Raw genomic sequence first — 50260 nt, 5'->3', positions numbered from 1 at the left:
CCCGCGCCGGATCAGCAAGGGGTCCCAGCGGGCGCGGTCCTGGTCCATCAGCAGGACGGGCCGGCCCTGGGCATCCGTGCGCGCGTGCAGTCGCGAGGCTTGCAGTTCCATCAGCGCCGCCAGCCCGTGCACCTCGGCGTCGTTCGGGGTCAGTTCGGCCAGGATGCGGCCCAGTCGCAGTGCCTCATCGCACAGCGCCGGGCGCGTCCAGTGGTCGCCGGAGGTGGCCGAATAGCCTTCGTTGAAGATCAGGTATATGACTTCCAGCACGGACGCCAGCCGCGCGCCGCGCTCTTCGGCCCTGGGGACTTCAAACGGCACGTTGGCCGCCGTCAGGTTGCGCTTGGCTCGGACGATGCGCTGCGCAATGGTGGATTCCGACGCCAGGAACGCCCGGGCGATCTCGGCGGTGGACAGCCCGCCCAGCAGCCTCAACGTCAGCGCCACCCGCGCGTCGGTGGACAGCACCGGATGGCAGGCGGTGAACAGCAGGCGCAGCAGGTCGTCGCCGATATCGTCCTGGCGCGCGGCGTCCAGCGCGTCGACAAAGTCGGGCTCTACGTCTGCCTGCAAGGCTTCAAGCTCGTGGCCAATCTGCTCGTGCTTGCGGGTATGCAGCGCGTCCAGCCGCAAGCGGTCGCGGGCGCGGTTTTTTGCGGTAGTCATCAGCCACGCTCCCGGGTTGTCCGGTACGCCGGTGTCGGGCCAGCGTTCCAGGGCGGCCACCAGCGCATCCTGCGCCAGTTCTTCGGCCAACCCGACGTCGCGCACCAGCCGCGCGACGCCGGCGATGACGCTGGCGGCCTCGATCCGCCAGACCGCCTCGATAGCGCGATGCGTGGCCGCTTGTGTCATGCCTGTCCGGTTTTGTCGGTTTTGTCGGTTTGGCCGGTTTGGCCGGATGGCTCGACCTGGCCGGGCTCCATGTAAACCAGTTCCCAGATATGGCCGTCCAGGTCCTCGAACCCATGCGCATACATGAAGCCGTGGTCCTGCGGTTCGCGCGGCGCGGTGCCGCCGGCAGCTACGGCGCGGGCCACCACGTCGTTAACTTCGGCACGGCTTTCGCACGACAGGCAGAGCAACACTTCGGTGGCCTTGGTGGCGTCCACCAGCGGTTTGCTGGTGAAGCCCTTGAAGAAATCGCGCGTCAGCAACATGGCGTAGATGTCGTCGCTGATGACCATGCAGGCGCCCTGGTCGTTGGTGAACTGCGGGTTGAAAGTGAAGCCCAGCTGCTTGAAAAAGGCTTGCGATTTCTGCATGTCGCCAATGGCAAGGTTGACGAAAATTTTCTTGTGCATGGGGAGTCTCCGGGGAAGGGGCGGTGGGATCAAAGGCGGGTTCAGCGGGCGGGGGCGGTCAGGTCACGAAAGCGCTCGACTTCCTTACTGGGTTCGAATTCATCCAGCTCAAAAAGTTGGCGCACTTCAATCTCGCAGCGCTGGCCGGGGAAGGGCTGCGGAAAGCGCATTGCCCATTGCATCGCTTCCTCGCGCGAGCGCACTTGAATCAGGGTGTAGCCGGCAATCAGTTCCTTGGTCTCGGCAAACGGCCCGTCGATGACCTGGCGCTGGCCGTCCGAGTACTGTACGCGCCAACCTTTGGACGTGGGGTGCAGGCCGTTGGCATCGAGCAGCACGCCGGCCTTGGCCAGGGCTTCGTGGTAAGCCAGCATCGATGCCAGCAGGCTTTCGTCGGGCATCATGCCCGCTTCGCTGTCGGGCGTGGCGCGGACGAGGATCATGAAACGCATGAGGAATCTCCTTGATGGGGTGCGTATCAGGACGACGATCGGCATTCCTTCAAATCGACATCCCTTGACATCAAATTGCCAATATTCGGGTAACTACCAAGGCCAACAGCTTGTTACCAAGGTGCAGCCCTGGTTGCAGGCGTGCCCCATACACTCGCAGCGTTTCAAACCCTAGCCTTGTATATCGACATGAAGATGCTCTGTAGTTTTGCCTTGCTGGTTTCGCTGCTGTCCGGCTGTGCCGTTTACACCCCCAGTGGCTCCGTGGTGGTCGATCCGCATGACGGCGGCGGCCGTGGCGGCTTCTGTCCGCCGGGCCAAGCCAAGAAAGGCAATTGCTGACGCTACGACTGCCAGGGATCGATGACTGAAACGCCTGCCGCCGCAAAAGGCGCCACGTCGCGCGTGGCGACGCTCATGCCGTGGGCGGCGGCGGTGGCGGCGATGTATCCATCCGGCGCGGCGATTGCCTGACCCGAGGCCCCCGCGCGCGCCATCAGTGCGGCGTACTGCTGGCTTGCGGCGCTGTCGAATGACAGCACGCGCCCGGCAAATAACGCCAGCACCTGTTGTTCCAGACTGTCTTGCAAGACGCTGCGGCGCTTGCCGGCAGGCATGCAGGCCACGCCAAAGCGCAATTCGGCAACCGTGACCGCCGATAGAAACAGGGTTTCCAGCGGCTGCCTGTCGATCCATGCAATCACGGCATCCGACGGCGCCTGGCGCAGCGGCTCGGAGATGACGTTGGTATCCAGAAGAATCATTCAAACCCCTGCGGCGTGGCGGGCGTTTTGTCGCGCTGGTCGAACAGGGCGGCTTCCTGGTCGGTCAGTTTGGCCTGGCTGCCGATACGCGCCAGCAGTGAGCCCAGCTTGACCCGGCCTTCGGGCTTGACGGCATCTTCGAGAATGGCGCGCACCTCGGCTTCCGTGCTGCGGCCGTGCTGGGCGGCCCGCACGCGCAGCGCGCGGTGCACTTCGTCGGAGATGTTCCTGACAGTCAACATAGCCATGATGCGATACGTCCAAATGCATTCGATGCATGCAGTTTATGAAAGTGCAGTCATTCGTGCAAATGTGGGGAGTGCCGCAATGACGACACTGCGCGTTCACATGAAACACGGCCCAAGCTCCCGCACTTCAACCGTGGCCCATTCAGCCGCCGGGCACTCGGCTGCCAGCGCCAGCGCTTCTTCGCGGGTGTCGACCGCCAACAGGAAGAAGCCGCCGATCATTTCCTTGGCTTCGGCAAACGGGCCGTCCATCAAGGAACGCTCGCCATTGCGGACCTGTAGCCGGACGCTTTCGGATTCCGACTTCAGCGATTCGGCGCTGACCAGCAGGCCCCGGCCTTTCAGGTCTTCGGCGTAGCGCACCATTTGCGCGTAGGCCTGGCGGCCTTCGTCGGGCGTGCGCTGGGCGCGTTGGCCCACGGGTTCGACGATCAGCAACATGTAGGACATGGTTTTTCCAGGTTCTGGCCGACAGGCCGATGGGGCGAGCTTAACGCCGCCGCGCGTCGCTACGCCACCCCAGGCGTGAGACTTTTGTCAGCCTATGCGCCGGGAAAACAGCGACATAAAAAAACCGGCCTGGGCCGGTTTTTCTTTGACAAGACACGCTCAGGATCGCGCCGCCGAGGCGTCCACCGTGGCGGCCGGCTTCGGCGCGGCCAGCTTCGGCGCGTCCGGCTTCGGCGCGGCCAGCTTCGGCGCGGCCGGCTTCGGCGCAATGTCCATGATCAGCTCGACGCGGCGGTTGGCGGCGCGGCCGGCCGGCGTGTCGTTCGATTCGATGGGGCGCGTTTCGGCATAGCCCACCGCGCGCAGGCGGTCGGCGGCCACGCCGTCGCGCACCAATTCGCGCAGCACGCTGGTGGCGCGGCTGCTGGACAGTTCCCAGTTCGACGCGAACTGGCGCGTCTGGATCGGCACCGGGTCGCTATGGCCTTCCACCGACACCTGGTACGCGTTCTTGTTCAGGATGGTGGCCAGGCGCTTGATCACGTCCAGTCCGGACGGGCTCAGCGTGGCCTGGCCGGACGGGAACAGCAGTTCATTGCTGATGCGGAAGCTGACCGACTGCTCGTTGATGATCACATCCACCGACTTGGCCAGGTCGCCCAGGCCCAAGGACTCCTTGGACGGCGCCTTAAGCGGCGGCGCGGCATCGGCTACTTTCTCGCCGTCCTCGGCGGGAGCGGCGTCGGCCGTGGCGGCCGGCGGGGGCGGCTCGGCCCAGCTGGCCGGAATGGCGACGGCGTCGAACTCGGCGTATTCGCCGTCGTACTTGGGCAGCCCGGCCGTGGCCAGCGTGCCCACCAATTCAATCGGCTTGCCCGATGCTTCCGTTGCCTGGCCATGCAGGCGCGAGACGGCCAGCATCACCACCAGCATCGCCAGCAGCAGGGTGATCAGGTCCAAATAGCTCAGCAGCCAGTTCTCGGCGTCCTGCTCGGGCGTTTCGTCCACATGCCAGCGCTGGTAGCGGTCCTTGCGGTCGCTTTTGCTGGGGCGCCAGCCACTGTTGTCCGCCGCTTTCTGAGCGCGCAGTTGGGCCTGGCGGGCCTGTTCGATCCGCTGCGCCAGGGAAGGTGAAATCAGGCTCATTGACGCACGGCGGCCGGACGGGTGATGGACACGGGCTGGGCGGCGGCCTGGCTGGACGCTTGGACCGGCTTGACCTGGCCTTCCGTCTTGGGCTTGGCCTTGGCCGCGCCCTGGCCGCCGTCATAGATTTCGTCTTCAACGTGCAGCACGAACGAATTGAGCGTTTCGCGCACCATGGCCGGGCCGCGCTTCTCACACATCATCGAAATGCCTTGCAGCACCATGTTCATGGATTCCACGCGGCGGGCGGTGCGGCGTTCCAGCTTCAGCGCGATCGGCTTGCAGATCAGGTTGGCCAGCAAGATGCCGTAGAACGTGGTCATCAGGCCCACGGCCAGATGCTGGCCGATCATCGTCATGCTGCCGTCGCCCAGCACGGCCATCAGGTTGATCAGCGCGACCAGCGTGCCGAGCATGCCGAAGGCGGGCGCAAACGTGGCCATGACACGGAACATCTGCGCTTCGGCCTGTTCGCGGGCACGCAAGCGCGCGACGCGCCATTGCAGTACTTCAATGATCTGGTCTTCGGGGGTGTTGTCGATGATCAGCTGCACGCCCGTACGCAGGAATGGGTTCGACACCTTCTTCAGTTCCTGTTCGACCTTGTGCACGTCCGTGTTCATCCACAGTTGCGCCATCGACACCAGCTCTTCGATGTCGCGTTGCTGGTCGTGCTGGTCATTACGGAACACCGTGCGCACCAGCTTGAAGATGCGCAGCACTTCCGGCAGCGGATAGGCGATGAACAGGGCCGCGGCGGTGCCGCCCAGCACGATGGCCAGGCCGGGCAGGTTCAGGTACATGCTGGCGTCGGTGGCGGACAGCGCCACGACGATGACAAGGGTAAGCAGGCCGACGGCGGCGCCGATGACGGTAGACGGATTCATTGGATCTTGCCCGAAGGGATTGGCACGCCGAGCCGGAATGCCGGATTGTCGGGAATTCTAGCCAGCGCGCGGCCGAGTCAATCCACCGGAAAGCGGGGGGAAAGGGCCGGTAAGCGCCGGCTTAAGGGATGCTGTCAGGAACCCGAACGGCCGCGTTGGAAATAGGGCCGGGTCGAGGCGGCGCGTGGGGAAAATTGCGCCAAGGCGGGGGGGTGAAGCCGGATATGTATATCATGAGCGCTATCTGGCGGCCCGAAGCACGTGGCCGCCGCGGCTTTGGAGAAGAAAATGACTACCCCCAACGAAAACGTCAGCATGGCGCTTTTCTGCGACTTCGAGAACGTGGCGCTGGGTGTGCGGGACACCAAATACCAGAAATTCGACATCCGGCCTGTGCTGGAACGGCTGCTGCTCAAGGGCAGCATCGTGGTCAAAAAGGCCTATTGCGACTGGGAACGCTACAAGGAATTCAAAGCCCCCATGCACGAGGCGAACTTCGAGCTGATCGAAATTCCGCACGTGCGCCAATCGGGCAAGAACTCGGCCGACATCCGGCTGGTCGTGGACGCGCTGGACTTCTGCTACACCAAGTCGCACGTCAACACCTTCGTGATCATCAGCGGCGATTCCGACTTTTCGCCGCTGGTGTCCAAGCTGCGCGAGAACAACAAGAAGGTGATCGGCGTTGGGGTCAAGCAGTCCACGTCGGACCTGTTGATCGCCAACTGCGACGAATTCATTTTCTATGACGACCTGGCGCGCGAAGGCCAGCGCACGGCCGATGCCCGCCGCGACAATCGTGGTGGCGCGGGGGCCGGCACCGCTCAGCGCCGCACGCCTGACGAAGAAATCCGCCGCAAGGAAGAGCTGGAAGCCCGCAAGACCCAGGCCGTCGACATGGTCGTCGAGACCTTCGAAGCCCTGATGGCCGAACGCGGCGACAGCGGCAAGATCTGGGCATCGGCGCTGAAAGATGCGCTGAAGCGCCGCAAGCCGGATTTCAACGAGTCCTACTACGGCTTTCGCGCCTTCGGCAACCTGCTGGATGAAGCGCAATCGCGCGGCTTGCTGGACGTGGGCCGCGAAGAAAAGTCGGGCACGTACGTGTACCGCGACAGCATCGACGCCGCGCCGTCCTTGCCCATGAGCCGCGCCGCAAATGGCAACGGCGCGCGCAACGCGCCGTCGCGCCAGGCCGCTGTGGCGGAAGCCGACGACGCGCAGGGCGACGCGGCGCAGGAAGAATCCCAATCCCAATCACGCTCTTCCCGCAAATCGCGCGGCGGCCGCCGCTCGGGTCGGGCCAACGGCTATGCGGCCGAGCAGGGCGCCAACGACGCCGGCGGCGAGACGCTGGCGCAGGACGAGGCTGCTTCGTTTGACGCGGATGCGGCCTCGCCCGTTGCCGCCGACGCCGACGAAACGTTTGCCGCGCCCCAGGCTTCGCCGCTGACGGGTGAGTCCGCGCAGGATGATGCGCCCACTACCGAGCAAGCCCCCGTTGCCGCGCGCGAAGGGGATCGCGACGTTGAACGCCAGGGCGAGCGCGACCGGGGACGCGGTGGACGCGAAGGCGGCCGAGATCGCGGACGTGATCGCGGCCGAGACCGTGGGCGCGATCGCGCCCGTCACGGCGCGCCCGTGAACGCCCTGGCCGATGAGTCGGCGGCGGGCGATTCGCTGCCTGGGAATCCATCGGACGACGTCCAGGCCAATACTGCCAAGGCCGCCGAGGCCGCCGCGGCAGCTGCCGCCGCAACGGCTGCTACCGCCGCGACTGCCGCCGCCGCCGAGCAAGCCGCGCAAGCCGCCGCTCGTGAAGCCGCCAAGGTCGATGCCATGCGCGCCGACGCGCTGGCTCGTGCCCAGGCGTCCAAGCCTGTGCAGCCCTCGCGCCTGCCGCCCATGCCCACGCCGTTGCCGCAAGCACGCCAACCGCTGCCGGCCGTGAACATTGCCGAGTGGACGTTTGTTGAAGCGCCCGCCGAAGCGCGCCGCGAACCGGCCAACAAGGCGCCGGCCAAGGTCACCGACCCGTTCGAGGGCGCCGTGCTGCGCCGTGCCTCCGAACCGGCCGCGCCCGCGTCGGAATCGCCGCGGCCGCAAGCCCAGCCTGCCGCCAAGTCGGCCACGAAGACGCCGTCCAAGACCGCAGCCAAGACCGCAGCCAAGACCGCAACCAAAACCGCAACCAAGACCGCGACCAAAACCGCAGCCAAGACCGCAACGAAGTCGGCCTCCAAAACCGCGGCAAAAACGGCGACCAAAACCGCCGGCAAGCGGGCGGCACAGTCCGCCGATAACGCGGCCCCGGCCGACGCCGACGCCGCGCCCGCCAAGTCGGCCAGCCGTACGCGCCGCACGCGCAAGTCGGACGACTCGGCGTCCTGATCCGTCAGGGTGTCATCGTCAGCTTCGGTCTTGCCCATGCAATATGTGCTGATCAGTTCGTGCCTGTTGGGCAACCCCGTGCGCTACGACGGGCGCGGGGTGCCCCACGGTGACGCAGTGCTGGCGCGCTGGCGCGACGAAGGCCGGGTCGTGCCCGTCTGCCCGGAAGTGGCGGGCGGCATGCCCGTGCCGCGCCCGCCGGCCGAGATCGAACCCGGCAAGCGCGCGGCCGACGTGTTGGCCAGCGGCGCACGCGTCATCGCGGTAACGGGGCAGGATGTCACGGTGCCTTTTGTGCAGGGAGGCCATGCCGCGCTGGCGCTTGCCGGGCAGCATGGCATCCGCCTTGCCGTCCTGAAAGAAGGCAGCCCGTCCTGCGGCAGCGGCTACGTCTACGACGGCCATTTCGCAGGCAAGCGCCAACCCGGTGTGGGCGTGACGGCGGAATTGCTGAGGCGCGCCGGTGTGCGCGTTTTCAGCGAAAAGCAATGGGACGAGGCCCAGGCGTGGTTGGCACAGCTGGAGGCCCAGGATGTGGGCTAGCGTTGGCATTCTGGTGCTGCTGGGGGGGCTGGCGTTGGTGGTGGTGATGGCGTTGATGGCGGCATCGGCGGCCAGCGCATCCCGCAGACGGCTCGGAACGCAAGACGGCAGCGATTCCAGCGCAACGCAATCCGCCGCCGGACGCTGGTCGCGGCGGTCGAATTCGTCGAATTTGTCGGGTTCGTCGAGTCCGTCGCGCTCCTCGCGTTCTTCACGTTCTTCACGTTCGTCACGTCCGCTGCCGCGTATTGCCGCCGTGCTGTGCCTGAGCCTGTCGGCGTTCTTCTTTTACGCCTGGTACGCGTTCTACGCGAAGTGGGACTTCAACGAACTGGGCCGCTACTACGACCCCGTCGATCAGGTGGTCTACACGTCGTCCGGCTTTGTCTGGATACTGCCGGCGACCTTGCTGCTGGCCGCCGGCGGGGTCTTCACCTGGCGCGGTTGGCGGCGCTGAACAAGCCGTCTCCCCTAATTCCACGCTGTGTCCGCGCTTTTTCCGCGTTCATCCCCGTTTATTCCGTGCGGATGTTCGCCGCTTTCACGATCTTGCCGTTGTCCACGTATTCGCGTTGCACCTGTGATGCGAATTGCTCCACGCTGCCCGGCGACATGATGTTCAGCGCATCCGTCAGCGGCTTGCTGATGTCGGGCATGGCCGCCACCTTGTTGATCACCGCGTTCATGCGCTGCCGAAACGCCGCGCTGGTGGACGCGGGCGCGAAAAAGCCGAAGGTGGACGTCATGTTCGCCATCGGGTAGCCCAGCTCGGCAAAGGTTGGCGTATCGGGCCAGCCCGGCAGCCGCTTCGGCGACCCTACGGCCAAAAGCTTCAGCTTGCCTTCCTGGATCAGCGTATTGACCGGGGCCGACGCGTTGACCAGCATCAGCGTGAACTGCCCGCCCAGCGCATCGGGCACCATCTGCGCCATGCCCTTGTAGGGCACGTGCGTGATGCGCACCTTGGCCTGCCCGTTGATCTGTTCCAGCATCAAATGCCCCAGCGACCCCACACCCGCCGTCGCCAGCGACAGGCCGTCCGGGTCCGTCTTGGCCTGGTCCACCATGTCCTTGAAATTCTTGCCCGTGAATTTCGGGCCGCCCACCAGATACACCGGCGAATACATCACGGCGGCCACCGGCGCCAGGTCCTTCAACGGGTCATACAGTGTCTTCATCACGTGCGGCGACAGCGTTACCGGGCTGACGGCGGTAAAGCCCAGCGTGTTCTCGTCGTGGGCGCGCGCCACGGTGTTCATGCCGATCATGCCTCCCGCGCCGCCCCGGTTTTCAACGACCACCGGCCGCCCCAATTCCGTGGCCAGCTTTTGGGCAAACGCGCGTGCGGTGTTGTCCACGATGCCGCCTGCGCCGTAAGGCACGACGATGGTCAGCGCCTGTGACTTGGTGTCGGCCTGGGCCTGGGCCAGGGCGGTGGATGAGACGGCGCAGGCCGCGCTGAATGCGCAAAGCCCCGCAAGCCGCTTGAAATTCAACATGGCTTCCCCTTGGTGTCGCGGCTGGGTCGCCGCGGATGTCGACGGCGCTGTAAAGCAACGCGCCGGCATGCAGTGTGTGCAGGCCGGCGCGCGGGGACAATCGGGATTACCCGGAAAGGGGCTTCAGTTGGCGCGGTAGCCCCGGCTGCTCATGCAGGAATCCAGCGAATGGTTGTAGGTGTCCACCATGACTTGCGTGGTCCATTGCGTGATGGTCGCCGGGTCGTACCCGCTTTGGTTCATGGCCCAGCGCTGGCATTCGGCCGTGGCAGTGGCCTGCGCCGAGCTGACCTTGGGCGCGGCTGCGTACTCCACGGGCTTGTATTGCGGCTCGGGTTGCGCGTAGGCAACGGGGGGTTCGGCATACAAGGGGGCGGACGTCAGCGGCGCGGAATACACCGGCGGCGCCGTGTAGACGGGCGCGGCGTACACCGGGCTGGTGTAGGCCACGCCGGGCGATGCGTAGACGCTGGTTTGTGCGTAGGTGGGGCCGGAATCGGCCGCCAGCAGCAGGCCCACCGCGGCCAGCGCGAACGCGCCGCCGACCCACCATCCGGCCGAACTGCTGCCGCCACCGCCATGGTGGTGGTAATTATTACCGCCGTAGTAACCGCCGTGGTAACCACCACCGCCGCCGCCCCAGCCACCGCCGCGTCCGCCCGCCATCACGGGCGCGCTTGCCACGGCAAGCGCCAATGCTGCGACAAGCGTCCGGCCTGTAAACCGTTTCATGATCTTGCTCCTGTCCGCCGCGCGCGGGATTACGGTCAATATGCGCACGGCGATAGCGCTACTTTACTGCTGCGCGGGCATCAAAAGTTGTTGCAAAAGCTACGGGGATTTCAACTGACTTCAAAACGATTCAGTGGCGAAAAGCGGGGAAGCGGTGTACTTTCTCGCGATGATGACGGCACGACCCCTTTCTGCACCGCAAGACAAGCGTCTTACCAAAGGCGAACGCACCCGCCTACAGCTACTGGAAGTTGCCGCGGCGGAGTTCGCGGAGCGCGGATTCCAGCACACGCGTATCAGCGACATCGTGGCTCGCGCCAGCGTGACGCAGCCGGTGTTCTACCAATACTTTTCCAGCAAGCAGGCGGCCTACGACGAATTGGTCGGCATGTTCGCGCAGCGCTTGCGCCAGGCGATTACCGAAGCGCGCTTGCCGGCGGGCCTAGAAGGCGCGGAATTGGCAGAGCGCATCCAGGGCGGCGTGCTGCGGCTGCTGGGCATCTTGCAGGAAGACCCCAACCTGACGCGCATCGGCTTTTTTCAGGTGGCCGAAGCGGAGGCGCTCAAGGATGAACTGGTAACGATGATTGCCGACAACGTCCGCGCAGAACAGCAAGCCGGGCTGTTCCGCCCGGAGATATCCCCCGACTGGCTGGCGCAGTCGCTGATGGGCATCATCGAACGTTTCACACGCCAGACGCCGGATGCGCCCCAGCAGCACGCAATAGCGGAATTCATCACCCGGCTGTTGCTTGACGGCATCCGTCCCCATCGACGAGCCTCCTGACGGAGGCTTTTTTTTTGGCCCCCGTTTTCGTCCGCCCCGCGCTCGCGGTCATTCCACGCGGGCTCCCGAGGCCGCCACCAACTTGCCCGCCGCTTCCCAATCCGCTTTCAGCAGATCCTGAAACTGCGCCGGGGTCTTGGCTTCGGCCTCCACGCCCAACGAGGCCAGGCGCGCCTGCACCTTCGGGTCCGCCAGCACCTTGTTCACGGCCGCGTTGATCTTGTCGCGTTCGGCGGCGGGCAAGCCGGCGGGCGCCAGCAGGCCCAGCCAGGAATCGAAGGCGTAGCCGGGCAGGCCGCTTTCGGCGACGGTGGGCAGGTCCGGCGCGAAGCGCGAGCGGGTCTTGCCCGTGTAGGCCAGGAAGGTCACGCGGGGGTCGTTGCGATAGGCGGTCACGCCGATGGTGGCGGCGGTGACGGCCTGGACGCGGCCGGCCAGCAGTTCGGTCACGGCGTCGCCCGTGGACTTCATGGGGATGTGCTGCATCTGCGCGCCCGAGGCAGCCAGGAAAGACGCCATGCCCAGGTGCGACGCGCTGCCGTTGCCGGCCGAGGCATAGTCATACGCGCCGGGTTTGGCCTTGATGGCCTGGATGAAGTCGGCCGTGGTCTTCGCGTTCAGGCTGGAGGACGCCAGGATGATGTACCCCGTGTTGCCCAGGTAGGCGACGCCGGTGAAGTCCTTGTAGGGGTCGTAGCTCAGGTTCTTGTACAGGTAGCCGGCAATGTTGTGGCTGGCGGCGGCCAGCACCAAGGTGTTGCCGTCGGGGGTGGCGCGCGCCACCTGCGAGGTGCCCACCGTGCCGCCGGCGCCCGCGCGGTTTTCCACCACGATGGACGCGCCCAGCGCCTGGCCCAGTTCGTCGCCGATGGCGCGTGCAATGGTGTCTTGCACGGCGCCCGTGCCGTAGGGCACGACGATGCGGACGACGCGTTGTTCGGCGTGGGCAGCGCCGGCGCCGGCCAGCGCCAGGGTCAGCGTCAGGGCCAAGGTAGTGAAGGTGTTGCGGCGTACGGCTTGGAATCGGGTAGGCATGACAGCGGCTCGTTGGGATAGGCACGCGCCCCGTATTGAGGCGGGCGAAGGCGTTGGACTCTAAAGAATCGCGTGGCGCCCGCCAACGATTTATTTGCCGCTTGTTTATAGCTGTCGGGGATATAGCCCGACCGTCAGGCCCAGGTCTCGTGCAGGTGCGCCCATTGCGGTTGCCCATCGGCGCCCGCCATGAACAGCGCGCTGGCGCGCCGCTGCGTGGCGCCGCCGTTCCAGGCGTGGCGTTCGCGATACGTCAACAGCGCCGAGCCGGCGTCCGCGTGGCGCACGGCCAGCTCGTCGATCTGGATCTTCAAGCCCGGGCGCAGGCCGCGCAGGCCGGCGAACAAGGCCGGCAGGGCGCCGGGCGGCAGCCGCTGCCCGTCTGCCGTAATCATGGTGAACTCGGGCGCAAAGGCGTCCAGCAGGGCGGTCAACACGGCCTCGGGGCTATCGGCGTGGCCGATCCAGTGCTCGATGCGGCCATGGGCGTCCAGCGCCAGGCGCAGGCTAGGGGTAGACAGGTCGGTCATGAATAACGCCGTGTAATCAACAAAGAACGCCATTCTAGAAATTTCGATGTCGCGGAAACACCGCCTGTGGGCCGATATACTGTTCGTGTTTTTTTGACAATGAAGCGGCCCATGATCAATCTGAATCGCTTGTCGATCTTCGTCGCCGTGGTCGATGCCGGTTCGTTCACGGCGGCGGCCGATGCGTTGGGCACGACCAAGGCCGTCGTCAGTTTCAACGTCAAGCAGCTGGAACAGGAATTGGGCGTGGCGCTCTTGACGCGCAGCACGCGCCGGCTGGCGCTGACGCAGGCGGGCGAGGGCTTTCATGCGGATTGCGTGCGCCTGTTGCAAGACGCCGGCGCCGCCGTCGATCAGGCGCGATCCGGCCAGGCGACTTTATCGGGCAGCTTGCGGGTAACGGCGTCGGTGGATTATGGCAACCGCGTCGTCGTGCCCGCGCTGGCGGCATTCGCGCGCTTGCACCCGGCGCTTCGGGTGGGCTATCAGGCCAGCTCCACGCAAGCCGACCTGATCGGCGAACGGCTGGATGTGGCGATCCGCGTGGGTACGCTGGCGGACTCCAGCTACCGCGCCACGCGCATCGGTGAATTCAAGCTGCTGTTGGTAGCCGGCCCGGCGCTGTTGGCCGAACATGGCGCGCCGCGCTCGCCCGAGGCGTTGGCCGCCTTGCCCTGGTTGGCCAATCGCCCGGGCCGCATCGACCACTGGCGGCTCACGGACAGCAAGGGGCGTGACCACGCGCTGCGCGTGGCGCCGGTGGCGCATGCGGACACGGCGTCGGCGCTGCTCGCCTTTGCCCAAGCCGGCTGTGGCGTGGCCGCCTTGCCGGATTGGCTGCTGGAAGAGCCCTTGGCGCGTGGCACGTTGCGGCGTGTGATGCCGTCGTACACGTTGCCGCGCCAGCCGGTGCACGCCGTCTATCCCGACACCCGCCACGTCAGCGCCAAGGTGCGGCGCTTCATTGATTTCTTGCGCACGGGGAAATGACGCACGGCCCACTCCGCTGCCACGTCGGTTGCACGTCGGTCGCACGTCGGTCGCACGTCGGTCCCACGGGGCGGGCGTCGCCGCCACGTCGATGCCAGGCCGCTCCAAGCCCGCCCCGCGCCCAGTCTCGGAAAACCTCAGCGCGACAGCGGCGGCGTGTCGCCCGCGCCCAGGTCCCAGTACAGGCCCGTCATCAAACCCAGCGCCTGGCGCAGCAGCTCGGGTGGCAGGTGTTCGTTAGGCGCGTGCTGCGAGCAACCGGGGTAGGAATGCGGCACCCAGATCGTGCGCAGGCCCAGCACATCCGTGAAGATGTCGTTCGGCAATGAGCCGCCCAGGTTGGGCAGCAGCGCGGTCTTCTGGCCCGACGTGCGTTCCAGCGAATCCACCGCCCATTGCACCCAGGCATCGTCCGGGTCGATGCGCGTGGCGCGGAACATCGATTCGCGCGTTAGCGCAATCTTGACCATCGAAAAGCCGTGGCGATCCAGATGCCGGCGCAGCGCGGGGATCAGGTCGTCCGGGTCCACGCCGCCCACAAAGCGCAGCTGGCAACGTGCCCACGCGCGCGGCGGGATGGCGTTGACGGGCGTTTCGGGGTTGCCGGTCTTGTAGGCCAGCACTTCAAACGAGCACCAGCCGAATACGCGTTCGGCGGGTGACAGGCCGGGTTCGCCCCAGTCCGGTTCAATCTCGGGGCCGTCCGCGCCGCCGTCCACCTGGCAGTCGGCCAATGCGCGGCGCACGGCGGCGGGCAATTCGGTTGGCACCCATTCCGGAATACGGATCTGGCCGGTGGGCGACACGATGGTCGAGATGGCGTGCGCCAGCTGAATGCCGGGGTTGGAAATCAGCCCGCCCCAGTTGCCGGAATGGTGGCCGCCGGCCCGGGCCTCGATGGACAAATCAAAGTTCAGGCTGCCGCGCGCGCCCAGGAAGATGGTGGGGCGCTGGGGGGCAAGACGCGGGCCGTCGGAGGCAATCAGCAAGTCGGCCGCCAGCATGTCGCGATGTTCGGCGCACAGTTCCCGCAAGCCCATTGACCCGGTCTCTTCGCCCATTTCTATCAGGTACTTGGCGTTGAAGCCCAGCTTGCCGCGCGCTTCCAACACCAGCCGCAGCGCTTCCATGTTGATGGTGTGCTGCCCCTTGTTGTCGGCAATGCCACGGCCATACCACCGGCCTTCGGCTTCGGTCAGCGCCCAGGGGGTCAAGCCGTCCTTCCATTCCTTTTCCAGCCCACGGATGACGTCTCCATGGCCATAGCCCAGCACGGTGGGCAGGGCGGCGTCTTCAATGCGCTCGGCGTACAGGAAGGGCGCCAGCGCCTTGGGATGCGTCAGGGTGCGGCAGGTGAATCCCAGCGCTTCGAACGCCGGGCGGATCTCGGATTCCAGGTAGTCGGCCAGCACGGCGGCGCGCTCGGGGTTCTGGCTTTCGGTGGGCAGCGCCAGGCGCCGCGCCAGCAGGGCGCGAAAGGCGCCGGAATCAAAACACTGTTCCGCTTGGGCGATGGCTTGCTCACGGGTCATGGCCGGGCTCCGGTGGGGTGGGGAAGAGAAGAGGGAATGGCAGCAGGGGCCGCCGAAGGGGAACCTGACGCCATGGGATACAGATGGCAAGCCACCACGGACCCGTCACGCAGCGTCAGCGCGGGCCGCTCCACCTTGCATTGCGGCATGGCATGTTGGCAACGCGGGTGAAACGGGCAACCGGGCGGCGGATGCAAGGGGTCGGGGAACGACAGGCCCAAGCCCATGTCCGGAATACCCAAGCCCGGTTCGGGCGTCAGCACCGACGCCAGCAAGGCCTGCGTATAGGGATGGTGCGGGTCGTGAAACAGCTTGGCCGTGGGCGCCGATTCCACGACACGGCCCAGATACATCACCGCCACATGCGTGGCGATGTGTTCGACCACCGCCAGGTTATGGCTGATGAACACATACGTCAGGTTGAATTCGCGCCGCAGGTCCATCAGCAGGTTCATGATCTGCGCTTGCACGGACACGTCCAGCGCCGACGTCGGCTCGTCGCAGATGACGATTTCCGGGTTCATGACCAGCGCGCGCGCAATCGCCACCCGCTGCCGCTGGCCGCCTGACAACTGCCCCGGCGTGTTGTGGGCCAGCCGGGGCGGCAGGCCCACGCGTTCCAGCATTTCGATGGCCTTGTGCATCTTGGGGTTGGCGATGCCATGCACCTCCAGCGGTAGCGACACGATGGACGCAATGGATCGGCGCGGGTTCAGGGACGAATACGGATCCTGGAAAATCGGCTGCACCCGACGCGCCAGCGCGCGGCGGTCCATCTGGCGGATGTCTTGCCCGTCCAGCTTGATGGCGCCGTCGCTGGGCGGCGTCAGGCCCAGCAGCATGCGGGCCAGTGTGGATTTTCCGCAGCCCGATTCGCCCACGATGCCCAGCACCGCGCCACGTTCAACGGCCAGGTCCACGCCATTGACGGCGTGCAGCGTGCTGCGCGGCCGGAACATGCCTGAACGGATCGAAAATTGCCGGCTGACGGCTTCGGCTTGCAACAGCGCGCTCATGCCAGGACTCCTTCTTCAACGCGGATGCAGCGCCATTGCTGATGCGGCGGGTGCCCGTGCACGGGCACGGTGTCGCGGCATTGCGGCTGCACGTAGCGGCAACGGTCGGCAAAGGCGCAGCCGCGCAAGTCGCCCACCAATGACGGCACCACGCCGGGTATCGTGCCCAGCGATTCGCCGGGCGGGGTGCGGCCGGGCACGGGGATACAGCCCAGCAAGCCCTCTGTATAAGGATGGCGCGGCGTGGCGAAGATGTCCTTGACCGGACCTTCCTCGACGATCTGCCCCGCATACATCACCGCGACCTGCTGCGCAATGCGCGCCACCACGCCCAGGTCGTGGGTAATCAGCACCATGGCGATGCCAAGCTCGGCCTGCAAGTCCGCCAGCAAGCGCAGGATCTGCGCCTGGATGGTGACGTCCAGCGCCGTGCTGGGCTCGTCCGCAATCAGCAGTTCCGGACCGCACATCAGCGCCATGGCAATCATCACGCGTTGGCGCAGGCCGCCCGACAGCTGGTGCGGGTATTGCGTCAGCCGTTGTCCGGCCGATGCGATGCCCACTTTTTCCAGCAGTTCCACCGCGCGGTCGCGCGCCTGTTGCCGGCTGGCATGGCGGTGGTGGATGTAGTGTTCGGTCAGCTGCTCGCCGATGGCGTAGGCGGGGTTCAGCGCCGTCATCGGCTCCTGGAAAATCATCGCCATCTTGCTGCCGCGCAGCGCATTGATACGGCGGCTGCGCGCGGTGGACAGGTCTTCGCCCAGCACCGCCAAGCGGCGTGTCGTGCGCTTGGCGGCCTTGGGCAACAAGCCCATGATGGCCAGCGACGTCATCGATTTGCCGCAGCCGGATTCGCCCACCAGGCACAGCGTTTCACCCCGCTTGACCTGGAACGATACGTCTCGCACCGCGTGCAGCGGCCCGCGCGGCGTGGCGATGTCGACCGTCAGCCCTTGCACGTCCAGCACAATTTCTTTGTCGGCCATGGTCAGGCCCTCTCTTCAGGCGTCAGCAGTTGATGCAGCCCGTCGCCGGCCAGGTTGATCGCGAAGATCAACAACGCCAGCGCCGAACCCGGAATGGCGATCAGCCAGAACGAAAAGAACATGTACGCCTTGGCTTCCGAAATCATCAGCCCCCAGGACGGCAGCGGCGGCTGCACGCCCAAGCCCAGGAACGACAGCGAGGCCTCCAGCAAGATGGCGCTGGCCGCTTCCAGCGTGGCAATCACGATCAGCTGCGGCACCACGTTGGGCAGCACTTCGCCCCACACAATGCGCCACGTGGACGCGCCGGCCGCCTGCGCCGCCGCCACGTATTCCAGCGACCGCACCTGCTGCGTGGCGCTGCGCATGACCACGGCGTAGCGGTCCCATTTCAAGAAGCCCAGCACCAGGATCACCACCCACAGCGAACCGCCGACGATGGCCACGGTGGCCAGCGCCACCAGGATCACGGGCATGGACAAACGGGTCGTGATCAGGAACGACACGGCCATGTCCACCTTGCCGCCGAAGTAACCGGCGGCCATGCCCATGGCCGTGCCGATGATTCCGGATATCAACGCCACGCTGACGCCGATCAACAGCGAAATGCGCGCGCCGTAGAACAGGCGGGACATGTAGTCGCGGCCCAGCTGGTCGGTGCCCAGTGGGTGCAGCCACGTGCCCTTGGCGTACCAGACGGGCGGCGCGGTGCGGTAGGCCAGGTCCTGGAAGTAGGGGTCGTGGGGGGAAATCCACGGCGCCAGCAGCGCGATCAGCACGATGATCAGCAGGATGCCGCCGCCGGCCAGCAGCGCCTTGTTGCGGCGCAGCCGGCGCCAGCGCAAGGTGGATGCGGACAGTTCCATCGCGGCGGGGGCGGGTGCGCCGGGAACGGAAGGGGTAAGGATAGGCGTGGTCATGTCAGGACACCCGGATGCGCGGATCAAGCCACGCGTTGGCGATATCGGCGGCAAGCGTCAGCAGCACGTACAGCACGGACAGCAGCAGCACAATCAGCTGCATCACCGGATAGTCCTTGTACGTAATGCTCTGGTAGGCCAGATAGCCCAGGCCGTCCAGCGCGAAGATGGTTTCGATGACGACCGAGCCACCCAGCAGGTAGCCCAGCTGCACGGCGGCCAGCGCCACGACCGGCACGATGGCGTTGCGCAGCGCGTGCTTGAAGATGATCTTGCGCGCGGGCAGGCCCTTGGCGCGCGCGGTGCGGATGTAGTCCGCGCCCAGCACCTCGATCATGCCGGCGCGGATCAAGCGCATGAAAGCCGGCGCCACGTAATAGCCCAGCGCAATCGCGGGCATCACGAAATGCTGCCACGTGCCGCTGCCCGACACCGGCAGGATGCGCAGCGATATCGAAAACAGCATGATCAGGATCAGCGCAAAGAAAAAGTTCGGCAGGGCCTGACCCAGCACGGCAATTGCCAGGCACACGCGATCAATCACGCTGCCCTTGTAGATGGCGGCCAGCACGCCCAGCGGAATTGACACCAGCAGCGCAAAGCCCAGCGCGCCCATGCCCAGCAGCAAGGTGGTCTTTAGCTTGGACAGGATCAGCGGCCCCGCCTCGGTCTTGAAATACACCGACGTGCCGAAGTCGCCTTGCATGATGTGCCACAGCCAATCGGCGTATTGCACCACCAGCGGTCGGTCCAGCCCGTAGGTCTTGCGGATCATGTCGATGTCTGCCTGGCGCGCGCCTTCGCCGGCCAGCGCCAGCGCCGGGTCGCCCGACAGGTGCAGCAGCAGGAACGCCAGGATCGATACGGTCAGCGCCACCAGCGCCGCCAGGCCCAGGCGCCTGATCGTGAAATAAAGCATAGGACTTCCTCTAACGTTTCAGCCCGCCGGACGGGCATGTCGCCCGCCCGGCGTTACCCTGCGCGTGACTTCCCACCGGGCTACTTCCAGCTCATATCCCAGAAGCGGACCAGTTCGTCGGAATACGGCTTGAAGTTCACGTCCTTGGTGGCGACGTAGTAGGCGGGCAGCGTCCACAGCGGCACGGCGTAGGCCTTTTGCGCGATCAGGTCCAGCGCTTCCTTGTAGGCGGCCTTGCGCGGCTCGCTGTCAATGGTGTGGTCGCCTTTGTTGAGCAGGTCGCGCACCTTGGCGTCGCGCGTGATGTCGTCGTTGCCGAAAGCGAAGTACACGGGCGTGGATGCCGACACGTCGTTGACCAGGTTGGAACCCCAGGTCTGATGCGTCAGCGACGCCTTGTTGGCGCGGATCATGTCGCGCATGGCGGCGTACTGCAAGAAGTTGAGCTTGGCGCGGATGCCCACGGCTTGCAGGTAGTTGATGATGGCTTCGGTCTGGTTGCGCTCGCGGTAGGCCACGATGTCGATGTCGAAACCATTGGCGTAGCCCGCATCGGCCAGCAGCTTCTTGGCCAGCGCCGGGTCGTACTTGTAGGTGGGCGCGCCGTCTTGCGTGCAGCCCACTTGCGACGGCGTGCAGATGGTATTGATCAGCCCGCCGCCTTCGCCCACGATGTTCTTCAACATGGATTCGCGGTCGATGGCGTGGATGATGGCCTTGCGCACGCGCTCGTCTTTCAGTTGCGGCGCGGGGGTGCCGTCCTGGATGTTCATCTGCATGAACACGATGCGCATGGTGTTGCCGGTGACCATTTGCAGGTTGGGCATCTGGCCCAGCTGTTCGGCCTGGTCCTTGGGCACGCTCATGATCAGGTCTTCGCCGCCCGAGATGACTTCGGCCATCTGCGTCTGGCGGTCGGGGATGAAGCGGATGACCACCTTGCCGATCTTCGGCTGCGCCTTCGGCGAGTCCTTGAAGTAGTTGGCGTTGCGTTCCAGCGTGATGGATTTGCCGGGCTGGTAGTCCACCACCTTGTACGGGCCGGAGCCCACCGGCTTGGCGTTCATGCCCTTGGGGCCGACTTCCTGGTAGTACTTGGCGGGGTGGATGGCAGCGGTGGTGGACAGGTATTCCTTGGCGCCAGGGAAGGGCTCCTTGGTGGTCAGGCGCACCTTGTACTTGTCGATTTTTTCAACCTTGTCGATCCACGACACGTTCTGCTGCGTAACGGCCTTGTTCTTCGGGTCGGCCACGTAGTTCAGCGTGTACACCACCGAGTCGGCGTCGAACTCTTCGCCGTTATGGAATTTCACGCCTTCGCGCAATTCGAATTCCATGGTCTTGTCGTCGACCTGTTTCCAGCTTTTGGCCAGCTGCCCCTTGTATTCGTTCGTGACCGGGTCGCGGTACAGCAGCGTGTCCCAGACGTTGGCCGCGATGATGACGCCGATACGCACGTTGTTGAAGTACGGGTCGACGCTTTCAGGCGCCTGGTCGTAGGCCATGCGCAGGGTGTCGTCTTTCTTGCCCGCCAGCGCGGGCTGGGCGGCCAGGCCGGCGCAGGCAAAGAGGGCGGCGGCAATGGCCGCGCGTAGGGGCGCGACGGGAGCGACGCGGTAGGGGCGGGGTCGGGCGGGTGAGGCAGGTGTGAAGCGACTATCAGCCATGGTGAAGGCTCCTGTGGAAGGCACTACATGTACTGCGTATCCATCATCTCGCTCCGGGCCGCGCCACCCTGGTTTTATCGTTATCGTCCTTGCGCTGGGAGGGCAGGCTCAACCAGAGTCGGACGAAGGCGCGGTCTTGGGCGCCGCATTGGCGTTGATGCTTGCATCGGCGTTGATGCTTTTCAGCGCGGCCTCGCACTTGCGCTGCAAGTGCTGCCGCATGATGCCGGCCAGGCGGTCCGCGTCGCGCGCGTCCAGGGCCTCGGCCATGTCGATGTGTTCGCGCATGGCCAGATCCCATTTCTGGCGGTTTTCGTTCGACACGAACCGCAGGTTCTGGATGCGCGCGTTCTGCGCGTCGTACAGTTGCTTAAGCAGGCTGTTGTGCGAGGCCAGGCTGATGCGCTCGTGAATTTCGCGGTTGGTGCGAAAGTACGTGGGCAGGTCATGGCGTGCGTGGCTGGCCATCATTTCGTAGGTCAGCGCGCGGATCTCCGCAATTTCAAGATCGGTGGCGCGTTCGCACGCCAGTCGGCACGACATGGCTTCCAGCCCGCCGATCACTTCAAACGCTTCGCGGATATTGGCTTCCGACAGCGCCACCACCTGCGCGCCCCGGTTCGGTTCGATCTGCACCAGCCCTTCGGCCGCCAGCACGCGAAATGCTTCGCGCATCGGTGTGCGCGACACGCCCAACAGGTCGCACAGCGTGCGTTCGTTCAGGCGGGAGCCGGGGGGGAATTCACCCTGGATGATGCGTTCGCGCAACGCCCCGGCGACGGCGCCGGGCAGCGTGCGGCCATTGCCGGCAGCGCGTGGCGCCGGCGACACGGCCCCTTGCGGCGGCGCGTCGGGCAGGGCTGAATCGGCATGCGCCGACCCGGCCAAATCCCGCATCAGGCTAGGATTGCTGCTCATTGGTATACCAACTTTTCCCCGTGTTTTTTTAGACTATAAACCCCACGCAACGACTTCAATCATGGGTGTATACCCTAGGTTATCGGTGCAAAAACAATGGGATAGAGTGGCGCATGCCGCAAGTCCGCCTGCTCGGCCGGGGCTGTGTCAAAAGCCGTTTGAATCGCCGCGCATCTTTCGTTGGTATACAAATAATTCCACTGTGGGGCTACGCATGCTTTCCCTGAATTCCCATTTGTCCGGCCGGCACTTCTTGCAGATTCCGGGGCCTACCAACGTGCCCGACCGCGTCTTGCGCGCCATTGATCAGCCCACCATCGACCATCGTGGCCCCGAGTTCGGCGAGCTGGGCCGCGCCGTGTTGGAAGGGGCCAAAGCCGTTTTCCAGACGCAGTCGCCCGTGGTGATTTTTCCGTCGTCGGGCACCGGCGCCTGGGAGGCCGCGCTGGTCAACACGCTGTCGCCGGGCGACCGCGTGTTGATGGTGGAAACCGGCCACTTCGCCAGCCTGTGGAAGAAGCTGGCGGGCCGGCTGGGCCTGGACGTTGACTACATCGAAAGCGACTGGCGCCACCCCGTGGACCCCGACGTGATCGGCGCGCGGCTGGCCGAAGACACCCAGCACCGCATCAAGGCGGTGTGCGTGGTGCATAACGAAACGTCCACCGGCGTCACCAGTAATATTGCCGCCGTGCGCGCCGCGATCGACCGCGCCGCGCATCCCGCGTTGCTGATGGTGGACACGATATCGTCCTTGGGCTCCATCGATTACCGCCACGATGCATGGGGCGTGGACGTTACCGTGGCGGGTTCGCAAAAGGGCTTGATGTTGCCGCCCGGCCTGGCATTCAACGCCGTCAGCGCGCGCGCGCTGGCTGCCGCCGATACCGCCGCGCTGCCCCGTTCGTATTGGGATTGGCGCGAAATGCTGACGGCCAATGCCAAGGGTTATTTTCCCTACACGCCGTCGACCAATCTGCTTTACGGCCTGCACGAAGCGCTGGCCATGTTGCAGGCCGAGGGCTTGCCGCGCGTGTTCGCGCGCCATGAACGCCATGCCCGCGCCACGCGTCTGGCAGTGGCGGCGTGGGGGCTGGAACTGTTAAGCCTGGACCCCGCCGCCCACAGCCCCGCGCTGACGGCCGTGATGATGCCCGAAGGCCATGGCGCCGCCGCGCTGCGCAAGGTCATTCTTGAACGCTTCGATATGTCGCTGGGGCAGGGCCTGGGCAAGCTATCCGACCGCATCTTCCGCATAGGCCATCTGGGCCACTTCAATGACCTGACGCTGTGCGGCACGCTGGCCGGCGTTGAAATGGGGCTGGCCGCCGCCGGTGTACCGCACCAGCCGGGCGGCGTGCAGGCCGCGATGGAATTCCTGGCGCGCGCCCCGGATGGCGTGGCGGCTTAAGACCAAGACCAACCCAACAACGAGGGAAACCATGAACACGCTGATGCAGCAGGCGATCCAATTCGCCAATGAACACGAATCCACCTGGGACCGCAGCGTCAAGGGCAACTTTGGCGTGCACCTGAACGACCCGCCGCCCTGGAACCGCCTGCTGGGCCCCATCCACGACCGTGGCCCCGTGTCGGGCGTGGTGGTGGTGGACGGCAAGACGGTGGCCGAATGGGGCGAGCCCGAACGCGCCGACCTGACCTTCAGCGTGGCCAAGCTGTACCTGGCAATTCTGGCGGGCGTGGCGCATGACCGTGGCCTGTTGCCGGACGTGGACGAACCCGTGGGCAAGCGCGTGCCGGGCATCGGCTTCGATGAAGGCCAGAACGCCGACATCACCTGGCGCCACCTGCTGCAACAGACCAGCGAATGGGAAGGCGAACGCTTCGGCGTGTCGGACCAGGCCGATCGCTATCGCGCCGTGACCTTCGGCGTGCCGCCCGATGGCAAGAAGGGCGACGCGCGCCCCTTGCAGCGCCCTGGCACATATTGGGAATACAACGACGTACGCATCAACCAGCTGTCGTACGCGCTGCTGCACCTGTTTCGCAAGCCCTTGCCCGACGTGTTCCGCGAAGCCGTCACGCGCCCCATCGGCGCCAGCGAAGACTGGCAATGGGTGGGGTACGACACCGCCTGGGTCGAGATCGACGGCCAGCGCATGCCATCCGTGCCGGGCGGCTCGCATTGGGGCGGCGGCATGTCCATCAGCGCGCGCGACCAGGCGTTGATCGGCCAGATGCTGCTGAACGACGGGCAGGCCAACGGCAAGCAGATCTTGTCGCGCGAATGGATTCAGGCGATGCGCACCCCCTGCGCCATCGCGCCGTACTACGGCTACCTGATCTGGCTGAACGACCAGGGCCGCGTGTTTCCCAGCGTGCCGGCCACAAGCTTCTTCGGCGTGGGCGCGGGCAGCTCGTTCACCTGGGTGGAACCGGAACGCAAGATGGTGGTGATTGTGCGCTGGCTTAATTCCGCCCACGCGGATGCACTGTTCGGCAAGATCCTGGCGGCGGTGGATGCGGACAAGGAAACGCAGGTGTAGGATGAACGCCGCGCGAACCACCGCCACCGGGTTCGCGCCGCGTCGACTTCATCCGCGTCGACTCCATTGATCAGAAAGGAATCGCCCCATGAAATACCGCCGTCTGGGTTCCAGCAACCTGCGCGTTTCGCCCCTGTGCCTGGGCACCATGATGTTCGGCGAACAAACGCCGGACGACGAGGCCGCGCGCATCGTTGCGTCGGCGCGTGACCATGGGGTGAACTTCATCGATACGGCCGACGTCTACAACGAAGGCCGCTCGGAACAGGTGGTGGGCAAGCTGCTGCAAGGGCAGCGCCACGACTGGGTGCTGGCCAGCAAGATCGGCAACGTGGTGGGCAAGGGCCCGAACCATTCGCATTATTCGCGTCAGTGGCTGATGCGCGGCGTTGAACAAAGCCTGGCGCGCATGGGCACGGATTTCATGGACATCCTGTACCTGCACCGCGACTTTCACGAAGAAAACCTGGAAGAGGCGCTGTGGGCGCTGGGCGACCTGATCCGCGCGGGCAAGCTGCGCAGTTTCGGGCTGTCGAACTTCAGGGGGTGGCGCATTGCCGAGGTGATGCGGCTTTGCGAAAAGATGGGCGTGCCGCAACCGGTGGTGTGCCAGCCGTACTACAACATGCTGAACCGCGGGCCCGAAGTTGAAATCCTGCCCGCGTGCAAGCACTACGGGCTGGGCGTGGTGCCTTACAGCCCCATCGCGCGCGGCGTGCTGACGGGCAAGTATCTGCCGGGCCAGGCGCCTGCCGCCGATACCCGCGCCGGGCGTGGCGACCGCCGCATGCTGGCCACCGAATTCCGTGAAGAGTCGCTACAGATCGCCCAGCAGCTGGTGCAGCACAGCGCCACGCGCGGCGTGCGGCCCGGGCACTTCGCGACCGCCTGGGTGTTGGCCAATCCGATCATCACCGGCGTGATCGCCGGCCCGCGCACGTTGGCGCAAATGGAAGACTATTACGCGGCGCTGGACGTCACCATTACGCCTGAAGACGAAGCCATCGTGGACGGCTGGGTCATTCCGGGCCACGCGTCCAGCCACGGCTACAACGACCCGAACTACCCGTTCTTCGGTCGCCCCGTCGCCGGCGCCTGATCAGGCCGGCGTCGCCGCAACCGGTGCGCGCACCGGTTCGCCGGCGATGCCGTGCAGCATCATCTGCTCGGCCACGGACGCAATGCCCAGCCGCGCGACGCGCCCGCGCCGCTCGGCGTCCACCATGCTGGTCACCACGCCGATGAACAGTTCCGTCAGCGCCGCCGCCGTGATGTCCACGCGGAAGGCGCCTTCGCGCTGTCCGCGCAAAAAGAACGCATCCAACGATTCCTGGTAGCCCGACCAGCTGTTCATGATGTCGGGCTGCTGCTCGTTGTCGGGCTTCCAGTTGTACATCAGGAAGGCGGTCAATTCCTTGTGCGCCATGTTCTGGTGGATCAGCGTGCGCAGCGCCTCTCGCGGTGGCGCGGTATCCAGATGGGAATCCGCCAACGCCTTCTTCATGACGTGCGCGCAATGCGTGGTAAGGCGCAGGACCAGTTGGTCCCGCGTCTGACAGAAGCGGTATAGCGTGGCCTTGCTGACGCCCACGGCCTTGGCCAGTTCCTGCAACGTGGCGCGCGGCTGGTCCACCATCGCCAATGCCAACGCCACTAAAAACCGCTCGTGCCCTTGCCCTGCGTCGTCCGCCATTGCTCGCCCCTGTCAGTGTGTCCAATCCCCATTGCCGCGTATTGGAGCATGCACGATTCAGCTTGTGCAAACTTTTGCGATTTTGACAAGTTGAGCCTTTTAAAATCTTCTTAATAATCTTTTGATAATCAAATGAACCTTTATTGATTCAAATCAATCGTTCATGTAGCATCCGCAGCTTGGTGAAAAAACAGTGCCGCGGGGCGCAAGGTAAAACATGAAGAATCAATTGAAGCGGCGCTTGCCCTTGACGGTGTTGGGTTCGGCTTTGGCCCTGGTTTTGGGCCTGGCCGGCTGCGGTGAAGCCCCCAGCCAGGCGCAGGCCGACACGCCGCGCGCGGTGCAGGTGGTGCAGGTGCAACCGCAGCGCTACGCGTTGTCCAGCACCTTGCCGGGTCGCGTGGAACCGGTGCGCGTGGCCGAAGTGCGTGCGCGCGTGGCGGGCATTGTGCTGACGCGCAACTTTGAAGAAGGCGCGGATGTGAAGGCCGGCGACGTGCTGTTCCGCATCGACCCCGCGCCGTTCAAGGCCGCGCTGTCGCGCGCCCGGGGCGAATTGGCCAAGGCCGATGCCGCTGTTGCCGATGCGCAAGCCATCCTGAAACGCTACACGCCGCTGGTGAAGATCGAAGCCGTCAGCCAGCAGGACTTCGACACCGCCACCACCACGCTGAAAAGCGCGCAGGCCGCGCGCCGGTCCGCGCAGGCCGACGTCGAAACCGCGCAGCTGAACCTCGATTACGCCACCGTCAAGGCGCCGATTTCCGGCCGCATCGGCCGGGCGCAGGTGACCGAAGGCGCGCTGGTCGGCCAGAACGAAGCCACCGTCATGGCAAAGATCCAGCAACTGGACCCCATCTACGTCGATTTCAACCAGCCCGTGGCAGACATGCTGCGCATGCGCGCGGCGTTGCAGAACGGCAGCCTGGGGCAGGGCGAGGGCGCAAGCATCTCGATCACGGTCGATGGCACGGACCAGAAGCGCAGCGGCAAGCTGCTGTTCTCGGATATTGCGGTGGACCGCACAACGGGCCAGGTGTCGGTGCGCGGCGAATTCGCCAACCCCGATGTGTTGCTGTTGCCCGGCATGTACGTGCGGGTGGAAACACAGCAGGGCGTGGACCCCGAAGCCATCCTGGTGCCGCAGCGCGCGGTCACGCGCAGCACCGATGGCAAGCCGCAGGTGATGCTGGTGGGCAAGGACGACGTGGTGGAATCGCGCCCCGTGCAGACCGGCACCATGCGCGGTTCGGACTGGCACATCGTCGACGGTCTGGCGGCGGGCGACCGCGTCATCGTGGGCGGCGTGTCGGCCGCCGTGCCGGGCCAGAAAGTCAGTGTGGCGCCGGCGGCTGAAAAGGAACGCGTCGCGGCAGCAAAGCCGGCTACAGACCCGGCTTCCGCCCCGGCCGCGAACTAAGCAGCCGCCCGTGCCCCGCGTGCATACCCAAAGGTAAATCATGTCCAAGTTTTTTATTGGCCGCCCCAATTTTGCGTGGGTGGTGGCCATCTTCATTTCGCTGGCGGGCCTGTTGGCGATTCCGTCGCTGCCGGTGTCGCAGTTTCCGGTGGTGGCGCCGCCCCAGGTGACGATTGCCGCCACCTATCCCGGCGCGTCCGCTTCGGTGCTGGTCGATTCGGTGACGAGCGTCATCGAAGAAGAGCTGAACGGTGCCAAGAACATGCTGTATTACGAATCGTCCAGCAGTTCCAGCGGCAGCGCTGAAATCACCGTGACGTTCGAACCGGGCATGGACCCGGACCTGGCGCAGGTTGACGTGCAGAACCGCATCAAGAAGGCCGAAGCGCGCCTGCCGTCGGCGGTAACGCAGCAGGGCTTGCAGGTGGAGCAGGCCAGCTCGAACTTCCTGATGATTTACGCCCTGACGTACAAGGGCGAAGACGCGCACAAGGACGTGGTGGGCTTGTCCGACTACGCCGCGCGCCACATCAACAACGAAATCCGCCGTGTCAAAGGCGTGGGCAAGGTGCAGTTCTTTGGCGCCGAAGCGGCCATGCGCGTGTGGATCGACCCGCAGAAGCTGCTGGGCGTGGGCCTGTCGGTGGCGGACGTCAACGCGGCCATCGCGGCGCAAAACGTGCAGGTGCCCGCCGGCAGTTTCGGCAGCCGCCCCGGTTCGCCCGAGCAAGAACTGACGGCCACGCTGGCGGTGAAGGGCATGCTGGATTCGCCGGAAGAGTTTGGCAACATCGTGCTGCGCGCGAACGCGGACGGCTCGGTGGTGCATCTGGCGGACGTGGCGCGGCTGGAAGTCGGCCGCCAAAGCTATGACTTTGAAACCCGTTTGAACGGCAAGAAGTCGGTGGGCGCGGCCGTGCAGCTGGCCCCGGGCGCCAACGCCATCGACACGGTCAAGGCCGTGAAGGCGCGTTTGCAGGAATTGTCCGCCTCGTTCCCCGAGGACGTTGAATTTTCGGTGCCGTTCGATACGTCGCAGTTCGTCAGCGTGGCCATCACCAAGGTCGTGCACACCTTGCTGGAAGCCATGGTGCTGGTGTTCCTGGTGATGTTCCTGTTCTTGCAGAATTTCCGCTATACGCTGATTCCCACCATTGTCGTGCCGGTGTGCCTGCTGGGCACGTTCGCGGTGATGTCGGTGCTGGGCTTCTCGGTCAACATGATGACGATGTTCGGCATGGTGCTGGCCATCGGCATCCTGGTGGACGACGCCATCGTGGTGGTCGAAAACGTGGAACGCATCATGGCCGAAGAGGGCCTGCCGCCGCGTGAGGCCACCATCAAGGCGATGGAGCAGGTGTCGGGCGCCATCGTCGGTATCACCTTGGTGTTGTCCGCCGTGTTCCTGCCGCTGGCGTTCATGAGCGGCTCGGTCGGCGTGATCTACCAACAGTTTTCGTTGTCGCTGGCGGTGTCGATCCTGTTCTCGGGCTTTTTGGCACTGACGTTCACGCCCGCCTTGTGCGCGACGTTTCTCAAGCCCATCCCCAAGGGGCACCACGAAGAAAAGAAGGGCTTTTTCGGCGGTTTCAACCGTATGTTCAACCGCCTGACCGGCCGCTTCGAAGCCTTGAACTCGCGCCTGGTCAAGCGCACCGGCCGCTATATGGTGATCTACGTCGCCATCGTGGCGGTGCTGGCCGTGCTGTATGTGCGCGTGCCGGAATCCTTCGTGCCGGCCGAAGACCAGGGCTATGTCATCGTGGACGTGCAGTTGCCCCCGGGCGCTACCTACAAGCGCACCGACAAGGTCGTGGCGGACGTCGAGCAGCACCTGATGTCGCTGGACGCGATGGGCGATGCCTTCACCGTGATGGGCTTCAGCTTTTCGGGCACCGGCCAGAACGCGGGCATTGCCTTTCCCACGCTGAAGGACTGGTCCGAACGCGGCAAGGGCCAAGCCGCGTCCGATGTGGCCGCAAGCGTGAACCAGCGCTTCGCGGCGATTGACGACGGCTCGATCATGGCGGTGAACCCGCCGCCCATCGACGGCCTGGGTAATTCGGGCGGCTTTGCGCTGCGCCTGCAAGACCGGGGCGGGCTGGGGCGCCAGGCGCTGACCGATGCGCGCAACCAGCTGCTGGCCAAGGCCAACAGTTCGCCCGTCATCGCCTACGCCATGATGGAAGGGCTGGCCGACGCGCCGCAATTGCGCCTGGACATCGACCGCCAGAAGGCCGAGGCGCTGGGCGTGGGCTTTGACACGATCAGCACGGCGATCTCGTCCGCCTATGGCTCGGCCACCGTCAACGACTTTGCCAACGCCGGGCGCTTGCAGCGCGTGGTGGTGCAGGCCGACGTGCGCGACCGCATGACGCCCGAGAGCATCCTGATGCTGAACGTGCCCAACAAGTCTGGCGGCATGGTGCCCTTGTCGGCCTTCGTCAAGACCGATTGGGAAAACGGCCCCGTGCAGATTTCCCGCTACAACGGCTACCCCGCGTTCAAGATCGCGGGCGACGCGATGCCGGGGCACAGTACGGGCGAGGCCATGGCCGTCATTGAAAAGATCGTTTCCGAATTGCCCCACGGCATCGGCTACGAATGGACCGGCTTGTCGTATCAGGAAAAGTTTGCCGGGGCGCAGGCGCCCATGCTGTTTGCGCTGGCGTTCCTGGTGGTGTTCCTGCTGATGGTCGCGCTGTATGAAAGCTGGGCCATTCCGGCGTCGGTGATGCTGATCGTACCGATCGGCGCGCTGGGTTCGGTGTTGGCGGTGACGGTGCTGGGCATGTCCAACGACGTGTATTTCAAGGTGGGCCTGATCACCATCATCGGCCTGGCGGCCAAAAACGCGATCCTGATCGTGGAGTTTGCCAAGAGCCTGCTTGAGCAGGGCCACTCGCTGGCGGACGCCGCCATCCAGGCCGCCAAGCTGCGCTTTCGCCCCATCGTGATGACGTCGTTGGCGTTCATCCTGGGCGTGGTGCCGCTGGCGTTGGCCAGTGGCGCGGGCGCGGCCAGCCAGCGCGCCCTGGGCGTGGGCGTGATCGGCGGCATGCTGACCGCCACCTTGCTGGGTGTGATTTTCGTGCCCATTTTCTTTGTCTGGGTGCTGTCGCTGCTGCGCAAGAAGGGTGGGCAGCCCGCCCCGGACGCCTTGCCCGCCCAGCGCGCGACCCAGGAGTGAACGTGATGATGCAGACTTTTTATCCCCGCGGCCTGGGCGCGCTGCTGCTGACGGCCGCGCTGGCCGGGTGCTCGATGGCGCCGGTCTACCAACGGCCGGATGCGCCGATCCCGACGCAGTTTCCGGCTGACGGAAACCCGGCTGGGCAAGCATCGGAAGGGACCTCGGCCAATCCATCGGCCAATGCCTTCCCATCCGCCGCCGGCACGCTGGATTGGCAGACCTTCGTCACCGACGACGCGCTGCGCCAACTGGTGGCGCTGGCGCTGGACAACAACCGCGACCTGCGCCAGGCGGTGCTGAATATTGAAGCGGCCCGCGCGCAATACCGCATCGAGCGCGCCGACCGGCTGCCGGGTATCAACGCGCAAGGCTCGGGCACGCGTCAGCGGGTGCCGGGCGACCTGAACAGCACGGGTAGTTCCGCCGTGCAAAGCAGCTATCAGGCGGGCATCGGGCTGACCTCGTTCGAGATCGACCTGTTTGGCCGTGTGCGCAGCCTGTCGGACGCGGCGCTGCAAACGTATCTGGCCACCGAGGAAACCGCGCACGCCACGTGCATCAGCCTGGTGGCGGAGGTGATTCAGGCGTATCTCACGCGTGACAGCGCGATGCGCAAGATGCAGGTCACCGAACAAACGCTGGCCAGCCGCGAGGCGTCGCTGAACCTGATCGTCAAGCGGCGCGAGGCCGGCACCGCCACGGCGCTGGACTATCAAGAAGCGCTGGGCCTGACCGAGCAGGCGCGCGCCGAACGCGAGCGCATGGAACGCGAAGTGCGGCAGGCCGGCAACGCGCTGGGCCTGTTGGTGGGCGTCAACGACCTGCGCCCGTATCTGCCCGCGCAGCGGACCACGTCCAACGTGCTGGTGCAGGACATCGCGGCGGGCGCGCCGTCGGAATTGCTGGAGCGCCGGCCGGACATTCTGGCCGCCGAACACGAGCTGCGTTCCCGCAATGCCAGCATCGGCGCGGCGCGCGCGGCGTTCTTTCCCAGCATCACGCTGACCGGCTTGTACGGCTCGTCCAGCGCCGACTTGTCCAACTTGTTCGACGGCGGGCAGCGCGCGTGGTCGTTCATGCCGCAGATCACGTTGCCGATCTTCTCGGGCGGGCGCAATGTGGCCAACCTGGACCTGGCGACGGTGCGCAAGGACATTGCCGTTGCCAAGTACGAAGCGACCATCCAGACGGCGTTCAAGGAAGTGGCCGACGCCCTGGCCGCCACCGACACCTTGCAACGCGAAGCCGCGTCGCGCCGGGCGTTGGCCGAGTCCAGCCAGGAAGCCATGCGCTTGTCGGAAGCGCGGTATCGCGGCGGCGTTGACAGCCACCTGCGCTATCTGGACGCGCAGCGCAGCGCCTTCACAGACCAGTTGACGTACATCGAGGTCAGCACGCAGCGGCAGATTGCGCTGGCGACCCTGTTCAAGGCGCTGGGTGGCGGCTGGCCCGGTGTGCAGGCGCCGCATGCCGGCGCCGGCGGGGCGGCGGCCACCAGCGCCGACCCCGCTGTGCGGTAGGCAACGCAATCAGGTAGCCTGGGTCGACCGTATCCCAGGCGGCCTGACCTCACGCCTTGCGCCATCCCGCGCCGGGAATCGGCGGCGCCGTGTTGCCGGTGGCTTCGGTCACCGGCTTGCCGCGCCCGATCAGCCAGGCGCACCACGCCGAGACCGCGCCGGCGAACAGCACGTACAGGCAGATCAGCCACGGCTGCCCGCCGCCCGTCTTCAGTAAGGCCGTGGCAATGATGGGCGTGATGCCGGACGCAAAGATGCCCGAGAACTGATACACGAATGAAATCCCCGTGTAGCGGACCTTGGCGTCGAACAGTTCGCAGAACAGCGCCGCTTCGGGGCCGTAGACGGCGGCGTAGAAGATGCCGAACGGGATGATGATGGCCAGCCAGATCAGCATCACGCTGCCCTGGCTGTTCAGCATCAGCCAGAAGCCGGGGAAGGACGCCAGCGCGGTAATCAGCGAGCCCCAGAAGTACACGCGGGTGCGGCCGATGCGGTCGGACAGCCGGCCGAAGAACGGAATGAAAAAGCACATCACCAGCGCGGCGGCCATCACGCCCGTCAGCGCCTCGGTGCGCGTGATCTGCACGGTTTGCGTCAGGTACGAAATCGAAAACACGCCGAACACGTTGAAGAACACGCCATCGATATACCGCGCGCCCATGCCTTTGAAGACGTTGCCCGGGTAACGCTTGAGCATGTCGAAAAACGGAATGCGGCTTTCGGCGTTGTTCGCCTTTACCGCCGTGAACTCGGGCGTTTCCTTGATGTTCAGGCGGATGTACATGCCCACCAGCACCATGGCGGCCGACGCCAGGAAGGCAACGCGCCATCCCCAGGCCATGAACTGTTCGTCGGTCAGCAAGGTCGACAAGAGCGCCACGGTGCCCGATGCCAGGCACAAGCCGATCGCCAGGCCGATCTGAGGCAGCGACGCGTAAAAGCCCTTTTTGCCGGGTGGCGCGTATTCATAGGCCATCAACACCGCGCCGCCCCATTCGCCGCCCAGTCCGATGCCCTGGAACACGCGCAGCAGCAGCAACAGAATGGGCGCCCATAGCCCGATGGTTTCGTAGGTGGGCACCAGGCCGATCAGGAAGGTGGACACGCCCATGATCATCAGCGTCATCACCAGCATGCTCTTGCGCCCGATGCGGTCGCCAAAGTGGCCGAAGATCAGCCCGCCCAGCGGCCGTGTCACAAAGCCCACCGCGAAGGTGGTGTAGGCCAGCATGGTGGACACCAGCGGGTCGCCCGTGGGGAAGTACAGCTTGTTGAACACGATGCCCGCCACGACACCGTACAGGAAGAAGTCGTACCACTCGATGGTGGCGCCGATCAACGATGCGGTGACGACCTTGCGTACCGCGGCTTCGTTTTGCTTGGACATTGCAGTCTCCTTTGGTGAAGGCGGGGGCGCTTCTGCCGGCGCCCGCGTGCCGGTCTGACTTCAGGTTCGTCGTTCACATCCTTATTGATCGCATCCGACAAGCGGCCGCAAAGTCAGCCGCCATCGCATCAAGCGGCGACCAGATCCGCGCGCCGCCGTGCCAGCTTGAAATCTTCCAGCATGAAATCGGCCGCGCGTTCGGCCAGCATCACCACGGGTGCGTTGGTGTTGCCCGACACCAGCGTGGGCATTACCGAACAGTCCACCACGCGCAGGCCCTGCACGCCGTGCACGCGCAGGCGTTCGTCCACTACCGCCAGGGCGTCGCTGCGTGGACCCATCTTGGCGGTGCCCGACGGGTGGAAGATGGTGGCGCCGTATTCGCGGCAGAAATGCAGGATCTCGTCGTCGGTGCGTACGTCGGGCCCGGGCCGGAATTCGCGCTTCATCAGCGATGCCAGCGGTTCGGTGGCCGCCAACAGCCGCGCGTGCTTGACGGCGGCCACGGTCATGCGGCGGTCCAGTTCGGTGGACAGGTAGTTCGGCTGCATCGATGGCGGTTCGAACGGGTCGGCCGCGCGCAGCCGCACGTAACCGCGCGATGACGGGCGCAGCTGGCAGACCGAATACGTGCACCCGGAAAACGGATGCACCTTGCCCCCGGCCATGTCGGCGGACAAGGTGGCGAAGTGGTATTGCGTGTCGGGCGTGCGGCTGGCGGGATCCACCCGGCAGAACATCCCACCCTGGTTGATGCCGACCGCCAGCGGGCCGCTTCGGAACAGCAGCCATTGCAGGCCCATGCCCACACGCCCGTGCAAGCTGCGCAGCTGGTCATTGGTGGTGATGGGCTGGGTGGTTTCATAGATCAGCCGGATCTGAAGGTGGTCTTGCAGGTTTTCGCCCACGCCGGGCAGGTCGCGCACGACGCGGATGCCGAACTGGCGCAGCAACGCGGCCGGGCCCACGCCGGACAGTTGCAGCAGCTGGGGCGATTGCAGCGCGCCGGCGCACAGCACCACTTCGCGGCGCGCGCGCAGCGTGCGCACTTGCCCGCCTTGCCGGTATCGCACCCCGCAGGCGCGTCCCCCTTCGAACAGGATGGCCATGGCATGCGCATCGGTTTCCACGCGCAGATTGGGCCGGTCCTGCGCGGGCCGCAGGTAGGCCACGGCCGTGGAGCAGCGGCGGCCGCGCCGCGTGGTCAGCTGGTAGTAGCCCACGCCTTCTTGCTCGCCCGTGTTGAAGTCCTGCACGTGGGGCACGTCCATCGTCCGCGCGGCGGCGATCATCGCTTCAACCAAAGGGTGAGGCGTTTTGATGGACGTGGCGCTCAAGGGGCCGTTCACGCCGCGGGTCGGCCCCGCGCCCAGGTCGTTGTCTTCCAGTTTGCGAAAGTAGGGCAGGCAGTCGTCCCAGCCCCAGCCGGGGTTGCCCGCGCGTTCCCAGGCGTCGTAGTCGGCGCGCTGGCCACGGATGTAGATCAGGCCGTTGATGGCGCTGGAGCCGCCCAGGGTGCGGCCGCGCGGCCAGTAGATGCGCCGGCCCAGCATGTTGGGGTCGGGGTCGGTGTAGTAGCCCCAGTTCACCACTTTGTGGAACATGGTCTTGCCGTAGCCGATGGGAATGTGGATCCACGGGCAGGTATCCCGGGGGCCGGCTTCCAGCAGGCAGACGGCGTGCGCGCCATCGGCGCTAAGCCGGTTGGCCATCACGCATCCGGCCGAGCCGGCGCCCACCACGATCACATCCACGGTATCGGACATATCGCCTTGTCTCCCTGTCGTCGCATCGCCGTCGCGGCCGTCGTCACCGGTTTCCCACGCGATGGTGACGGCGCGTTTTCCCTGCTTGTCGCGGCGGGATGCACTTATATACTGGTTCGATCCGGCCGGTTTGCGTTGCGCACCCGGCCGTCATCTGTGGCGATTCTAGGAAGCAGGCGCGTAGAACAAAGCACAACACGCGTGGGGGCGGACAAATGGAACGGAACATGCAACTTCGGTTTCAAAATCGCAGTGCAGCATCGGCGCCGGAGCCGCCGGGCGCGGTGGGGCCGCAACAGCAACAGCAACAGCAACAGCAGCAACAGCAGCAACAGCAGCAACAGCACCAGGAGGCAGCGCGCTCGTTGCGGGCCTTGCTGGTGCTGGACCATCTTGCGCGCGCCCAGCATCCGCCCACCCTGGCGCAGCTTGCGCAGCGGCTGGACATGCCCAAGTCGACCTTGATGCGCCTATTGGCGGCGATGCAGCGCGCCGGCTTCGTCGCGGCCACGCCCACCGAACAGGGCTATGTGCCGGGGCCGCAAGCCACGTCGCTGGCGCTGGCCACGTTGCGCGCCTCGGCCTTTACCCGCGCCTGCCGCGCGGTGCTAGCGCAACTGGTCGGCACGCTAGGCGAAACCTGCAACTTGACGGCGCCCGACGGCGACCGCGTGGTCTATATGGAACGCGTCGAAACGTCGGAGCCCTTGCGGCTGTTTTTCGCCGTGGGCAGCCATGTGCCGATGCACTGCACCGCCAGCGGCAAGCTGTTTCTGGCGTCGATGAACCGGCTGGAACGTGGCCGCGTGCTGGCGCGGCTGACACTGACGCGCAACACGCCGCGCACCTTGACGGACCCGACGCAGTTGGAAGAAGAACTGGAACGCCTGGCCGCGCGCGGCATCGGCATCGATAACGAGGAATTCGTGCGTGGCATGAGCGCGGTGGCGGTGCCGGTGAAAGACGCCGAGGACCGCGTGGTGGCGGCCGTGGCCTGCCACGCGCCCACGGCGCGCGTCATGCTGGACGACCTGCTGCGTGCCGTGCCCGTGCTGCAACGCGCGGCGCAATCGCTGCACGAGGTGCTGGCGCTGCATCGCCCGGGCGTGTGACGCGGCGTTGCGGCATCGGTGGACGCGCGGGTCGGTGCGGCGACAGCCCGTCGCAAGGCCGCCCAATGCTTGCGCGCTGGACGGCTACACGGTGACGGGCGAGGCCGCCCGGCGCCGCGACAGGCTTTCCCACACCGCCACCAGCATCATGATCAGCGTGGTCAGCCCGCCCACCATCAGGCTGTCGGTAACGGTGGACAACGGCGCCAGCACCGCCAGCAACACCAATCCGGCCACGTGCGATAGCGGAAAGCGTGCGTACACCACCGTCTTGTAGATGCCGTTGCCCAGCAGGTACAGCGCAGGCCACCCCAGCAATGCGGCGGCGGCCGGCGTGGTGATGCGGCCGTCGGGGTGCAGGATGACCAATTCGTTGGCCACCGCCGAGACGATCACGCCCGCGATCAAGATCACATGCACGTAGTGAAAGATGGCGCCCATGCGGCCCGGGTCGCTGGAATGCACGGGGTCCGACGCCTCAGTGCGTCATCTTGCCGCCGCTGACCATCCAGCGCGTGCCGTAGCGGTCCACCAGCGCGCCGTACGCCTCGGCCCAGAACGTCTTTTGCAGCGGCATGGTCACGTTGCCACCTTCGGCCAGTTGGTCGAATACCCGTTGGGCATCGGACACGGTGGGGTACAGCAGCGCCAGCGCCATGCCTTTCTTGCCCGTGTACGGGTGGCCGCTGGTGGCGTCGCTGCCCAGCAGCGTCTGTTCGTCCAGCGCAAGGCGGGCGACCATGATGCGCTCGGCGTCCTCGGGGGCCAAGGCGGGCATGGCGGCATCGGCGGGCGCGTCGGCGTAGCGGATCAGGGCGTCAAGGCGTCCGCCCAGCACGCGCTCGTAAAAGCGCATGGCGTCGGCGCAGTTGCCGTCAAAGCTGAGATAGGCGGATAGCTGGGGCATGATGGTTCCTGGTTCGAAGGCGGACAGCTGCTGGAAACGCCGTCGCACTATGATGGAAGGCCCGACCCGCAAAACCGCACGGCCCGGCAACCTACGCACTGTAGCCGGTTGGGAAGGATGCCGGGCCGCCATGTGGGTGGAAGCGCAGCTGAAATTCACGGCTTGAACCCCCACGGCTTCATAAAGGAATGGCGACATGAGCACGGTAAAACTGCTGACGGACGACGAGGTCCGCAAAAGCCCCGAAGCATGGGCAGTGTTCGAAGACATCCGATCCACACGCAAGTCGGATTTCGTGAACAACTTCTGGCGCGCGCTGGCCAACGACCCGGCGCAATTGCAGCGCGTGTGGTCGCAACTGAAACAGGTCATGGTCGTCGAAGGCGAGCTGCCGCCGCTCGTGCGCGAGATGATCTACATTGCCGTGTCCACGGCCAACGGTTGCTCTTACTGCGTGCATTCGCACACGGCGTCGGCCAAGGCCAAGGGCATGACGCGCGGCCAGCACGCCGAACTGCTGGCGGTGATCGGCATGGCGGCGCAGACCAACGCCATGGTGACGGCCATGCAGGTGCCGGTGGACGCCGCCTTCCACATCAACTAGGAGCCGGCCATGGCGCTGATTCCGCTGTTCCCCTTATCCAACGCGCTGTTTCCCGCCGGCGTGCTGCATCTGCGCATTTTCGAGGTGCGCTATCTGGATATGATCCGCCGCTGCATCGCGGAGGGTAGCGAGTTCGGCGTGGTGGGTTTGCTGGCCGGCAACGAAGTGCGTTCGCCGGAGGGCATCGAGACGCTGGCGCCGGTCGGCACACTGGCGCGCATCGTGGCGTGGGACGCGCCCATGCCCGCCTTGCTGCAAGTGCGCTGTATTGGCGGCAGCCGGTTCCGGCTGCTGTCCAGCAAGGTGGCAAAATACGGCCTGTGGATGGGCCAGACCGAGCCCATCGCCGACGACCCGCCCACGACCGTGCCGGCGTCCATGCAGCCCAGCGCCGACGCCTTGGGCCGGCTGGTGGCGCAATGGCAGCAAGAGGGCGTGCCGCCGGACAGGATGCCGCTTGCGCCGCCGTTCCGGCTGGACGACAGCGGCTGGGTGGCGGATCGCTGGTGCGAACTGCTGCCCCTGCCACCGGATGACAAGGCCCGGTTGCTGGGGCTGGCGGACCCGGTGGCACGGCTGGCGGCGGTTCAGGATCTGCTGCGTGGCCAGGGGCTGACGTAGCGGTGCTAGGCAAGATAAACCAATTGGACACCATGGAAATCAGGATTGACGAGGGCCTGCGCGCCTATATAGACCCGTTGACGGAAGACGAGCACGAGGCGCTGGAACGCAGTCTGCTTGCCGAGGGCTGCCGCGATGCGCTGGTGTTGTGGGGCGATTTGCTGGTGGACGGCCACAACCGTTATGCCTTGTGCAAGAAGCACGGCATCGAATTCCAGACGCGTCAGAACACCACGTTCAAGTCGATGGAAGACGTGCACCTGTGGATGATTGAAAACCATCTGGGCCGACGTAGCGTGTCGGACTTCCAGCGCGGCGTGCTGGCGTTGCGCAAAAAAGAAATCCTGCTGGCGCGCACGCCGCCGGAAGCCGCGACGCCGCCAGAAGCCGAAGCGGACGGGTCCCCGCCTTGGGACGAAACCGACGCGCCGCCCAGCGTGGATGGCGCCCCGCGCCTGCCGCCCAATATCTCGTGGACGCCGCCCGTGCCCAGCCGCCAGGCGCTGGCGCGCGCCGCGCGCATCAGCAGCAATACGCTGGGCCAGATCGAGAAAATCCAAAAGGACGCCGCGCCCGAACTGGTGCGTGCCGTGAAAGAGGGCGCCATTTCGATCAACGCCGCCGCGGCAGTGGCCTCGTTGCCGCCCGAGCGCCAGGCGGCGGCGGTGGCCGGCGGCAAGAAGGAACTGCAACAGGCGGCGCGCGAAGTGCGTCTGGCCAAGGCGCCGCCGCCACGTGAAGCCCCGCCTGAAGTCCCCATCGAGCACATCGAGGATCTGCCTGCCGAAGTGGCCCGCCTGCGCGGGGTGCTGGCCCGCATCACCGAAGAACGCGACCAGCTGAAAAAGAAGGTCATGCACCTGACAATCGCACTGTCAGAGGCGCGGGGCGCGAACAACGGCGGGGATGATTGATCGGGGGCGATCAAGGTTGATCACGAATCAGGGATAACCCTAGAGCCTTGGATATAAGAAAAAAATTCGTGATCCGCTGGGAATTTATATCGTTTTGAGGAAAGGCTTCGGGGGCCTTGTAATGCGTATTCGCTTAACCGCTAGACGCATCCACCCCCTTCGACTTTCTTATGACTCCCATCGGATTTCGCATTCTTTCCCGCTCGGCGCCGGCCGTGGCCGCCGACGTACTGGCCGGCTTCGCCGATATCGGCTCTGCCCAGATCAGTGACTGCATGAATCGCCTTTACGGCGTGGCGGACCTGCGTCCGATGCACGGCGGCACGCGCCGCATGGTCGGCCTGGCGCTTACCGTGAAGACGCGGCCGGGCGATAACTTGATGATCCATCAGGCAATTTCCATGGGTGGGGCGGGCGACGTCATCGTGGTCGATGGCGCCGGCGACACCAGCAACGCGTTGGTCGGCGAACTGATGATGATGGACGCGCAGTCGCGCGGCATCGCGGGTTTTGTCATCGACGGCGCGGTGCGCGATGTGGACGTCTTTGGCCAAGGCGAATTCGGCTGCTTCGCGCGCGGCGTGGCGCACAAGGGCCCCTACAAGGACGGCCCGGGTGAAATCAATGTGGCGGTATCCGTGGGCGGGCAGGTCGTTAACCCCGGGGACGTCGTCGTGGGCGATGCCGATGGCGTGGTGGTGATTCCCGCCGAACACGCGGCCGCCGTGCTGGCATTGGCGCAAAAGAAAGAAGCTGACGAAGCCGTGGCCAAGGACAAGCTGCGCGCGGGTACGTACACCAAACCCTGGTTGGCCAAGACCATTCTTGAAAAAACCGGGGGCGCACAATGAGCATCATTGCCGACCGCATCAAGCGCATCAAGCTGTCGCCCAGCGTTGCCGCGCGCGCCATCATTGCGCAGGTGCGCGAACAGGGCCGCCGCATTATCGACCTGACCATAGGCGAGCCTGATTTCTCGACGCCCGAACATATCCGCCAGGCGGCCACCGCCGCGATGAACCGGGGCGAAACCAAGTACCCGCCCGCGCAGGGCACCGTGGCGTTGCGCCGGGCCGCCCGCGCGCAGCTGCGGGATGCGACCGGCGTGGACTATCCCGTGGCGCAGATCATCGTCAGCACCGGCGCCAAGCAGGTGATTTTCAATGGCCTGGCCGCCACGCTCAATGACGGCGACGAGGTCCTGATCCCCGCCCCGTTCTGGGTGTCGTACCCGGATATGGTGCTGGTCAATGGCGGGGTGCCGGTGGCGGTGAAGACGTCTCCCGCGTCGGACTACAAGGTCACGCCGCAAGCGCTGGAAGCCGCCATTACGCCGCGCACCAAGTGGCTGATGATGAACGCGCCCAGCAACCCCACGGGGTCCGTCTATACCGCCGAGGAATTGCGCGGGCTGACCGAAGTGCTCAAGCGCCATCCGCATGTCTGGTTAATGACGGACGACATCTACGCCCGCCTGAATTTCACGGGCGAACCGACGGTGCATCCGTTGCAGGTGGCGCCCGAGCTGGCCGACCGCACGCTGGTGGTCAACGGCGTGTCCAAGGCGTATGCCATGACGGGCTGGCGCATCGGCTACGGCGCCGGGCCCGACGAACTGATCAAGGCGATGGCGATACTGCAATCGCAAAGCACGTCCGGCGCGTCGTCGGTCAGCCAGGCTGCCGCGCTGGAAGCGCTGTCGGGCCCGCAGGATTGCGTGGCGGAATTTGCGCGGGTCTTTCAGCAACGGCGCGACCTGGCCGTGGCCGAGCTGTCCGGCGCGCCGGGGCTGACCATCGTGGTGCCGCAAGGCGCGTTCTATGTGTTTCCGGATTGCTCGGGCCTGCTGGGCAAGAAGACGCCCTCGGGCGAGGTGATCGCCAGCGACACCGACCTGACGCATTACCTGTTGCGCGAAGCCGGCGTGGCCGTGATCGACGGCAACGCCTATGGCGCACCGGGCACGTTCCGTTTGTCGTTCGCGGCGTCGATGGACGATATCAAGCAAGGATGTTCCGCGATCCGCGAGGCCTGCGCCAAGCTGTCGTGAACGCCGATTGACCAACACAACATACAAGGGGAATCATCCATGAAAAGCCACACTTTCTTTGCCGCCTGCCTGGGCCTGGCCACGCTGGCCGTGGGCGCTGCCGCGCAGGCAGACCAGGTCGACGACATCAAGGCGCGCGGCGAGCTGGTTTGCGGCACGCTGGGCACGTCGCAGCCGTTCAGCTTCCAGGACGGCGCCACGCGCCAGCTGGTGGGCTATGACGTGGACGTGTGCAAGCTGGTTGCCGACAAGCTGGGCGTGAAGATCAGCTACAAGCTGCTGTCGGTGGCGGCCCGCGTGCCGGAACTGAACGAAGGGCGCGTGGACATTCTGGCCGCCAACCTGGGCTATTCGCCGGATCGCGCCGAGCAGATCGCGTTCAGCCACGCCTATTACGTCAGCCCGCAAAAACTGCTGGTGCGCAAGGACTCGGGCTTTGATTCCATTGACGCGCTGAACGGCCGCCGCATCGGCGCCACCAAGGGTTCCAGTTCGGAACGCGAGATCAAGCGCATCCTGAACAAGTCGCAAGTGATTGGTTATGGCGACAGTTCGGCCACCTATCTGGCCTTGCAGCAAAAGAAGGTGGACGCGCAGTTTGCCTCCGAACTGGTGCTGGTGCGGCTGGTGCTGCAAAGCCCGCCCACGGCGCCCGTCAGCGTGATTGCCAAGTCGGTGTTCGACGAGCCCTGGGGCCTGGGCGTGCGCAAGTCCGAACCGCGCATGCTGCAAACGGTGAACCAGGCCCTGGACGAAGCCGAAAGCTCGGGCGCCGCCGCCAAGCTGTTCGACAAGTGGTTTGGCCCGGCCACCCCCTACAAGCTGGAGCGCAGTTTCAAGATCGGCCCCATCGCCGGCTGATGGCCGCGCAACCGCCAGGGGCCGATGCGTTATGAGCCTGTTAGACGCTTCCCAATACCAGCTGCTGTTAAGCGGCATGGTGGTCACCGTGCAACTGTTCTTCGTTGCGTGGATCATGGCCTTCGCCATCGCGGTGACGCTGGTCGTGGTGCGCGCCACCAACCTGGCGCCGTGCCGCTGGGTGGTGGACGCCTATGTCGAATACCACCGCAACGTGCCGCTGTTGGTGCAGGTGTTGTTCTGGTATTTCGGCATGCCCGAACTGCTGCCCGAAGGGCTGCGAATGTGGCTCTACGATCACAACGCCGAGATGTCGCTGGCGGCAATTGCGCTGGCGCTGGGGTCGGCCGCGTACATCGCCGAAGACATCCGCAGCGGCCTGCGCGCCATACCGTGGACGCAGTTCGAGGCGGCGCGCGCGCTGGGCGCCAGCTACCTGCAATGCATGCGTTTCGTGATCGTGCCGCAGGCGCTGCGCATTTCCATTCCGCCCTTGGTCGGCCGCGCGTTGCTGCTGTTCAAGAACACCAGCGTCGCGATGGCGATCGGCGTGATGGAACTGACGTACCAGGCGCGCGAGATCGAAAACGAAACCTACCGCACCTTCGCCACCTTCGGCGCGGCCACGATCATGTATCTGCTGGGATCGTTCCTGATCATGGCGGTGGGGTCGCGCATCTACGCCCGTTATCGTCTGAATCGTGGAGGCCACGGTGCTTGATCTGCTGTCGCAATACTGGCCGACGCTGCTGGTCGGCCAATACCCCAACGGGCCCCTGGGCGGTCTGGCCCTGACGCTGATCCTGGCGGCGCTGGGGCTGCTGATGTCCTTGCCGCTGGCGCTGCTGATTGCGCTGGCCCGCGTCAGCCCGTTCGGCGCGCTGCGCGTCGCCAGCAAGGCGCTGGTCAACATGGTGCGCGGCATGCCGCTGCTGATGCTGATCTTCTGGGCGTACTTCGTGGTGCCCAAGCTGACGGGGCAGGTGGTCAGCGGTTTCTGGACGCTGATTTTCGCGCTGGTGGTCTACGAAAGCGCCTATCTGTCCGAGGTGATCCGGTCGGGCATCGAGGCGGTGCCGCGCGGCCAGATCGAGGCGTCCCGGTCGCTGGGCGTGGGCTACTGGACCACGATGCGCAAGGTGGTGCTGCCGCAGGCGCTGTTCAACGTGTTGCCCAGCATGACCAGCCAATTCGTGTCCACGATCAAGGAAACGTCGCTGGGCTACGTCATCAGCGTCAATGAACTGACGTTTGCCGCCAACCAGATCAACAATTTGGTGCTGACCCAGCCGCTACAGGTGTTCGGCATCCTGGCCATCATCTATTTCCTGGTGTGCTTCAGCCTGAGCCGCGGCTTGAGCTGGCTGGACCTGCATATCCGCCGCGCGCGCGCCATGGCATAACGGAACGAATCATGATCAAGCTTGAAAAAGTGAACAAGTGGTATGGCGACCATCACGTGCTGAAAGACGTCGATCTGGCGGTGGCGCGTGGTGAAGTGCTGGTGGTGTGCGGGCCGTCGGGTTCGGGTAAATCGACGATGATCCGCACGGTGAACCGGCTGGAGCCCATCGAAAAAGGCCGCATCCTGATCGACGGGGCCGACATCTATCAAAAGGGCGCCAACCTGAACGCGCTGCGCCAGAAGATCGGTTTTGTGTTCCAGCAGTTCAACCTGTTTCCGCACATGAGCGTGCTGGAAAACGTGATCTTCGCGCCGGTCAACATCCGCAAGCAGCCGCGCAAGCATGCGGTTGAACTGGCGCGTGCCTTGTTGGAACGGGTAGGGCTGTTGAACAAGATCGATGCCTATCCGGGTTCGCTGTCGGGCGGCCAGCAACAGCGCGTGGCAATTGCCCGTGCGTTGGCGTTGCAGCCGCCGGTGATGTTGTTCGACGAGCCGACCAGCGCGCTGGATCCCGAAATGGTGGGCGAGGTGCTGCAAGTGATGAAGGGCCTGGCCAAGGACGGCATGACGATGGTCTGCGTGACGCACGAAATGGGCTTCGCGCGCGACGTCTGCGACCGTGTCGTCTTCATGGATGGCGGCGAGATCCTGGAGGTGGATACGCCCGAGCGCTTTTTCAGCGCGCCGTCGCATCCGCGCGCGCAGCGCTTCCTGGCCGACATCCTGCATCCGCGCGGCTAGCGCCGCCCGCCGCGATGGTAACGTGAGGGTTTCCATGCGTTTCGCCTCGACCGCCGCGATGTACACCCTTAAACAGCTAGAGGCTTTTTACTGGAGCTCCGAACTCGGCAGCTTCAGCGCATCTTCCCGAAAACTGCACACGACCCAATCGGCGGTGGCCAAGCGGGTGGGCGAACTCGAAGCCTTTGCGGGCTCGCCCTTGTTCGAGCGGCGCGCCAAGAAACTGGTGATGACGCCGCAAGGCCGCAAGCTGTTCGAACTGGCGCGCGAGATGCTGGACCTGAACAGCCGCATCGTCCAGAACATGGCCGACCCCGCCAGTTTCGAAGGCGTGGTGCGGCTGGGCGTGACCGAACTGGTCGGCATGACCTGGCTGGCGCGGCTGATCAACCAGATCAGCCAGCGTTACCCGCGCGTGCAGCTGATGCCCGAGATCGACGGTGGCATCACGCTGTACGAACGGCTGGAACAAGACCAGCTTGACCTGGCCATCATGCCGGGGCCTTTCTGGAGCTACCAATACGACTGCACGCACCTGGGCGCCGTCACCAACGTCTGGATGGCCAGCCCGGCGCTGGACATCGATTTCCAGGCGCGCTTGTCACCCCAGGACCTGGCGCCGTATCCGGTGATTTCGCAGCCGACCAATTCCGCGCTGTCGCATCTGTATGACGCGTGGTTCGCGGAACAGGGCTTGCCCGTCAAGCGGGTGCTGACCTGCAACAGCCTGGGGATGATGGCGCAGTTGACGATGCTGGGGCTGGGGATCAGCTACCTGCCCGGCGCCTACTTCGCGCCGCTGGTCGAGCGCGGCGCGCTGTGCCGGTTGAATGTGCAGCCGGATCTGCCCACGATCAATTACTACGCGGTGCACAAGAAAAACATCGTCAACCCGATCGTGTCGCGGGTGATCGACATTGCGCGCGAGGAATGCGCGTTCGAGGTGGCGGGGGCGTTCCTGCCCCACGTGCCACCCACGCCGCCCGCGGCCTGAGGCGGCCGGCAGGGGCGCAAGATGGCGGGCAGTGGGGCGGTGATGGCCGCGATGGCGGGCGCCGTCCTGCCTTGGATGCCGCTGGATCAGCCGCAGCGAATCGCGGTCATGACGTCTTTGTCATCCACGATCAGGTTCAAGCGGGTGGCGTTGTATTCCATGGTCACGAGTTGGCCAGGGCGCAAAATGCGCGCCGTGCTGCTGCCGCTGCGGGTACGCAGGTCTTCCATGGTAGAGGTGGTGGCCTTCTGGCCGATCTGCGATTGCAGCGCGGCCGCATCGCAAGTCTTGGTGCCATAGCCAGGCATGGCCGAGCCGCCTGCCGCCCCGCCATAGGATGATCCGCCGAAAGTAGAGCCGCCGGACGCGCTGGACGCGCCGGAAGAGGAAGACGCGCTGGAGGAGCTGGATGCCGACGACGCGCCGGACGAAGACGTCCCGGTATTGGCGCATGCGGTCAGGCTGGCAATCAGAAGGAAAGGGATCAGCTTGCGGATCATGTAAAGCTCCTTACAACTACTCGACGACGAAAAAGCCATGATAGACCAGCCGTGGCGCGCTGTAATCAGGGATCAGCGAGCACCGTAAATCCGATCGACTTTGGCGTGGGTTCCCCTGGCGGGCAAGGCGATTCCAGAGGTTGACAAGCGCGTGACGTCAATGAAAATTCCGGCTATGCGCCGCCAGGCCACCCAGCAGGTCGGACAGGTCCACCAGGCGTTGGGCGATCAGGTGGCGGATGCCGTCGACGCTTTGCCAGGTGCCGTAGACGCCCAGCAGTTTGGCGCCGAGTAGTTCGCGGCGTTGGCGTTCGATCAGGTCGGGGCGGACGACGACGTTGACGGGGCCGGTTTCGTCTTCCAGGGTTACGAAGATGACGCCCTTGGAGGTTTGTGGCCGTTGGCGCACGGTGACGATGCCGCAGGCGCGGGCGACGCGTTTGTCGGGGTAGCCGTTCAGGACCTCGGCGGGTTGGAAGTTGCGGGCGGCCAGTTGGGGGCGTAGCAGCGCGACCGGATGGCTGTGCAGCGTCAGGCCCAGGCTGCGATAGTCGGCGGCCACGGTCTGGCTTTCGGACGGGGCCGACAGCTGGGGCGCCTGCGTTTCGACGATGGCGGCGTCGCGCAGCAGGTCCCGGCTTTGTACGCTGGCGGCGGCTTCCCAGCTGGCTTGGCGGCGGTGGCCGGCCAGCGTGCGCAGCGCGTCGCCGGCCGCCAGCACGTTCAGGTCGTGGCGGTTCAGCGTGGCGCGGCGGGCCAGGTCGCCGGTGTCGGTAAAGGGCGCCTCCACGCGTGCCTGTTCGATGCGCCGGGCGGCGTCTTCGCGCATGCCTTGCAGCAGGTTCAGGCCCAGCCGCACGGCCGGGCGCGCTTCGTTGGAAGGCGGCGAATGCGGGCGGGGGCGGCGCTGGGCGCCGGGGTGGTCCGCGGGCAGGGTTTCCAGCGCGGATTCCCAGCCACTGACGGTGACGTCGGCGGGCAGCACGCAGACGCCGTGGCGGCGGGCGTCCTGCACCAGTTGCGCGGGGGCGTAGAAGCCCATGGGTTGGGAATTGAGCAGGGCGGCCAGGAAGGCTTCGGGTTCGTGGCGCTTGAGCCAGGAACTGAAGTACGCCAGCAGGGCGAAGCTGGCGGCATGGCTTTCCGGGAACCCGTATTCGCCAAACCCCTCGACCTGCCGGAACAGCGCTTCGGCGAATTCCAGCTTGTAGCCGTGCGCCAGCAGGCCACCCACCAATTTGATGCGGAATTTGTCCACGCCGCCCTTGCGTTTCCAGGCGGCCATGGACCGCCGCAACTGGTCGGCCTCGCCAGGGGTGAAGCCGGCGGCCACCACGGCAATCTGCATCACCTGTTCCTGAAAGATGGGCACGCCCATAGTGCGGCTGAGCACGCCGCGGACCTTCTCGCTGGGATAGGTTTCGGCTTCCTTGCCCTGGCGGCGGCGCAGGTAGGGGTGGACCATGCCGCCCTGGATCGGGCCGGGGCGCACGATGGCCACCTGCACGACCAGGTCGTAGTATTTGCGCGGGCGCAGGCGGGGCAGCATCGTCATCTGCGCGCGCGATTCGATCTGGAACACGCCCACCGTGTCGGCCTCGCAGATCATGTCGTAGGTGGCTTCGTCGCCTTCGGGTATGTCTTGCAGGGCCAGCGGCCGGCCCCGGCGCCGGCCGGCCAGTTCCAGCGTGCGGCGCAAGGCGGACAGCATGCCCAGCGCCAGCACGTCCACTTTCAGCAGTTTCAGCGCGTCCAGGTCGTCTTTGTCCCATTGCACGACGCTGCGGTCCTGCATGGCGGCGTTTTCAATGGGCACCAGCCGCGACAGCTTGCCGCGTGAAATCACGAAGCCGCCGGGGTGCTGCGACAGGTGGCGCGGAAAGCCCATCATGGTTTGCGCCAGCGACGCCCATTGGCGCGCCACACGCGATTCCGGGTCCAGTCCGCAGGTGCCCAACGTGCGCAGCATTTCCTTTTTGCCGTCCCACCATTGATGGGCGCGCGCCACGGCGTCGATGACGCCCAGGTCCACGCCCAACGCGCTGCCGGTGTCGCGCAGCACGCTGCGCGGCCGGTACGAGATGACCACGCCGGTCAGGGCGGCGCGGTCGCGTCCGTATTTGTCATAGATGTATTGGATGACTTCTTCGCGGCGCTGGTGTTCGAAGTCCACATCGATGTCGGGTGGTTCGTTGCGTTCCTTGCTGATGAAACGTTCAAACAGGTTGTTGCCTCGGGCCGGATCGACGGCGGTGATGCCCAGGCAATAACAGACGGCTGAGTTGGCGGCGGACCCCCGGCCCTGGCACAGGATGCCCTGGCTGCGCGCGTACTGGACGATGTCGTAGACGGTCAGGAAATACGCTTCGTAGTGCAGCTCGCCGATCAGGTCGAGTTCTTTTTCGATCTGGGCTTCCACGTTTTCCGGGACGCCGGCGGGAAAGCGGCGGAGGGCGCCGGCCAGGGTTTCCTGGCGCAGATAAGAGGCGGGCGTGTGGCCGGCCGGCACGACCTCGTCGGGGTATTCGTAGCGCAGTTCGTCCAGCGAAAACGCGCAGCGGCGCGCCACCACCAGGGTCTGCGCCAGTGCGTCGGGCGGATACAGGTTGGCCAGGCGCATGCGGGTGCGCAGATGCTGTTCGGCGTTTTCGGACAATTCATAACCGCACTGGGCGACGGTCTGGCGGGTGCGGATGCCGGCCAGCGTGTCGTGCAGGGGCTTGCGCGACCGCACATGCATCTGCACCTGGCCCACCGCCACGACGGGCAGCTCGGCCTGGCGGGCGGCATGTTCGACGGCGGCGCGGTGCTGGTCGTCGCGCGACCGGTACAGCAGGTTCAAACCGACCCAGGCGCGGGTGGGAAACACGCGTGCCAGCCAGCGCGCCTGCTCGGCCAGGCGGTCGGCGTCGGTGCCGTAGGCGGGCGTCAGGATGGCCAGGCATTCCGGTAACTGGCGCAGGTGTTCGTAGCCCTTGGGCGGCTGGGTCAGGTCTTCAGGGGCCAGCCGGTATTCGCCCTTGGGGGCGCGGGTGCGGGCCAGCGTGATGAGTTCGGACAGGTTGCCGTAGCCTTCGCGGGTTTGCGCCAGCAGGGTCAGGCCCAGCGGCGCGGCGTCGGGCGCGGCGCGCAGCTGGAACGTGGCGCCGATGATCAGCGGCAGCTTCTGGGTCTTGGCTTCCATGTGGGCGCGCACCACGCCGGCCAGCGAGCATTCGTCGGTCAGCGCCAGCGCGGCGTAGCCGAGTTCCGTCGCGCGCGCGACCAGTTCTTCCGGATGCGAGGCGCCTTGCAGGAAGGAAAAGTTCGACTGGCATTGCAGCTCGGCGTAGCCGGGCAGGGTGGCCAACGCGGCGGGGTCGGAGGGGTCGGCGGTGGGGTCGTAGGGATCGTCCTGCATGGGTCTGGCCTTAAGCGTAAAGCCCGTGCAGGAACCAGCGCGCGTGTTCCGCGTCGCGTTCGCGGTAGATCCAGTAGCGCGCGGCCGCCGCATCTTCGGCAACGAAGTAATCGCGCACGGTCAGGGCCGGGTCCCACCAGCCGCTTTCGATGCGTTCCGGCCCGCGCACCAGCCGCAGCGGCTGGCCGCCGTACTGGGGGCGATGGCCCGACAGTTTCAAGGCCAGCGGTGTTTCCAGCAGCCAGAAGGGGCGGTCCAACAAGGGCGGCAGGGGCTGGGGCGGGCGCGGGGTGGTCAGCGCGTCGCCCCAGGAATTGGCGGCTTCGGGGCGGTGGTCGGGCGTGGGATGGGCGTGGCGTACCTGGTCGCGGCCCAGCCGGGCCACCAGCAGATCCAGCAGCCGGGCGTGGTCGGCCGCAGTGCCGCCGGGCTCAGGGAACAAGGTGGTGCTGACGGCGGGCTGTTCCACGGTGTCGGGCGCCAGCAGCGACACGGCGATGACGGGCGCTTCCAGCGTGACGTGGTTCAGCTTTTCGCGCAGCAGGTGCAAGATCTGCGGCGCCTGCCAGACCGGTTGCGCCAGCGCCAGTTCCAGTTCGGTGGGCGGCCGGGCATGGCGGCCGCGTTCGTGTTCCATGCAGAGCACCACGCGCCGCACTGCCAGTTGCCGGGCGGTAAGCCAGCCGCCCAGTTGTTCGGCCAGGCGGCGCGCCACCGCCAGCACGGCGTCGGTGTGCTCGACGTAGTCCATGAGCTCGATGCGCCGGGAAAACTGGTTGGGCGGTTCGATCCAGCGATACAGTTCGGGCGCCTGGCCATAGGCGGCGTCCAGCGCCGGCAGAAGGTCGGGCGCGCTGCGCCGTTGCAGGCCGGCGCGCGGCAGGGCGCGCAGGTCGGCCAGGGTATGGCAGCCGATGTCGCCCAGCCAGTCCAGCCGCGCCTG

Annotated in this window: 49 protein-coding genes and 1 pseudogene; 23 read left to right on the top strand and 27 right to left on the bottom strand. The window is 65.7% G+C overall.

Going from position 1 to position 50260, the window contains the following annotated elements; all coding sequences use genetic code 11:
- From ACNPP0_RS25880 to ACNPP0_RS25870, 3 genes are all read right to left on the bottom strand, one after another.
- On the bottom strand, window positions 1–855 hold an 855-nt coding region (locus ACNPP0_RS25880; protein ID WP_448707406.1), incomplete at its 3' end, for an RNA polymerase sigma factor.
- Entirely contained in the window at window positions 852–1304 is a 453-nt protein-coding gene (locus tag ACNPP0_RS25875; protein WP_448707405.1) for a VOC family protein, read from the bottom strand. The genes ACNPP0_RS25875 and ACNPP0_RS25880, both read right to left, overlap by 4 nt.
- A 41-nt stretch (window positions 1305–1345) precedes the next feature.
- Window positions 1346–1756: a YciI family protein gene (locus ACNPP0_RS25870; protein WP_332607857.1), complete on the bottom strand. Its 411-nt coding sequence runs from the start codon at window positions 1754–1756 to the stop codon at window positions 1346–1348.
- 189 nt (window positions 1757–1945) lie between these two features.
- On the opposite strand from ACNPP0_RS25870, the gene ACNPP0_RS25865 reads away from it, so the two are divergent.
- Window positions 1946–2098, top strand: coding sequence for a hypothetical protein (locus ACNPP0_RS25865; protein ID WP_332607858.1), 153 nt, complete (start codon window positions 1946–1948; stop codon window positions 2096–2098).
- A gap of 2 nt (window positions 2099–2100) precedes the next feature.
- Here ACNPP0_RS25865 and ACNPP0_RS25860 read toward each other — a convergent pair whose 3' ends face one another.
- The 5 genes from ACNPP0_RS25860 to ACNPP0_RS25840 all read right to left on the bottom strand — a co-directional run bounded on the left by ACNPP0_RS25860 (window position 2101) and on the right by ACNPP0_RS25840 (window position 5251).
- Window positions 2101–2520, bottom strand: coding sequence for a type II toxin-antitoxin system VapC family toxin (locus ACNPP0_RS25860; protein WP_448707404.1), 420 nt, complete (start codon window positions 2518–2520; stop codon window positions 2101–2103).
- Window positions 2517–2768: a FitA-like ribbon-helix-helix domain-containing protein gene (locus ACNPP0_RS25855; RefSeq protein ID WP_448707403.1), complete on the bottom strand. Its 252-nt coding sequence runs from the start codon at window positions 2766–2768 to the stop codon at window positions 2517–2519. The genes ACNPP0_RS25860 and ACNPP0_RS25855 overlap by 4 nt, the downstream gene beginning before the upstream one ends.
- A gap of 96 nt (window positions 2769–2864) precedes the next feature.
- Window positions 2865–3218, bottom strand: coding sequence for a YciI family protein (locus ACNPP0_RS25850; protein WP_332607862.1), 354 nt, complete (start codon window positions 3216–3218; stop codon window positions 2865–2867).
- A 159-nt stretch (window positions 3219–3377) separates the two neighbouring features.
- Entirely contained in the window at window positions 3378–4364 is a 987-nt protein-coding gene (locus tag ACNPP0_RS25845; protein WP_448707402.1) for an OmpA family protein, read from the bottom strand.
- Complete coding sequence (locus tag ACNPP0_RS25840) at window positions 4361–5251, bottom strand: motility protein A (protein ID WP_448707401.1); 891 nt, start codon at window positions 5249–5251, stop codon at window positions 4361–4363. The genes ACNPP0_RS25845 and ACNPP0_RS25840 overlap by 4 nt, the downstream gene beginning before the upstream one ends.
- A 288-nt stretch (window positions 5252–5539) precedes the next feature.
- Between ACNPP0_RS25840 and ACNPP0_RS25835 the strand changes: the two genes are divergently transcribed.
- The 3 genes from ACNPP0_RS25835 to ACNPP0_RS25825 are packed head-to-tail and all read left to right on the top strand — an operon-like array spanning window position 5540 to window position 8642.
- Window positions 5540–7642 (top strand): NYN domain-containing protein, encoded by a 2103-nt coding sequence (locus ACNPP0_RS25835; RefSeq protein ID WP_448707400.1) that lies wholly within the window; start codon window positions 5540–5542, stop codon window positions 7640–7642.
- Between the two features lie 36 nt (window positions 7643–7678).
- Entirely contained in the window at window positions 7679–8185 is a 507-nt protein-coding gene (locus ACNPP0_RS25830) for a 2-thiouracil desulfurase family protein (protein ID WP_332607866.1), read from the top strand.
- Complete coding sequence (locus ACNPP0_RS25825; RefSeq protein WP_448707399.1) at window positions 8175–8642, top strand: hypothetical protein; 468 nt, start codon at window positions 8175–8177, stop codon at window positions 8640–8642. Before ACNPP0_RS25830 ends, ACNPP0_RS25825 begins: the two co-directional genes overlap by 11 nt.
- 58 nt (window positions 8643–8700) lie before the next feature.
- On the opposite strand, the gene ACNPP0_RS25820 is transcribed toward ACNPP0_RS25825, so the two are convergent.
- Both ACNPP0_RS25820 and ACNPP0_RS25815 read right to left on the bottom strand, forming a co-directional pair.
- The gene (locus ACNPP0_RS25820) at window positions 8701–9684 is read right to left on the bottom strand and encodes a Bug family tripartite tricarboxylate transporter substrate binding protein (RefSeq protein WP_448707398.1); all 984 of its coding nucleotides are present in this window, start codon (window positions 9682–9684) and stop codon (window positions 8701–8703) included.
- 123 nt (window positions 9685–9807) lie between these two features.
- Window positions 9808–10416 (bottom strand): hypothetical protein, encoded by a 609-nt coding sequence (locus tag ACNPP0_RS25815; RefSeq protein ID WP_448707397.1) that lies wholly within the window; start codon window positions 10414–10416, stop codon window positions 9808–9810.
- A gap of 169 nt (window positions 10417–10585) precedes the next feature.
- On the opposite strand from ACNPP0_RS25815, the gene ACNPP0_RS25810 reads away from it, so the two are divergent.
- Window positions 10586–11203 (top strand): TetR/AcrR family transcriptional regulator, encoded by a 618-nt coding sequence (locus ACNPP0_RS25810; protein WP_332607870.1) that lies wholly within the window; start codon window positions 10586–10588, stop codon window positions 11201–11203.
- Window positions 11204–11251: 48 nt separating this feature from the next.
- On the opposite strand, the gene ACNPP0_RS25805 is transcribed toward ACNPP0_RS25810, so the two are convergent.
- Complete coding sequence (locus ACNPP0_RS25805; RefSeq protein WP_448707396.1) at window positions 11252–12238, bottom strand: tripartite tricarboxylate transporter substrate-binding protein; 987 nt, start codon at window positions 12236–12238, stop codon at window positions 11252–11254.
- A gap of 134 nt (window positions 12239–12372) precedes the next feature.
- Window positions 12373–12768 (bottom strand): hypothetical protein, encoded by a 396-nt coding sequence (locus tag ACNPP0_RS25800; protein ID WP_448707395.1) that lies wholly within the window; start codon window positions 12766–12768, stop codon window positions 12373–12375.
- Between the two features lie 111 nt (window positions 12769–12879).
- On the opposite strand from ACNPP0_RS25800, the gene ACNPP0_RS25795 reads away from it, so the two are divergent.
- Window positions 12880–13758 carry a LysR family transcriptional regulator gene (locus ACNPP0_RS25795; protein ID WP_448707394.1) on the top strand — a complete coding sequence of 293 codons (879 nt, stop codon included), beginning with the start codon at window positions 12880–12882 and terminating at the stop codon, window positions 13756–13758.
- Window positions 13759–13895: 137 nt separating this feature from the next.
- On the opposite strand, the gene ACNPP0_RS25790 is transcribed toward ACNPP0_RS25795, so the two are convergent.
- The 7 genes from ACNPP0_RS25790 to ACNPP0_RS25760 form a co-directional block, all read right to left on the bottom strand.
- Window positions 13896–15290 (bottom strand): M20 family metallopeptidase, encoded by a 1395-nt coding sequence (locus ACNPP0_RS25790; RefSeq protein WP_448707393.1) that lies wholly within the window; start codon window positions 15288–15290, stop codon window positions 13896–13898.
- Window positions 15287–16306 (bottom strand): ABC transporter ATP-binding protein, encoded by a 1020-nt coding sequence (locus ACNPP0_RS25785; protein ID WP_448707392.1) that lies wholly within the window; start codon window positions 16304–16306, stop codon window positions 15287–15289. Before ACNPP0_RS25785 ends, ACNPP0_RS25790 begins: the two co-directional genes overlap by 4 nt.
- Window positions 16303–17292, bottom strand: a complete 990-nt coding sequence (locus ACNPP0_RS25780; RefSeq protein WP_448707391.1) for an ABC transporter ATP-binding protein — start codon at window positions 17290–17292, stop codon at window positions 16303–16305. Before ACNPP0_RS25780 ends, ACNPP0_RS25785 begins: the two co-directional genes overlap by 4 nt.
- A gap of 2 nt (window positions 17293–17294) precedes the next feature.
- Window positions 17295–18212, bottom strand: coding sequence for an ABC transporter permease (locus ACNPP0_RS25775; RefSeq protein ID WP_104143825.1), 918 nt, complete (start codon window positions 18210–18212; stop codon window positions 17295–17297).
- A gap of 1 nt (window position 18213) precedes the next feature.
- The gene (locus tag ACNPP0_RS25770; RefSeq protein ID WP_046807225.1) at window positions 18214–19131 is read right to left on the bottom strand and encodes an ABC transporter permease; all 918 of its coding nucleotides are present in this window, start codon (window positions 19129–19131) and stop codon (window positions 18214–18216) included.
- 80 nt (window positions 19132–19211) lie between these two features.
- Window positions 19212–20798 carry an ABC transporter substrate-binding protein gene (locus ACNPP0_RS25765; RefSeq protein ID WP_332607877.1) on the bottom strand — a complete coding sequence of 529 codons (1587 nt, stop codon included), beginning with the start codon at window positions 20796–20798 and terminating at the stop codon, window positions 19212–19214.
- 108 nt (window positions 20799–20906) lie between these two features.
- Window positions 20907–21716, bottom strand: coding sequence for a GntR family transcriptional regulator (locus ACNPP0_RS25760; RefSeq protein ID WP_332607878.1), 810 nt, complete (start codon window positions 21714–21716; stop codon window positions 20907–20909).
- 214 nt (window positions 21717–21930) lie between these two features.
- Between ACNPP0_RS25760 and ACNPP0_RS25755 the strand changes: the two genes are divergently transcribed.
- The 3 genes from ACNPP0_RS25755 (at window position 21931) to ACNPP0_RS25745 (ending at window position 25322) form a co-directional block, all read left to right on the top strand.
- Window positions 21931–23127, top strand: coding sequence for a pyridoxal-phosphate-dependent aminotransferase family protein (locus tag ACNPP0_RS25755; RefSeq protein WP_448707390.1), 1197 nt, complete (start codon window positions 21931–21933; stop codon window positions 23125–23127).
- A 31-nt stretch (window positions 23128–23158) separates the two neighbouring features.
- Window positions 23159–24223, top strand: coding sequence for a serine hydrolase domain-containing protein (locus ACNPP0_RS25750; RefSeq protein ID WP_046807221.1), 1065 nt, complete (start codon window positions 23159–23161; stop codon window positions 24221–24223).
- A gap of 88 nt (window positions 24224–24311) precedes the next feature.
- A complete protein-coding gene (locus tag ACNPP0_RS25745) occupies window positions 24312–25322 on the top strand; it encodes an aldo/keto reductase (protein ID WP_448707389.1) in 1011 nt (336 codons plus the stop codon).
- Here the strand turns inward: ACNPP0_RS25745 and ACNPP0_RS25740 are convergent, their stop codons facing one another.
- The gene (locus ACNPP0_RS25740) at window positions 25323–25916 is read right to left on the bottom strand and encodes a TetR/AcrR family transcriptional regulator (protein ID WP_332607881.1); all 594 of its coding nucleotides are present in this window, start codon (window positions 25914–25916) and stop codon (window positions 25323–25325) included.
- Between the two features lie 217 nt (window positions 25917–26133).
- Here ACNPP0_RS25740 and ACNPP0_RS25735 point away from each other — a divergent pair, with 217 nt between their 5' ends.
- The 3 genes from ACNPP0_RS25735 to ACNPP0_RS25725 are packed head-to-tail and all read left to right on the top strand — an operon-like array spanning window position 26134 to window position 32049.
- Complete coding sequence (locus ACNPP0_RS25735; protein ID WP_448707388.1) at window positions 26134–27336, top strand: efflux RND transporter periplasmic adaptor subunit; 1203 nt, start codon at window positions 26134–26136, stop codon at window positions 27334–27336.
- A 40-nt stretch (window positions 27337–27376) separates the two neighbouring features.
- Window positions 27377–30526 (top strand): multidrug efflux RND transporter permease subunit, encoded by a 3150-nt coding sequence (locus ACNPP0_RS25730; protein WP_332607883.1) that lies wholly within the window; start codon window positions 27377–27379, stop codon window positions 30524–30526.
- A gap of 5 nt (window positions 30527–30531) precedes the next feature.
- Window positions 30532–32049, top strand: coding sequence for an efflux transporter outer membrane subunit (locus tag ACNPP0_RS25725; protein ID WP_448707387.1), 1518 nt, complete (start codon window positions 30532–30534; stop codon window positions 32047–32049).
- 49 nt (window positions 32050–32098) lie between these two features.
- Here ACNPP0_RS25725 and ACNPP0_RS25720 read toward each other — a convergent pair whose 3' ends face one another.
- Window positions 32099–33439: an MFS transporter gene (locus tag ACNPP0_RS25720; protein ID WP_448707386.1), complete on the bottom strand. Its 1341-nt coding sequence runs from the start codon at window positions 33437–33439 to the stop codon at window positions 32099–32101.
- A 128-nt stretch (window positions 33440–33567) separates the two neighbouring features.
- The gene (locus ACNPP0_RS25715) at window positions 33568–35205 is read right to left on the bottom strand and encodes a GMC family oxidoreductase (protein WP_448707385.1); all 1638 of its coding nucleotides are present in this window, start codon (window positions 35203–35205) and stop codon (window positions 33568–33570) included.
- A 215-nt stretch (window positions 35206–35420) separates the two neighbouring features.
- Here ACNPP0_RS25715 and ACNPP0_RS25710 point away from each other — a divergent pair, with 215 nt between their 5' ends.
- The gene (locus ACNPP0_RS25710; protein WP_448707384.1) at window positions 35421–36317 is read left to right on the top strand and encodes an IclR family transcriptional regulator; all 897 of its coding nucleotides are present in this window, start codon (window positions 35421–35423) and stop codon (window positions 36315–36317) included.
- Between the two features lie 84 nt (window positions 36318–36401).
- Here the strand turns inward: ACNPP0_RS25710 and ACNPP0_RS25705 are convergent.
- Window positions 36402–36782 (bottom strand): annotated as a pseudogene (locus ACNPP0_RS25705) (low temperature requirement protein A); the annotation flags it as partial.
- A 13-nt stretch (window positions 36783–36795) separates the two neighbouring features.
- On the bottom strand, window positions 36796–37224 hold the full coding sequence (locus ACNPP0_RS25700) for a VOC family protein (RefSeq protein WP_332607888.1): 429 nt from the start codon (window positions 37222–37224) through the stop codon (window positions 36796–36798).
- Window positions 37225–37420: 196 nt separating this feature from the next.
- Between ACNPP0_RS25700 and ACNPP0_RS25695 the strand changes: the two genes are divergently transcribed.
- The 10 genes from ACNPP0_RS25695 (at window position 37421) to ACNPP0_RS25650 (ending at window position 45417) form a co-directional block, all read left to right on the top strand.
- Window positions 37421–37828 (top strand): carboxymuconolactone decarboxylase family protein, encoded by a 408-nt coding sequence (locus ACNPP0_RS25695; protein ID WP_448707383.1) that lies wholly within the window; start codon window positions 37421–37423, stop codon window positions 37826–37828.
- 9 nt (window positions 37829–37837) lie between these two features.
- Window positions 37838–38449, top strand: a complete 612-nt coding sequence (locus ACNPP0_RS25690) for an LON peptidase substrate-binding domain-containing protein (RefSeq protein WP_332607890.1) — start codon at window positions 37838–37840, stop codon at window positions 38447–38449.
- A 32-nt stretch (window positions 38450–38481) separates the two neighbouring features.
- Complete coding sequence (locus ACNPP0_RS25685; RefSeq protein WP_332607891.1) at window positions 38482–39363, top strand: ParB N-terminal domain-containing protein; 882 nt, start codon at window positions 38482–38484, stop codon at window positions 39361–39363.
- A 170-nt stretch (window positions 39364–39533) separates the two neighbouring features.
- Complete coding sequence (locus tag ACNPP0_RS25680) at window positions 39534–40214, top strand: RraA family protein (RefSeq protein WP_332607892.1); 681 nt, start codon at window positions 39534–39536, stop codon at window positions 40212–40214.
- Entirely contained in the window at window positions 40211–41413 is a 1203-nt protein-coding gene (locus ACNPP0_RS25675; protein ID WP_448707382.1) for an aminotransferase class I/II-fold pyridoxal phosphate-dependent enzyme, read from the top strand. Before ACNPP0_RS25680 ends, ACNPP0_RS25675 begins: the two co-directional genes overlap by 4 nt.
- A gap of 39 nt (window positions 41414–41452) precedes the next feature.
- Complete coding sequence (locus ACNPP0_RS25670) at window positions 41453–42274, top strand: ABC transporter substrate-binding protein (protein ID WP_448707381.1); 822 nt, start codon at window positions 41453–41455, stop codon at window positions 42272–42274.
- A 31-nt stretch (window positions 42275–42305) separates the two neighbouring features.
- Window positions 42306–42995, top strand: coding sequence for an amino acid ABC transporter permease (locus tag ACNPP0_RS25665; protein WP_332607895.1), 690 nt, complete (start codon window positions 42306–42308; stop codon window positions 42993–42995).
- Complete coding sequence (locus ACNPP0_RS25660; RefSeq protein WP_332607896.1) at window positions 42988–43677, top strand: amino acid ABC transporter permease; 690 nt, start codon at window positions 42988–42990, stop codon at window positions 43675–43677. The genes ACNPP0_RS25665 and ACNPP0_RS25660 overlap by 8 nt, the downstream gene beginning before the upstream one ends.
- An 11-nt stretch (window positions 43678–43688) precedes the next feature.
- A complete protein-coding gene (locus ACNPP0_RS25655; RefSeq protein WP_448707380.1) occupies window positions 43689–44423 on the top strand; it encodes an amino acid ABC transporter ATP-binding protein in 735 nt (244 codons plus the stop codon).
- 34 nt (window positions 44424–44457) lie between these two features.
- Complete coding sequence (locus ACNPP0_RS25650; protein WP_332607900.1) at window positions 44458–45417, top strand: LysR family transcriptional regulator; 960 nt, start codon at window positions 44458–44460, stop codon at window positions 45415–45417.
- Between the two features lie 86 nt (window positions 45418–45503).
- Here the strand turns inward: ACNPP0_RS25650 and ACNPP0_RS25645 are convergent, their stop codons facing one another.
- The 3 genes from ACNPP0_RS25645 to ACNPP0_RS25635 all read right to left on the bottom strand — a co-directional run.
- Entirely contained in the window at window positions 45504–45917 is a 414-nt protein-coding gene (locus ACNPP0_RS25645) for an I78 family peptidase inhibitor (RefSeq protein WP_332607902.1), read from the bottom strand.
- A 157-nt stretch (window positions 45918–46074) separates the two neighbouring features.
- The gene (locus ACNPP0_RS25640; RefSeq protein WP_332607903.1) at window positions 46075–49317 is read right to left on the bottom strand and encodes an error-prone DNA polymerase; all 3243 of its coding nucleotides are present in this window, start codon (window positions 49315–49317) and stop codon (window positions 46075–46077) included.
- Window positions 49318–49327: 10 nt separating this feature from the next.
- Window positions 49328–50260 (bottom strand): DNA polymerase Y subunit UmuC family protein (locus ACNPP0_RS25635; RefSeq protein WP_527893042.1); only part of this gene is annotated, 933 nt, incomplete at its 5' end.

The organism is Achromobacter semiaridum, from assembly GCF_053543755.1.
This window is presented reverse-complemented; position numbering and strand designations above follow the sequence as displayed.

What these genes read in the sequence shown, in the direction of transcription:
- ACNPP0_RS25665 (WP_332607895.1), top strand. Translation starts at nt 42,306, where the DNA reads ATGAGCCTGTTAGACGCTTCCCAATACCAGCTGCTGTTAAGCGGCATG.
- ACNPP0_RS25725 (WP_448707387.1), top strand. Translation starts at nt 30,532, where the DNA reads ATGATGCAGACTTTTTATCCCCGCGGCCTGGGCGCGCTGCTGCTGACG.
- ACNPP0_RS25820 (WP_448707398.1), bottom strand. Translation starts at nt 9,684, where the DNA reads ATGTTGAATTTCAAGCGGCTTGCGGGGCTTTGCGCATTCAGCGCGGCC.
- ACNPP0_RS25735 (WP_448707388.1), top strand. Translation starts at nt 26,134, where the DNA reads ATGAAGAATCAATTGAAGCGGCGCTTGCCCTTGACGGTGTTGGGTTCG.
- ACNPP0_RS25730 (WP_332607883.1), top strand. Translation starts at nt 27,377, where the DNA reads ATGTCCAAGTTTTTTATTGGCCGCCCCAATTTTGCGTGGGTGGTGGCC.
- ACNPP0_RS25815 (WP_448707397.1), bottom strand. Translation starts at nt 10,416, where the DNA reads ATGAAACGGTTTACAGGCCGGACGCTTGTCGCAGCATTGGCGCTTGCC.
- ACNPP0_RS25830 (WP_332607866.1), top strand. Translation starts at nt 7,679, where the DNA reads ATGCAATATGTGCTGATCAGTTCGTGCCTGTTGGGCAACCCCGTGCGC.
- ACNPP0_RS25650 (WP_332607900.1), top strand. Translation starts at nt 44,458, where the DNA reads ATGCGTTTCGCCTCGACCGCCGCGATGTACACCCTTAAACAGCTAGAG.
- ACNPP0_RS25760 (WP_332607878.1), bottom strand. Translation starts at nt 21,716, where the DNA reads ATGAGCAGCAATCCTAGCCTGATGCGGGATTTGGCCGGGTCGGCGCAT.
- ACNPP0_RS25645 (WP_332607902.1), bottom strand. Translation starts at nt 45,917, where the DNA reads ATGATCCGCAAGCTGATCCCTTTCCTTCTGATTGCCAGCCTGACCGCA.
- ACNPP0_RS25750 (WP_046807221.1), top strand. Translation starts at nt 23,159, where the DNA reads ATGAACACGCTGATGCAGCAGGCGATCCAATTCGCCAATGAACACGAA.
- ACNPP0_RS25670 (WP_448707381.1), top strand. Translation starts at nt 41,453, where the DNA reads ATGAAAAGCCACACTTTCTTTGCCGCCTGCCTGGGCCTGGCCACGCTG.
- ACNPP0_RS25785 (WP_448707392.1), bottom strand. Translation starts at nt 16,306, where the DNA reads ATGAGCGCGCTGTTGCAAGCCGAAGCCGTCAGCCGGCAATTTTCGATC.
- ACNPP0_RS25845 (WP_448707402.1), bottom strand. Translation starts at nt 4,364, where the DNA reads ATGAGCCTGATTTCACCTTCCCTGGCGCAGCGGATCGAACAGGCCCGC.
- ACNPP0_RS25655 (WP_448707380.1), top strand. Translation starts at nt 43,689, where the DNA reads ATGATCAAGCTTGAAAAAGTGAACAAGTGGTATGGCGACCATCACGTG.
- ACNPP0_RS25770 (WP_046807225.1), bottom strand. Translation starts at nt 19,131, where the DNA reads ATGCTTTATTTCACGATCAGGCGCCTGGGCCTGGCGGCGCTGGTGGCG.
- ACNPP0_RS25710 (WP_448707384.1), top strand. Translation starts at nt 35,421, where the DNA reads ATGGAACGGAACATGCAACTTCGGTTTCAAAATCGCAGTGCAGCATCG.
- ACNPP0_RS25840 (WP_448707401.1), bottom strand. Translation starts at nt 5,251, where the DNA reads ATGAATCCGTCTACCGTCATCGGCGCCGCCGTCGGCCTGCTTACCCTT.
- ACNPP0_RS25855 (WP_448707403.1), bottom strand. Translation starts at nt 2,768, where the DNA reads ATGGCTATGTTGACTGTCAGGAACATCTCCGACGAAGTGCACCGCGCG.
- ACNPP0_RS25720 (WP_448707386.1), bottom strand. Translation starts at nt 33,439, where the DNA reads ATGTCCAAGCAAAACGAAGCCGCGGTACGCAAGGTCGTCACCGCATCG.
- ACNPP0_RS25875 (WP_448707405.1), bottom strand. Translation starts at nt 1,304, where the DNA reads ATGCACAAGAAAATTTTCGTCAACCTTGCCATTGGCGACATGCAGAAA.
- ACNPP0_RS25850 (WP_332607862.1), bottom strand. Translation starts at nt 3,218, where the DNA reads ATGTCCTACATGTTGCTGATCGTCGAACCCGTGGGCCAACGCGCCCAG.
- ACNPP0_RS25715 (WP_448707385.1), bottom strand. Translation starts at nt 35,205, where the DNA reads ATGTCCGATACCGTGGATGTGATCGTGGTGGGCGCCGGCTCGGCCGGA.
- ACNPP0_RS25780 (WP_448707391.1), bottom strand. Translation starts at nt 17,292, where the DNA reads ATGGCCGACAAAGAAATTGTGCTGGACGTGCAAGGGCTGACGGTCGAC.
- ACNPP0_RS25690 (WP_332607890.1), top strand. Translation starts at nt 37,838, where the DNA reads ATGGCGCTGATTCCGCTGTTCCCCTTATCCAACGCGCTGTTTCCCGCC.
- ACNPP0_RS25805 (WP_448707396.1), bottom strand. Translation starts at nt 12,238, where the DNA reads ATGCCTACCCGATTCCAAGCCGTACGCCGCAACACCTTCACTACCTTG.
- ACNPP0_RS25860 (WP_448707404.1), bottom strand. Translation starts at nt 2,520, where the DNA reads ATGATTCTTCTGGATACCAACGTCATCTCCGAGCCGCTGCGCCAGGCG.
- ACNPP0_RS25695 (WP_448707383.1), top strand. Translation starts at nt 37,421, where the DNA reads ATGAGCACGGTAAAACTGCTGACGGACGACGAGGTCCGCAAAAGCCCC.
- ACNPP0_RS25775 (WP_104143825.1), bottom strand. Translation starts at nt 18,212, where the DNA reads ATGACCACGCCTATCCTTACCCCTTCCGTTCCCGGCGCACCCGCCCCC.
- ACNPP0_RS25865 (WP_332607858.1), top strand. Translation starts at nt 1,946, where the DNA reads ATGAAGATGCTCTGTAGTTTTGCCTTGCTGGTTTCGCTGCTGTCCGGC.
- ACNPP0_RS25800 (WP_448707395.1), bottom strand. Translation starts at nt 12,768, where the DNA reads ATGACCGACCTGTCTACCCCTAGCCTGCGCCTGGCGCTGGACGCCCAT.
- ACNPP0_RS25640 (WP_332607903.1), bottom strand. Translation starts at nt 49,317, where the DNA reads ATGCAGGACGATCCCTACGACCCCACCGCCGACCCCTCCGACCCCGCC.
- ACNPP0_RS25745 (WP_448707389.1), top strand. Translation starts at nt 24,312, where the DNA reads ATGAAATACCGCCGTCTGGGTTCCAGCAACCTGCGCGTTTCGCCCCTG.
- ACNPP0_RS25675 (WP_448707382.1), top strand. Translation starts at nt 40,211, where the DNA reads ATGAGCATCATTGCCGACCGCATCAAGCGCATCAAGCTGTCGCCCAGC.
- ACNPP0_RS25755 (WP_448707390.1), top strand. Translation starts at nt 21,931, where the DNA reads ATGCTTTCCCTGAATTCCCATTTGTCCGGCCGGCACTTCTTGCAGATT.
- ACNPP0_RS25825 (WP_448707399.1), top strand. Translation starts at nt 8,175, where the DNA reads ATGTGGGCTAGCGTTGGCATTCTGGTGCTGCTGGGGGGGCTGGCGTTG.
- ACNPP0_RS25810 (WP_332607870.1), top strand. Translation starts at nt 10,586, where the DNA reads ATGATGACGGCACGACCCCTTTCTGCACCGCAAGACAAGCGTCTTACC.
- ACNPP0_RS25680 (WP_332607892.1), top strand. Translation starts at nt 39,534, where the DNA reads ATGACTCCCATCGGATTTCGCATTCTTTCCCGCTCGGCGCCGGCCGTG.
- ACNPP0_RS25700 (WP_332607888.1), bottom strand. Translation starts at nt 37,224, where the DNA reads ATGCCCCAGCTATCCGCCTATCTCAGCTTTGACGGCAACTGCGCCGAC.
- ACNPP0_RS25740 (WP_332607881.1), bottom strand. Translation starts at nt 25,916, where the DNA reads ATGGCGGACGACGCAGGGCAAGGGCACGAGCGGTTTTTAGTGGCGTTG.
- ACNPP0_RS25870 (WP_332607857.1), bottom strand. Translation starts at nt 1,756, where the DNA reads ATGCGTTTCATGATCCTCGTCCGCGCCACGCCCGACAGCGAAGCGGGC.
- ACNPP0_RS25795 (WP_448707394.1), top strand. Translation starts at nt 12,880, where the DNA reads ATGATCAATCTGAATCGCTTGTCGATCTTCGTCGCCGTGGTCGATGCC.
- ACNPP0_RS25685 (WP_332607891.1), top strand. Translation starts at nt 38,482, where the DNA reads ATGGAAATCAGGATTGACGAGGGCCTGCGCGCCTATATAGACCCGTTG.
- ACNPP0_RS25765 (WP_332607877.1), bottom strand. Translation starts at nt 20,798, where the DNA reads ATGGCTGATAGTCGCTTCACACCTGCCTCACCCGCCCGACCCCGCCCC.
- ACNPP0_RS25835 (WP_448707400.1), top strand. Translation starts at nt 5,540, where the DNA reads ATGACTACCCCCAACGAAAACGTCAGCATGGCGCTTTTCTGCGACTTC.
- ACNPP0_RS25790 (WP_448707393.1), bottom strand. Translation starts at nt 15,290, where the DNA reads ATGACCCGTGAGCAAGCCATCGCCCAAGCGGAACAGTGTTTTGATTCC.